This window comes from Morganella sp. TYF_1, from assembly GCF_043105645.1.
GTDB classification, from domain to species: Bacteria; Pseudomonadota; Gammaproteobacteria; order Enterobacterales; family Enterobacteriaceae; genus Morganella; species Morganella morganii_B.
In genome coordinates this window covers 57672-115342 of sequence record NZ_JBICLU010000018.1, presented here as the reverse complement: position 1 = coordinate 115342, position 57671 = coordinate 57672, and the positions used below count along the sequence as shown (strand labels likewise).

At 52.3% G+C, this 57671-nt stretch carries 49 protein-coding genes and 1 other RNA gene (2 of these 50 cut by a window edge); 25 read left to right on the top strand and 25 right to left on the bottom strand.

The window, feature by feature from the left end; genetic code table 11:
• Positions 1-768, bottom strand: partial view of an acyl-CoA thioesterase II gene (tesB, locus tag ACF8OF_RS09825; RefSeq protein WP_262859094.1) — the 5' portion only. The gene continues 96 nt to the left of window position 1, outside the view; the window shows 768 of its 864 coding nt (coding positions 1-768); the start codon lies at positions 766-768; its stop codon lies off the left edge, out of view.
• Positions 769-992: 224 nt separating this feature from the next.
• Here tesB and ffs point away from each other — a divergent pair.
• Positions 993-1089: signal recognition particle sRNA small type (ffs, locus tag ACF8OF_RS09820), an RNA gene on the top strand.
• Between the two features lie 551 nt (positions 1090-1640).
• Here the strand turns inward: ffs and ACF8OF_RS09815 are convergent.
• The 4 genes from ACF8OF_RS09815 to ACF8OF_RS09800 form a co-directional block, all read right to left on the bottom strand.
• Complete coding sequence (locus tag ACF8OF_RS09815) at positions 1641-1844, bottom strand: HHA domain-containing protein (protein ID WP_024474604.1); 204 nt, start codon at positions 1842-1844, stop codon at positions 1641-1643.
• A gap of 63 nt (positions 1845-1907) precedes the next feature.
• A complete protein-coding gene (gene tomB, locus ACF8OF_RS09810; RefSeq protein WP_392496464.1) occupies positions 1908-2267 on the bottom strand; it encodes an Hha toxicity modulator TomB in 360 nt (119 codons plus the stop codon).
• A 562-nt stretch (positions 2268-2829) separates the two neighbouring features.
• Positions 2830-6006 carry an efflux RND transporter permease subunit gene (locus tag ACF8OF_RS09805; RefSeq protein ID WP_025151709.1) on the bottom strand — a complete coding sequence of 1059 codons (3177 nt, stop codon included), beginning with the start codon at positions 6004-6006 and terminating at the stop codon, positions 2830-2832.
• Between the two features lie 14 nt (positions 6007-6020).
• Positions 6021-7214, bottom strand: a complete 1194-nt coding sequence (locus ACF8OF_RS09800; RefSeq protein WP_025151708.1) for an efflux RND transporter periplasmic adaptor subunit — start codon at positions 7212-7214, stop codon at positions 6021-6023.
• A 125-nt stretch (positions 7215-7339) separates the two neighbouring features.
• Here ACF8OF_RS09800 and acrR point away from each other — a divergent pair, with 125 nt between their 5' ends.
• The 3 genes from acrR to mscK are packed head-to-tail and all read left to right on the top strand — an operon-like array spanning position 7340 to position 11849.
• Positions 7340-7987, top strand: coding sequence for a multidrug efflux transporter transcriptional repressor AcrR (gene acrR / locus ACF8OF_RS09795; protein WP_045138041.1), 648 nt, complete (start codon positions 7340-7342; stop codon positions 7985-7987).
• Positions 7988-8024: 37 nt separating this feature from the next.
• Positions 8025-8378, top strand: a complete 354-nt coding sequence (locus ACF8OF_RS09790) for a DsrE/DsrF/TusD sulfur relay family protein (protein WP_279798810.1) — start codon at positions 8025-8027, stop codon at positions 8376-8378.
• A gap of 54 nt (positions 8379-8432) precedes the next feature.
• Positions 8433-11849: a mechanosensitive channel MscK gene (gene mscK / locus ACF8OF_RS09785; RefSeq protein ID WP_392496462.1), complete on the top strand. Its 3417-nt coding sequence runs from the start codon at positions 8433-8435 to the stop codon at positions 11847-11849.
• Here the strand turns inward: mscK and rsmS are convergent.
• The gene (gene rsmS / locus ACF8OF_RS09780) at positions 11837-12001 is read right to left on the bottom strand and encodes a pleiotropic regulatory protein RsmS (protein ID WP_262859098.1); all 165 of its coding nucleotides are present in this window, start codon (positions 11999-12001) and stop codon (positions 11837-11839) included. The two genes, mscK and rsmS, sit on opposite strands and share 13 nt — an antisense overlap.
• Positions 12002-12020: 19 nt before the next feature.
• A complete protein-coding gene (gene priC / locus ACF8OF_RS09775) occupies positions 12021-12566 on the bottom strand; it encodes a primosomal replication protein PriC (protein WP_392496459.1) in 546 nt (181 codons plus the stop codon).
• A gap of 168 nt (positions 12567-12734) precedes the next feature.
• On the opposite strand from priC, the gene apt reads away from it, so the two are divergent.
• From apt to ACF8OF_RS09725, 10 genes are all read left to right on the top strand, one after another.
• On the top strand, positions 12735-13298 hold the full coding sequence (gene apt / locus ACF8OF_RS09770) for an adenine phosphoribosyltransferase (protein WP_392496458.1): 564 nt from the start codon (positions 12735-12737) through the stop codon (positions 13296-13298).
• A 94-nt stretch (positions 13299-13392) separates the two neighbouring features.
• On the top strand, positions 13393-15327 hold the full coding sequence (gene dnaX, locus ACF8OF_RS09765) for a DNA polymerase III subunit gamma/tau (protein WP_392496456.1): 1935 nt from the start codon (positions 13393-13395) through the stop codon (positions 15325-15327).
• A 44-nt stretch (positions 15328-15371) separates the two neighbouring features.
• A complete protein-coding gene (locus ACF8OF_RS09760; protein WP_015422952.1) occupies positions 15372-15701 on the top strand; it encodes a YbaB/EbfC family nucleoid-associated protein in 330 nt (109 codons plus the stop codon).
• The gene (gene recR / locus ACF8OF_RS09755) at positions 15701-16318 is read left to right on the top strand and encodes a recombination mediator RecR (RefSeq protein WP_025151701.1); all 618 of its coding nucleotides are present in this window, start codon (positions 15701-15703) and stop codon (positions 16316-16318) included. The genes ACF8OF_RS09760 and recR overlap by 1 nt, the downstream gene beginning before the upstream one ends.
• A gap of 161 nt (positions 16319-16479) precedes the next feature.
• Positions 16480-18354 carry a molecular chaperone HtpG gene (htpG, locus tag ACF8OF_RS09750; protein ID WP_072869524.1) on the top strand — a complete coding sequence of 625 codons (1875 nt, stop codon included), beginning with the start codon at positions 16480-16482 and terminating at the stop codon, positions 18352-18354.
• A gap of 211 nt (positions 18355-18565) precedes the next feature.
• Positions 18566-19210 (top strand): adenylate kinase, encoded by a 645-nt coding sequence (gene adk / locus ACF8OF_RS09745; protein WP_004236486.1) that lies wholly within the window; start codon positions 18566-18568, stop codon positions 19208-19210.
• 189 nt (positions 19211-19399) lie between these two features.
• Complete coding sequence (gene hemH / locus ACF8OF_RS09740) at positions 19400-20356, top strand: ferrochelatase (protein WP_392496455.1); 957 nt, start codon at positions 19400-19402, stop codon at positions 20354-20356.
• A 222-nt stretch (positions 20357-20578) separates the two neighbouring features.
• A complete protein-coding gene (locus ACF8OF_RS09735; RefSeq protein WP_279798828.1) occupies positions 20579-21568 on the top strand; it encodes a Wzz/FepE/Etk N-terminal domain-containing protein in 990 nt (329 codons plus the stop codon).
• A 95-nt stretch (positions 21569-21663) separates the two neighbouring features.
• The gene (locus tag ACF8OF_RS09730; RefSeq protein ID WP_262859104.1) at positions 21664-22974 is read left to right on the top strand and encodes an inosine/guanosine kinase; all 1311 of its coding nucleotides are present in this window, start codon (positions 21664-21666) and stop codon (positions 22972-22974) included.
• Between the two features lie 244 nt (positions 22975-23218).
• Positions 23219-23431, top strand: a complete 213-nt coding sequence (locus tag ACF8OF_RS09725; protein ID WP_046893191.1) for a DUF1471 domain-containing protein — start codon at positions 23219-23221, stop codon at positions 23429-23431.
• A 113-nt stretch (positions 23432-23544) separates the two neighbouring features.
• On the opposite strand, the gene ACF8OF_RS09720 is transcribed toward ACF8OF_RS09725, so the two are convergent.
• Entirely contained in the window at positions 23545-23835 is a 291-nt protein-coding gene (locus tag ACF8OF_RS09720) for a hypothetical protein (protein ID WP_214181181.1), read from the bottom strand.
• A gap of 693 nt (positions 23836-24528) precedes the next feature.
• Positions 24529-26340 carry a YbaL family putative K(+) efflux transporter gene (gene ybaL, locus ACF8OF_RS09715; protein WP_279798833.1) on the bottom strand — a complete coding sequence of 604 codons (1812 nt, stop codon included), beginning with the start codon at positions 26338-26340 and terminating at the stop codon, positions 24529-24531.
• A gap of 609 nt (positions 26341-26949) precedes the next feature.
• Between ybaL and ushA the strand changes: the two genes are divergently transcribed.
• Positions 26950-28617, top strand: coding sequence for a bifunctional UDP-sugar hydrolase/5'-nucleotidase UshA (ushA, locus tag ACF8OF_RS09710; protein ID WP_392496454.1), 1668 nt, complete (start codon positions 26950-26952; stop codon positions 28615-28617).
• 60 nt (positions 28618-28677) lie between these two features.
• Here ushA and ybaK read toward each other — a convergent pair whose 3' ends face one another.
• The 3 genes from ybaK to copA form a co-directional block, all read right to left on the bottom strand.
• Complete coding sequence (gene ybaK, locus ACF8OF_RS09705) at positions 28678-29157, bottom strand: Cys-tRNA(Pro)/Cys-tRNA(Cys) deacylase YbaK (RefSeq protein WP_262859107.1); 480 nt, start codon at positions 29155-29157, stop codon at positions 28678-28680.
• A gap of 51 nt (positions 29158-29208) precedes the next feature.
• Complete coding sequence (locus tag ACF8OF_RS09700) at positions 29209-30018, bottom strand: TraB/GumN family protein (RefSeq protein WP_392496453.1); 810 nt, start codon at positions 30016-30018, stop codon at positions 29209-29211.
• 140 nt (positions 30019-30158) lie between these two features.
• Positions 30159-32897 (bottom strand): copper-exporting P-type ATPase CopA, encoded by a 2739-nt coding sequence (copA, locus tag ACF8OF_RS09695; protein ID WP_392496451.1) that lies wholly within the window; start codon positions 32895-32897, stop codon positions 30159-30161.
• Between the two features lie 141 nt (positions 32898-33038).
• On the opposite strand from copA, the gene cueR reads away from it, so the two are divergent.
• The 6 genes from cueR (at position 33039) to ACF8OF_RS09665 (ending at position 42468) form a co-directional block, all read left to right on the top strand.
• Entirely contained in the window at positions 33039-33455 is a 417-nt protein-coding gene (cueR, locus tag ACF8OF_RS09690; RefSeq protein WP_262875619.1) for a Cu(I)-responsive transcriptional regulator, read from the top strand.
• Between the two features lie 173 nt (positions 33456-33628).
• The gene (locus tag ACF8OF_RS09685) at positions 33629-35317 is read left to right on the top strand and encodes a ShlB/FhaC/HecB family hemolysin secretion/activation protein (protein WP_392496450.1); all 1689 of its coding nucleotides are present in this window, start codon (positions 33629-33631) and stop codon (positions 35315-35317) included.
• A 36-nt stretch (positions 35318-35353) separates the two neighbouring features.
• The gene (locus ACF8OF_RS09680) at positions 35354-39988 is read left to right on the top strand and encodes a hemagglutinin repeat-containing protein (RefSeq protein ID WP_392496448.1); all 4635 of its coding nucleotides are present in this window, start codon (positions 35354-35356) and stop codon (positions 39986-39988) included.
• A gap of 198 nt (positions 39989-40186) precedes the next feature.
• Positions 40187-40468 (top strand): type II toxin-antitoxin system RelB/DinJ family antitoxin, encoded by a 282-nt coding sequence (locus ACF8OF_RS09675; protein ID WP_279798847.1) that lies wholly within the window; start codon positions 40187-40189, stop codon positions 40466-40468.
• Positions 40452-40733: a type II toxin-antitoxin system YafQ family toxin gene (locus ACF8OF_RS09670; protein WP_279798849.1), complete on the top strand. Its 282-nt coding sequence runs from the start codon at positions 40452-40454 to the stop codon at positions 40731-40733. The genes ACF8OF_RS09675 and ACF8OF_RS09670 overlap by 17 nt, the downstream gene beginning before the upstream one ends.
• Positions 40734-40983: 250 nt before the next feature.
• Entirely contained in the window at positions 40984-42468 is a 1485-nt protein-coding gene (locus tag ACF8OF_RS09665; protein WP_392496446.1) for a C69 family dipeptidase, read from the top strand.
• 89 nt (positions 42469-42557) lie between these two features.
• Here ACF8OF_RS09665 and ACF8OF_RS09660 read toward each other — a convergent pair whose 3' ends face one another.
• The 5 genes from ACF8OF_RS09660 to tesA all read right to left on the bottom strand — a co-directional run bounded on the left by ACF8OF_RS09660 (position 42558) and on the right by tesA (position 46392).
• Entirely contained in the window at positions 42558-43010 is a 453-nt protein-coding gene (locus ACF8OF_RS09660; RefSeq protein ID WP_262883766.1) for an NfeD family protein, read from the bottom strand.
• A 5-nt stretch (positions 43011-43015) separates the two neighbouring features.
• Positions 43016-43945 (bottom strand): SPFH domain-containing protein, encoded by a 930-nt coding sequence (locus ACF8OF_RS09655; protein WP_262883765.1) that lies wholly within the window; start codon positions 43943-43945, stop codon positions 43016-43018.
• Positions 43946-44000: 55 nt separating this feature from the next.
• The gene (locus tag ACF8OF_RS09650; RefSeq protein WP_262861587.1) at positions 44001-44858 is read right to left on the bottom strand and encodes a co-chaperone YbbN; all 858 of its coding nucleotides are present in this window, start codon (positions 44856-44858) and stop codon (positions 44001-44003) included.
• Positions 44859-44917: 59 nt separating this feature from the next.
• Positions 44918-45703: an SDR family oxidoreductase gene (locus tag ACF8OF_RS09645; RefSeq protein WP_392496444.1), complete on the bottom strand. Its 786-nt coding sequence runs from the start codon at positions 45701-45703 to the stop codon at positions 44918-44920.
• A gap of 62 nt (positions 45704-45765) precedes the next feature.
• Positions 45766-46392: a multifunctional acyl-CoA thioesterase I/protease I/lysophospholipase L1 gene (tesA, locus tag ACF8OF_RS09640; RefSeq protein ID WP_029990448.1), complete on the bottom strand. Its 627-nt coding sequence runs from the start codon at positions 46390-46392 to the stop codon at positions 45766-45768.
• Here tesA and ybbA point away from each other — a divergent pair.
• Positions 46360-47046 (top strand): putative ABC transporter ATP-binding protein YbbA, encoded by a 687-nt coding sequence (ybbA, locus tag ACF8OF_RS09635; RefSeq protein WP_025151678.1) that lies wholly within the window; start codon positions 46360-46362, stop codon positions 47044-47046. The two genes, tesA and ybbA, sit on opposite strands and share 33 nt — an antisense overlap.
• The gene (gene ybbP, locus ACF8OF_RS09630) at positions 47043-49475 is read left to right on the top strand and encodes a putative ABC transporter permease subunit YbbP (protein ID WP_392496443.1); all 2433 of its coding nucleotides are present in this window, start codon (positions 47043-47045) and stop codon (positions 49473-49475) included. The genes ybbA and ybbP overlap by 4 nt, the downstream gene beginning before the upstream one ends.
• Here the strand turns inward: ybbP and ACF8OF_RS09625 are convergent.
• The 5 genes from ACF8OF_RS09625 to ppiB form a co-directional block, all read right to left on the bottom strand.
• Positions 49472-50737 carry a CynX/NimT family MFS transporter gene (locus ACF8OF_RS09625; protein ID WP_392496442.1) on the bottom strand — a complete coding sequence of 422 codons (1266 nt, stop codon included), beginning with the start codon at positions 50735-50737 and terminating at the stop codon, positions 49472-49474. The genes ybbP and ACF8OF_RS09625 overlap by 4 nt on opposite strands.
• Positions 50738-50825: 88 nt before the next feature.
• Positions 50826-51896 (bottom strand): 5-(carboxyamino)imidazole ribonucleotide synthase, encoded by a 1071-nt coding sequence (gene purK, locus ACF8OF_RS09620; RefSeq protein ID WP_392496441.1) that lies wholly within the window; start codon positions 51894-51896, stop codon positions 50826-50828.
• Positions 51896-52420 carry a 5-(carboxyamino)imidazole ribonucleotide mutase gene (purE, locus tag ACF8OF_RS09615; protein WP_108656327.1) on the bottom strand — a complete coding sequence of 175 codons (525 nt, stop codon included), beginning with the start codon at positions 52418-52420 and terminating at the stop codon, positions 51896-51898. Before purE ends, purK begins: the two co-directional genes overlap by 1 nt.
• A 148-nt stretch (positions 52421-52568) precedes the next feature.
• Entirely contained in the window at positions 52569-53291 is a 723-nt protein-coding gene (locus ACF8OF_RS09610) for a UDP-2,3-diacylglucosamine diphosphatase (protein WP_279798865.1), read from the bottom strand.
• A 2-nt stretch (positions 53292-53293) separates the two neighbouring features.
• Positions 53294-53788, bottom strand: coding sequence for a peptidylprolyl isomerase B (gene ppiB, locus ACF8OF_RS09605; RefSeq protein WP_262861580.1), 495 nt, complete (start codon positions 53786-53788; stop codon positions 53294-53296).
• A gap of 273 nt (positions 53789-54061) precedes the next feature.
• Between ppiB and cysS the strand changes: the two genes are divergently transcribed.
• Together cysS and cybC are read left to right on the top strand one after the other, a co-directional pair.
• Positions 54062-55450 carry a cysteine--tRNA ligase gene (gene cysS, locus ACF8OF_RS09600; protein WP_262861579.1) on the top strand — a complete coding sequence of 463 codons (1389 nt, stop codon included), beginning with the start codon at positions 54062-54064 and terminating at the stop codon, positions 55448-55450.
• A gap of 175 nt (positions 55451-55625) precedes the next feature.
• Positions 55626-56015 (top strand): cytochrome b562, encoded by a 390-nt coding sequence (gene cybC / locus ACF8OF_RS09595; RefSeq protein WP_279798869.1) that lies wholly within the window; start codon positions 55626-55628, stop codon positions 56013-56015.
• An 81-nt stretch (positions 56016-56096) separates the two neighbouring features.
• On the opposite strand, the gene cybB is transcribed toward cybC, so the two are convergent.
• The 3 genes from cybB to folD all read right to left on the bottom strand — a co-directional run.
• Positions 56097-56630: a cytochrome b561 gene (gene cybB / locus ACF8OF_RS09590; protein WP_045138014.1), complete on the bottom strand. Its 534-nt coding sequence runs from the start codon at positions 56628-56630 to the stop codon at positions 56097-56099.
• A 68-nt stretch (positions 56631-56698) separates the two neighbouring features.
• Positions 56699-56911: a ribosome-associated protein YbcJ gene (gene ybcJ / locus ACF8OF_RS09585; protein ID WP_186724879.1), complete on the bottom strand. Its 213-nt coding sequence runs from the start codon at positions 56909-56911 to the stop codon at positions 56699-56701.
• Positions 56912-56913: 2 nt separating this feature from the next.
• On the bottom strand, positions 56914-57671 hold the 3' portion of the coding sequence (gene folD, locus ACF8OF_RS09580) for a bifunctional methylenetetrahydrofolate dehydrogenase/methenyltetrahydrofolate cyclohydrolase FolD (RefSeq protein WP_025151667.1). The gene runs 106 nt beyond the window's last position; 758 of the gene's 864 nt are visible here — the last part of the coding sequence; its start codon lies beyond the right edge, outside the window; it ends in the stop codon at positions 56914-56916.

Sequence of the window (57671 nt, the reverse complement as noted above, 5' to 3'; positions counted from 1 at the left end):
GCCGGACGCTGTCGGGCTTTCCACCGCATACAGCAGCCATTCATCCAGCCGGAACGGGCGGTGATACCACATGGAATGATCGATGGTGGCAATCTGAATTTCCGGCTGCATAAAGCCGTAGCCATGCGGCTGGAGAGCGGTCGGCAGGAAATTGTAGTCAGAAGCATAACTGAGCAGATACTGATGCAGCGCCTGATCATCCGGCATTGCGCCGTTGGTTTTCAGCCAGGTATAGCGCACCGGTGGATTTTCCGGGTTCTGAAACGGGCTGTAAAACCGCACCGGCCGCCATTCAATGGCCTGTTCCCGCAGGAACAGCGCCTGCATTTTCGGCGGCAGATTCGCGGCAATCTTGCGGGCGATATCGGTTTCAGAGGCGAGTCCGTCAGGGCCGGGAACATCCGGCATGGTATTCTGATGCTCAAAACTGCTCTCTTCCCCCTGGAAAGAGGCGGTCATATAGAAAATCGGTTTTCCGTTCTGAATAGCGCTGACACGGCGGGCACTGAAACTCTTGCCGTCACGCAGATTTTCCACATCATAAATAATGGGTTTATGGCTGTCGCCCGGGCGCAGAAAATAGCTGTGAAATGAATGAACGCGGCGATCAGCCGGAACGGTTTGTCCCGCTGCATACAGTGCCTGTCCGGCAACTTGTCCGCCAAAGACCTGTGGCAGGCCGAGATCTTCACTTTGCCCCCGGAATAACCCGTCTTCGAGTTTTTCGAGTGCCATCAGGTTTATCAGGTTTTCTAATGCCAGGCTCATAATTACCCTTATTAAGTATTTCAGCAGGAACCGGTCATTCTAATCGCTGTCAGTGCAATTGAAAAATGATAAACCGCCGTTATGTGCGGTTCCCGGCCGGCAGAGGTCTGTTGTTGTGTCAGTGGTGTGTAAAAATACAGCGGTCAGCGCCGGTTGCCTTGCTATTTCAGTGCTGATCCCGGATAATGACACCGCCTCATTATTGAGGGTTCCTATGGGGGCTTTGTTGGTTCTCCCGCAACATGAACTTGTTAACTCGGTCAGGTCCGGAAGGAAGCAGCCATAGCAGGGGAATTGTGTGCCGGGATGTCGCTGGCAAGGCCCCCACCCATTTCAGTTGTACCCGTCTCTGTGATTATCCCGTTCCTGATTCTGAACCTCCCTGTCTGAACAGACGATATCTTCTGATATTCATCCGGCGCATATTGTTCATATATTCATGATTTAACGTTATCTCTGTCCGCGCAAACCGGAGCATTCAGCAGATAACATCAGGTAAAAGGATACAGCAATATGTGTAAAATTTGTTTTATGTTGTCAGTATAAAAGAATGAGTTTCACATAAAACAGCATGTTCAGATAAAAATTTTATTTTTGATTTAACACATCATAGTGGTAAATAGTGAAAATGTAATTTTCTGTACAGCAGGTGTATTAATAAATACGTATCGGAATTTAATAACCTGGTGAGTGAAAAAAACAGAAAATATATGCTTTTGTTATAAATTATATCTGTAACGTAATATAGGTAAAGAATAGCAGGATAAATAGCGGGCATGATCAAAAGCCAAAGTCAGCCAGCTGTGCCTTTGGCCCGGGATCACTAAAAATAAGACTATTGCCTGAAAGAGAGGCAGTTACAGCAGACTGAATTAACGGACAAACTTCCAGACAGATGCCGGGATTTTGTCATACAGTTTATTCATGGTTAATTCAGCCAGACGATGATCAGCCGCTGAATAAAAAACCTCCAGCTCGTCATCAGTCAGTTCATATTTGTTCTTCTCAATGACACGTTCCAGTGTTTCAATCGAAGTGCACTTACGTAAGCGCATGAGATAGTCCAGTTTAGTCATCATATGTTATCTTCTTGCTGAGTTGTTAGTACGCAATATACTGATATATAGGTCTGTATTCCGTTAGTGGACAAGATGCCCCTCGCTGGTCAGCATGCTGCTTACCATTGATGCCATCTTCTTCCATTCCTCAACCTCATTAAATGAAACTTCCATCTGACCAAACAGCGCGTAAGTTTCATCGATGTATTCATCGACAAATGAGATGAGGTCCTTATTTTGTGTATGTTTTATCTTAAAACTCCAGGTTACGTCAGCAATGTAACCTAATAATTCGTTAAGTTTTAAGTTTGAATCTGAGGCTAAATCATTAACCCAATAATTATTGCTTCTGATGAGCGTTTGTGTGCCTTCACGGCAAAGTTCATCGCACAGATACTTCAATACCGCAATATCGTAATTTCGTGGAGAATACTCGTCCATAATCACCTCCTGAATGTAACCGGGAATGATAAGGCGCTGAAAAACGTTAAATTATAATTAACACATGAGTAAGGTATTACGTTATCGACGTTGGTATATTATATATAGCATCAGCCTTTAATTATAAATAAAGGTAACGTAAAGATCCGTTCAGCACAAGCGGATAACCAGACGCTGATTACGTGTTAATCTGTTTCAGTCAGTGAACGTGATGTTCCGGAAAAAGATGTGGATAAAAAGGTCTGAGTTAACCCTGCTGGTAATATAACACTATTTCGGCTCTTGTCACTAGCCAAAATACAAAAAAAATAAATTTAAATACAGAATAAATGCGTGGATACACAGTCTGTAATTACTCATCTGCTTAAATTTACTGAATTTTTATGAAGAAGGACAGGTGATGAATCATAACGTGTTATGACAAAACCTTACATTTGTGAAAAGTGATAATTTACACTCATCTATTGTTTATTTAAGTTTTTTTTACTCAAATTTAAAAATATTCGTCATGTCAAAAAAATAAAAAAGGTCACTAATGTGACCTTTTTATGTTTAAGCAGGATTAAAATCCGTCAGGACTATCACTTTTCTGCGTGACCGCATGAGCATGCTCAATATCGTCACTCTTCTTACTGAAGCGACGGCGGATAACCACATAGAAGACCGGTACGAAGAAGATAGCCAGTGAGGTCGCGGCGATCATACCACCGAATACCCCGGTACCAACGGCGTTCTGTGCACCGGAACCGGCACCGTTACTCAGGACTAATGGTATAACCCCGAGCATAAAGGCCAGTGATGTCATCAGGATAGGACGCAGACGCATCTTAACGGCTTCCAGTGTTGCTTCAATCAGCCCTTTACCTTCTTTCTCCATCAGGTCTTTGGCGAATTCCACAATCAGGATGGCGTTCTTCGCCGACAGCCCGATGGTTGTCAGCAGACCGACCTTGAAGTACACGTCGTTATCCAGCCCGCGTGCGTGGGTCAGTAACAGTGCGCCGATAACCCCGAGCGGAACCACCAGCATAACAGAGAACGGAACCGACCAGCTCTCATACAGGGCCGCCAGACAGAGGAAGACCACAATCAGAGAGATGGTATACAGCGCCGGGGCCTGGTTACCGGACAGTTTTTCCTGGTAAGACATACCTGTCCATTCAACACCAAAGCCCTGCGGCAGTTCTTTCGCCATGCTTTCCATCAGTGCCATCGCATCACCACTACTTTTACCCGGTGCGGCGCTGCCCTGAATCTGCATAGCCGGAATACCGTTATAACGTTCAAGGCGCGGTGAACCGAAGGTCCACGGATCCTTTTGCGTATCGATAAAGGCAGAGAATGGTACCATCTGACCCTGATTATTGCGGACATACTGCTCGGCAATATTTTTCGGCTGCATACGGAACGGCGCATCAGCCTGTACGTACACTTTCTTCACACGACCGCGGTCGATAAAGTCGTTGACGTAGCTGCCGCCGAACATGGTGCTCAGCGCGGCGTTAATGGTTTGGATATCAACCCCTAATGCCTCCGCTTTCTGCTGATCGACATGGATATGATACTGTGAGGTATCTTCCATCCCGTTCGGACGCACCTGCACCAGCATATCCGGATGCTCGCCTGCCATCTTCAGTAACTGGTTACGGGCAGCGGTCAGTGCTTCGTGACCCTGGTTGGCGTTATCCATCAGTTCGAGATCGAAGCCGCTGGATGAACCCAGTTCCACAATCGGCGGAATGTTAACCGCGAAGATCATGGCTGAGGTATCGGTAAAGAAGTGCTGGTTGGCGCGTGCAACAACCGCTTCCACCTTATCTTCTTTCGCCTTACGTTCATCCCAGTTTTTCAGAACGATAAACGCCAGACCCATATTCTGTCCCTGACCCGCAAAGCCGAAGCCGTTAACGGTAAAGACAGATTCAACCACGTCTTTTTCATTTTCCAGATAGTACTTACTGACACCATCAAGAACAATCTGGGTTTGTTCCTGTGTGGAGCCGGGAGATAACTGAACCATCGTCAGCAGTACGCCCTGGTCCTCTTCAGGCAGGAATGATGTCGGCAGACGGGTAAACATGAAGATCATGCCTGCAACCAGCAGCACATAGATTAGCAGGTAACGCCCGGTCCCGCGCAGCATACGGCCCACACTGTTGGTGTAGTGGTTGGTCTGCTTCTCAAACATACGGTTAAACCAGCCGAAGAACCCGGTTTGTGTGCCGTGGCTGCCTTTGGTGATTGGTTTAAGCATAGTGGCACACAGTGCCGGTGTCAGGATCAGTGCCACGAAGACGGATAATATCATCGCGGAAACAATGGTAATCGAGAACTGACGGTAGATTGCTCCGGTTGACCCGCCGAAGAAGGCCATCGGAATAAATACCGCTGATAACACCATGGCGATACCGACCAGGGCGCTCTGGATCTGAACCATCGACACTTTTGTGGCTTCTTTCGGCGGCAGGCCGGTCTCCTGCATAACACGCTCGACGTTTTCCACCACCACGATGGCGTCATCCACCAGAAGACCGATTGCCAGTACCATCGCAAACATCGTCAGGGTATTGATCGAATACCCGAAGGCGGCGAGGGTGGCAAAGGTCCCCAGCAGTACCACCGGTACGGCGATTGTCGGGATCAGCGTTGCACGGAAGTTTTGCAGGAACAGATACATCACCACAAACACCAGCATGATCGCTTCGACCAGTGTTTTCACCACTTCGAAAATGGAGATTTTGACGAATGGTGTTGTATCGTACGGATAAACAACAGTCAGACCGTCCGGGAAGAACTCGGACATATTGTTCAGTGTATCGCGGACTGCTTTGGCGGTATCCAGTGCGTTAGCGCCGGTCGCCAGTTTGATCCCGATACCCGCTGCCGGTTTACCGTTATAGCGGGCGATACTGCCGTAGTTTTCTGCACCCAGTTCAACATATGCCACATCTTTCAGGCGGACAACGGAGCCGTCAGTGTTAACCCGCAGCATGATTTCCTGAAACTGCTCAGGACTGTTCAGACGGGTCTGTGCAATGATGGAGGCGTTCAGGCGCTGGTTTGGTACCGGCGGGGTTCCCCCTAACTGACCGGCGGCAACCTGGTTGTTTTGTACCTGAATGGCATTGATGATATCAATTGTACTCAGGTTGTATTTAACCAGTTTATCCGGGTCAAGCCAGATACGCATCGCATACGGGCTGCCGAACAGCTGGGTCTCACCCACACCGCCGACACGGCTGATCGGATCTTTGATGTTGGAGCCGACATAGTCCGCAATGTCATTTTGTGACATTGAGCCGTCTTCAGAGATAAAACCCGCCACCAGCAGGAATGAACTGGCTGATTTCTCAACCGTGATCCCCTGCTGCTGAACTTCCTGAGGAAGCAGCGGCATTGCCAGCTGGAGTTTATTCTGAACCTGTACCTGAGCAATATCCGGGTTGGCGTCCGCTTCAAAGGTCAGCGAGATATTCATGTTACCCGCTGAGTCACTGGTTGAAGACATGTACACCATTTTGTCGATACCGTTCATGTTCTGTTCGATAACCTGCGTTACCGTGTTCTGAACCGTTTCGGCATCGGCGCCCGGATAGTTTGCGGAAATTGAAATAGTCGGCGGTGCAACAGTCGGATACTGTGCCACCGGCAGTTTCATGATCGCCAACAGACCTGCAAGCATGGTAATAATGGCGATTACCCATGCAAATATCGGTCTTTCAATAAAAAACTTTGGCATGAATCACTGACTCCTTATTGGGACTTCTGAGCAGATTCAGTATTTTTCGGCGCAGCCGCCGGCTGTGCATTTAAATCTGCTTCTGTTGCCTTAACGGCAGCACCCGCTTTGATTTTCTGGAAGCCTTCAACCACCACGCGCTCACCATCGTTCACACCGGATGTGACCAGCCATGAGCTGCCGTAAGACTGACCGACAGTGACCGGACGGACTTCGATTTCATTTTTGGCGTTCACAATGTTAACCACCGCACCCCCTTTGGCTGTACGGATAACACCCTGCTGAGGGATCAGGATGGCGTCAGGACGCACACCTTCATCAACACGGGCGCGGACAAACATGCCCGGCAGCAGGGTTTCCTGCGGGTTCGGGAACACGGCGCGCATGGTGATAGAACCGGTGGTTTCGTCAACCGTCACATCGGAGAATTCCAGATAACCTTTATGGGTATAATCTTTGTTTTCCGCTGTCACCAGACTGACCGCCACTTTACCCTGTTCTTTATCCACGACACCGCTGGCGATTTCGTGTTTCAGACGCAGATAATCATCGCTGGACTGAGTTACATCCACATAGATAGGGTCGATCTGCTGAACCAGTGTCAGTGCCTGGGTCTGACCCGTTGCCACTAATGCACCCTCAGTCACGTTTGATTTCCCGGACAGGCCGGAAATCGGTGACGTAACTTTGGTGTAGTTCAGGTTGATTTGTGCTGTCTGAACCGCAGCCTGTGCAGCCTGAACCGCAGCCTGAGCCTGTGCGTATGTGGAGACCGCCTCATCATAATCCTGGCGGCTGATATAGTTTGTTCCCAGCAACGGTTTATAGCGGTTCACTGTCAGGCGGGCCAGTTCGGCATTCGCTCTGGCTTTGGCCAGTTCAGCCTGCGCGCTGTTCAGCGTGGCCTGAAAAGGAGCCGGATCAATTTGATAGAGCGATTCGCCTTCTTTGACGTCACTTCCTTCTTTGTAGTTGCGTTTTAAAATGATGCCGCCGACCTGAGGGCGCACTTCCGCGATGCGGTAAGCAGAAGTTCGTCCCGGCAGTTCCGTGCTCACTGTCAGTGGTGCCGCTTTCAGTGTGACAACTTTAACATCCGGCGGTGGCATTTCGCCCCCTTGCTTCTGCTCTTCACCACATCCGGACAGCAGAAAGCTCCCGGACAGAACGAGCATCGCCAGAGGTAGAACGCCTCTGTTTTTTCGCATAGTAAACCTCTATAAAATGTCGATTTTTAACCGGTAAATATGGTTGATTAACTAATAAATCAGCGTGCTATAATACAAACATACACGAATGTATGTAAATTAACTTCAGATGACACAGGCCTTACATGGCACGAAAAACTAAACAACAGGCCGGAGAAACCCGCCGGCAGATTATTGATGCCGCATTGACCGCCTTCAGTGAGCGGGGCGTGTCTGCGACGTCATTAGTGGATATTGCAAAGCAAGCAGGTGTGACCCGTGGTGCGATCTATTGGCACTTCAAAAATAAAGTTGATCTGTTTACTGAAGTCTGTTCGATAACCGATACGAAAATTGGCTTTATTGAACAAGAGTATCGGGCAAAATACCCGGATAATCCACTTTTAGTGTTTAAGAAAATATTAATTTACATTCTGACGTCTGTGGCATCCGATCCCAAAATGCGGGCTATTTTGAGCATTTCATTTCATAAATGTGAATTTACCGGTGAAATGAGCGAATTAATTACCATCAGACAAAATTTATATGCTGCGGAATACTCCAGAATAGAATCTTTTCTGATAGAAAGTGTCACTCTGGGGCTGCTGCCGTCAACCCTCGACCTGCGCCGTGCGGCTATTATGCTGCGCGGGATGATAACCGGGCTGTTAGAAAACTGGCTCTTTTCCAGCGAGAGTTTTAATATCAGCGGGCAGGCCGAATATTTGGTTGACGGTTATCTGGATATGTTAATGCTCAGTAAAAATATGCAACTACCGCCGGCAGACGCCTGATTTACATTTTATAACATTAACCTTAAGGATATCATGTATGAAGCCTGTATTAATTATTGCCAACGGCGCTGCGTATGGCAGTGAATCTTTATTTAATGCTCTGCGTCTGGCAATTGCGATTAAAGAGCAGGATACTCAGGTGCCGATGAATATTTTTCTGATGTCAGATGCGGTGGTTGCCGGGTTACGCGGTCAGCAGCCGAAAGAAGGTTATAACCTGAAACAGATGCTGGAGATCCTGCTGGCACAGAAAACAGAGATTAAGCTGTGCAAAACCTGCACCGATGCGCGCGGTATCACTGAGCTTCCGCTGGTGGACGGTGTGCAGGTCGGGACGCTGGCCGAACTGGCACAGTGGTCACTGGATGCAGAAAAAATCATTACCTTTTAATCAGATAACCTGAAACAAACAGCCGGGGAAGGGCAGATACAGGTGGATATTATTATGAAGCGAATCAGCCGTGTCCCGGCTTCCGGTCTGCTGAGGCAGATTTTCCTCCGTCTTTTTACCTGTTTTATCTTTCTGCTGCCGGTACTGGTTCAGAACAGTGCATTGGCGGCCGCGCCGGATATTCCGGACCGCAACACCATTCAGACCGAACTCAATGCTCTGAATAACCGCAAAGAACAGACTGCCGCTGATAAGTTATCAGTGCAGGATCTGGAGCGGGCGCTGGTGTTTTATGACAATCTCGATGCCCTGAAAGAGAAATCGCAGGCACTGAAAAAACAGGTGGATGACGCCCCGAAATTGTCAGATCAGGTCACACAAAAATTTACGCAGATTAAATCATTAACGGATGAAGGCGTGGCGGAATACCGGGCCTCCATTGAGAATCTGCCGCTCTCACAGCTGGAGCTGAAACTTAACAGCACCCTTGAGGCGTTGCAGACCGCACAGAATAACCTCTCTTCTTATAACAGTGATCTGATTGCACTCCAGACTCAGCCTGAGCGCGCGCAGAATATTATGTATGCCAATGTACAGCGCCTGCAGCAGATCCGCGTTGAACTGAATGACTCTATGGCAGCCCAGAAAGTGCTGCGGCCGACGGAAATTGAAGCCCTTCAGGTAGAGCAGTATTACTTACAGCAGCAGATTGATTATCAGAAGCGGGCATTACAGTCGAACACCCTGCTGCAGAACCTGCTGCAGGTGCAGCGTGACTATGTGGTGGAACGCATCAAACAGCTGGAAAGCAATATTGATGTGATTCAGGAAACCGTCAGCAGTAAACGGCTGGATTATTCGGAAGAAGCAGCCAAAGAGGCGCAGAGCTCGGATGATACCCCGCGTAATATGCAGGACGATCCGCTGGTGCAGCGTGAAATCGCGCTCAACCATGATTTAAGTGAAAAACTGGTCGCCGCTACCCGTGATAATAACCAGCTGGTGCAGCGCACGATTAAAATCCGCAGTATTCTGGATCGCGCGCTGCAATCCGAGCGCAACCTCAAAGAGCAGATTACGGTGTTGCGCGGCAGTCTGCTGCTCTCCCGTATCCTGTTTAAAGAGCAGATCAACCTGCCGCCGGATTTACTGATTAAGGATTTACCGGACAGAATTGCGGATATGCGCCTGGCGCAGTTTGAAATTAACCAGCAGCGCGACAAGCTTTATCAGCCGGACAATTTCGTCAGTACCCTGATTGACGAATACGCCAAAACCCATGATGTACCGGCGACCGAAGCGGATCTGCGGGCTCAGAAGCATGCACTGATGCAGGTGGTGTCCGTCCGTCAGGATCTGCTGGATCAGCTGAATACCCAGATGGGCAACCAGATTTCCCAGGCGATTAACCTGCAGCTGGATCAGACTCAGCTGGTTACCGTGGTGGCTTCACTGGAGAAAACCCTCGCGCAGCAGATTTTCTGGGTCAACAGTAACAAACCGGTAAACCTGGCCTGGTTTCAGTCTTTCCCGGGCGCAGCCAAACAGGAGCTGACGTCACTGGATCTGAACTGGTCACTGCAAAGCCTGGTCAACGGTTTTATCGATTCCCTCTTTATTACCATTCCGCTGCTGATTATTGCGCTGCTGCTGCGTTTCGGTACCAAGAATATTGATACCAAACTGGCGGAAATTAATGCCGATGTCGGGCGGCTGAAAAAAGACCGGCAGATATACACGCCGATGGCGCTGGGGCTGACGCTGATCAAAACCTTGCCTTCCTCACTGCTTGTCATCGCTTTCGGGTATTTTTGCCTGAAAACCGGCAGTGCGGATTCCGCGCTGATGTGGACCATCTCCCGCCAGCTGGCACTCTTCTGGGTGCTGTTCGAGTGGAGCTACCGGGTGATGAAACCGGAAGGCATTGCGGTCACGCACTTCGGGATTGACCCGGAGATCTGCCGTACCGGCCGCCGCAGACTGGTGCGTCTGGCTCTGCCGCTGCTGCCGATTATGCTGTGGGCCGCTTACGGCATGGAATATCCGCTGCGTCTGGTGGATGATGTGATTGGTCAGCTGGTGGTGCCGGTGGCGCTGGTGTTCGTCTTTGCATTCACACTGCCGTTCTGCATTGAGATCTGGCGTGAGAAAGGCTCTCACCTGGTGCGGGCGTTTCTGCTGACCCTGCTGACGTTCTCTCCGCTGATTCTGGTGGTGCTGGTCGGTCTGGGGTATTACTACACGGCGCTGCGCCTCAGCAGCCGCTGGATAGACAGCCTCTATCTGCTGCTGATGTGGTATATGGTGTATCACACCAGTCTGCGCGGCCTGGCACTGGCGGCGCGGCGGCTGACCTATCAGCGTGCGCTGGCCCGCCGTCAGAAACAGCAGGTTCAGCATAAAGAACAGCATGAGGGGGATGATGTCCCGGATATGATTGTGGAAGAGCCGCCGATGTCGATGGAGCTGATTAATCAGCAGTCACTGCGTCTGACCTCGATGGTGCTGTTTATTGTCTTTGCGGTGGCGTTCTACGGTATATGGTCTGATTTTATTACCATATTCTCTTTCTTCGACAGTATCACGCTGTGGCATTACAACGTCGATACCGCACTGGGGAATGTGGTGGAGGCGATCACGCTCGGGGATCTGATCCTGTCTGTCCTGATTGTGGTCATTTCCTGGATAATGATGCGCAACCTGCCGGGGCTGCTGGAAGTCCTTGTGCTCTCACGTCTCTCGCTGCGTCAGGGCACCTCGTACGCCATCACCACGATTCTGACTTACCTGATTGTCGGGATCGGGACGATTGCCGCGTTCGGTACGCTCGGGGTGTCGTGGGGTAAATTACAGTGGCTGGCGGCAGCCTTAACCTTCGGTCTCAGCTTCGGGTTACAGGAAATCTTCGCCAACTTTGTCTCTGGTATCATTATTCTGTTCGAGCGCCCGATCCGCATCGGCGATACCGTCACTATCGGCACCTTCTCCGGTACGGTTAACAAAATCCGTATCCGTGCGACCACGGTGGTTGATTTTGACCGCAAAGAGGTGATTATCCCGAACAAAGCCTTTATGACCGAGCGCCTGACCAACTGGTCACTGTCTGATACGGTCACGCGGATTGTGATTAATGTCGGTGTGGCTTACGGTTCGGATCTGGCGAAAGTGAAAGAGGTCTTACTGAAAGCCGCCACCGATAACCCGAAAGTGATGACTGACCCGGCGCCGGGCGTGTATTTCACCGAGTTTGGTGCCAGCAGTCTCGATCACCAGCTGCGTTTCTATGTGCGCACTATCGGTGACCGCAGTGCCACCACGGACGAAGTGAACCGCGCGATTGACCGGATGGCGCGTGAAAACGATATCAATATCGCCTTCAACCAGCTGGAAGTGTATCTCCACGATCAGAACAGCGGTAAAGAAGTGCAGGTGCAGGGAAAAGATAAGGATGACGGCGCTCAGCCGGCCTGATCACCGTCAGTATCGCGCAGTTTGTTTTCATAATCGCGGCGGACAATCTGTAACGCCGCGAGCACGGTTGCGGGCGGGATGCGGTTTTCTTCCAGCAGACAGATAAGATCGACCGCCAGTTTTACCTCATCGGGGGCATTTTCAAGACTCATGGGGATATCCGGTATCTGATTAAAATTCGGTGCCGTCGTGGCGTTCAATCTGCCGCTCTATCCGCTGCAGCGCCTGACGGCAGCGGACAAGGCGTCCGGCCAGTGCTGCCAGCTCTTTCTGCAGTTTTTGCTGTTCGGCAAAGGTTTGTGCGCGGCCGAGGGCCAGCTCACGGTCATCGGTCATCTGTGCCAGGCGGCGCTCATAATCCTGATGCTGCGCCAGACGCTGATACAGATCCACCTGGCTGTCCCGTTTCACATAGCTTTGCTCTTTCTGCCGCAGGGACTGCGTTGCCGCTTCACGGCTCAGTGCCGCAATCTGGGCAACAATTTTTTCTGCCAGGAAGCGCACCTGTTCTGCCCGGTTTTCATCCGCACACAGCTCAAGCTGATCAGTATGGTGCAGTAATTCATCCATGCAGAGACGCAGGGTTTTATTGCGGGCGGCGAACAGGGTATCATCGAAGCAACGCTGGCTCAGCTCCCGGTCTGCTATCGGGGCAATTTGCGCTTCCAGCGCGCAGATTTTCTGCCTCAGCGCCTGTAACAATTGTCTGGTGTTCATATCCGCCTCAGTGAAATGTGCCCGGGATCGTCGTTGTTGAGGATCTGATAACTACGGAAGCATTTTTTAGTCTGTTTGATATAAAACAACAAATAATCGGCAAAGTCACGGGATACGGTTGCAATTTTCCCCTGATTTGCATAGATTCTGAGGTTTCGTGTTCTCTCTATGGCACCTATTATGAGCGCAACTGCTGAACAACTGCAATTTATTAAAGAAAGTATCCGGACTATCCCTGACTATCCTAAGGAAGGGGTACTGTTTCGCGACATCACCACATTACTGTCTGACCCTGAAGCTTACCGCCTGACGATTGATATGCTGGTGGCGCATTTCGCAGACAAAGGGATCACCAAAGTCGTGGGCACTGAAGCCCGCGGATTCTTATTCGGCGCACCGGTTGCGTTACGTCTGGGTGTCGGCTTTGTCCCGGTCCGCAAAAAAGGGAAATTACCGTGTGATACCCTCAGCGAGACCTATGATCTGGAATACGGCACTGATACCCTGGAGATGCATAAAGACAGCATCAGCAGCGGTGACAACGTGCTGGTTGTTGATGACCTGCTGGCCACCGGCGGCACCGTCAATGCGACCATCCGTCTGATCCGCCGTCTGGGCGGTGAAGTGCATGAAGCGGCCTTTATTATCGGCCTGCCGGATCTCGGCGGCGCGAAACGCCTTGAAGCGGAAGGTGTACACAGCTTCTGCCTGCTGGAATATGCCGGCGGTTGAGTCTCTCCCCGTATTAAACGCAAACTCAGCCTCGCCCATTGTGGTGAGGCTGTGGTAGCATGATGGAAAATCATGTTCACTCTCTGCGGAATCCATGAGCTATCAAGTCCTTGCCCGTAAGTGGCGACCACAAACATTTTCACAGGTTATCGGTCAGCAGCATGTTCTGACAGCGCTCGCAAACGGGCTGGAACATCAGCGGCTGCACCACGCCTATCTCTTTTCCGGTACCCGCGGGGTCGGAAAAACCACCCTGGCACGGCTGTTCGCCAAAGGTCTCAACTGCGAACAGGGCATCACCGCCACCCCGTGCGGTAAATGCCAGAACTGCCTGGAAATTGAGCAGGGGCGGTTTGTTGATCTGATTGAGATCGATGCCGCATCGCGCACCAAGGTGGAAGATACCCGTGAACTGCTGGATAACGTCCAGTACGCTCCGTCACGCGGGCGTTTCAAAGTCTATCTTATCGATGAAGTCCACATGCTCTCCCGTCACAGCTTTAATGCGCTGCTGAAAACCCTGGAAGAGCCGCCGGAGCACGTCAAATTCCTGCTGGCGACCACCGACCCGCAAAAGCTGCCGGTGACGATTTTATCCCGCTGCTTACAGTTCCATCTCAAAGCACTGGATGTGGATCAGATCAGTCAGCAGCTTGATACCATTCTGACCGCAGAACAGATTGAAAACGATGCCCGCGCACGGCTGTTACTGGCCCGTGCCGCCGACGGCAGTATGCGTGATGCGCTGAGTCTGGCGGATCAGGCGATTGCGCTTGGTGCCGGAAAAGTGACCACGGACGTGGTCACGCAGATGCTCGGTACTCTCGACGACGAGCAGCCCCTGACTATCCTGGAAGCCCTGGTAAAAGGGGATGGCGTTCAGGTGATGAACGGTGTGAACGATGCCGCATCACGGGGCGCGGACTGGGATAATCTGCTGACAGAAATGCTGGCGGCACTGCATAAAATTGCCATGCTGCAACTGCTGCCGGTACAGGAAAACAGTGCTGCCGGTGTGACAGAAGAGCGTCTGCGTATCCTGGCCCGGGCCATTGCCCCGGCGGATCTGCAACTCTATTACCAGACACTGCTGGTCGGCCGCAAAGAGCTGCCGTATGCGCCTGACAGACGCATGGGCGCGGAAATGGCGCTGTTACGTGCGCTGGCATTCCATCCGCGTAATGTGATTGATGACGTGATCACCGCGCCGTCCGTGGCACCGGTTTCCCTGCCGTCACAACCGCAGACCGCAGCACCGGTCACACCGGCACGCAGTACACCGCCGCCGGTGATGCCGCAGGAAACGGAAAATAACCCGACAGCCCAGTTGCTGAGAGCCCGTGATGCGCTGAACCGGCAGGAGACCCCGCCGTCAAAAAAGTCTGAGCCGGTTACCTTAACGGATAAGGGTAAACCGGCGAACTCAGCACTGGAGCGACTCGCTGCCGTGACTGAAAACCGCCGGGGGCGTGCTGTGTCTGCTCCGCAGCCGAAAGCATCCGGAAAGCCGCAGCCGTATCAGTGGCGTCCGCAGAAACAGGATGAACCGGAAGAAAAAAACCCGGTTGCGCGCCCGAAAGATATCAAAAAAGCCCTTGAGCACGAAAAAACACCGGAAGTGGCTGAAAAGCTGGCTGTTGCCGCCCGGGAACGGGATCCGTGGGCGGCGGATATTGATAAAATGCAGCTGCCGAAACTGGTGCAGCAACTGGCGCTGAATGCCGTGAAAGAGCAGACCGGGGAAGACAGTATTTGTCTGCATCTGCGTACCTCGCAGCGCCACCTGAATTCAAAATCAGCACACAGTGTGCTGAGTGATGCACTGAGTGAACTTTATGGTAAAGTTATCAGTCTCACGATTTGTGAAGACGATGATGTCAGCATGAAAACGCCGCTGGAATGGCGGCAGGCTATCTATGAAGAGATGCTGGCGCAGGCGCGTCAGTCCATTGTGACGGATAAAACCATTCAGACTCTGCTGACCTTTTTTGATGCGGAACTGGATGAAGAGAGTATCCGGCCTGTTTAACCACCCTGCGTTGGAATACGCAATTTAGTCAAAGAGAGAAAACTATGTTCGGTAAAGGCGGTTTGGGCAATCTCATGAAACAAGCCCAGCAAATGCAGGATAAAATGCAGCAGATGCAGGAAGAGATTGCAAATACGGAAGTCACCGGTGAATCCGGTGCAGGCCTGGTTAAAGTGACTATCAACGGCGCACATAACTGCCGCCGTGTGGAAATCGATCCAAGCCTGATGGAAGACGACAAAGAGATGCTCGAAGATCTGATTGCTGCCGCATTCAATGATGCCGCGCGTCGTATCGACGAAACTCAGAAAGAAAAAATGGCGTCAGTCTCCAGCGGAATGCAGCTGCCGCCGGGCTTTAAGATGCCGTTCTGATGCAAACCAGTCCGCTTCTTGAAGCACTGATGGACGCCCTGCGCTGCCTGCCGGGCGTCGGGCCGAAATCGGCGCAGCGTATGGCGTTTCAGCTGTTACAGCGCGACCGCAGCGGCGGGATGCGCCTGGCACAGGCGCTGACCCGTGCCATGTCGGAAATCGGTCACTGCCGGGACTGCCGGACGTTTACCGAGCAGGAACAGTGTACTATCTGCGCCAACCCGCGCCGTCAGCAGACCGGCCTTATCTGTGTGGTGGAAAGCCCGGCGGATATCCATGCGATTGAGCAGACAGGGCAGTTTTCCGGCCGTTACTTTGTGCTGATGGGACACCTGTCACCGCTGGACGGCATCGGTCCGATGGATATCGGGCTGGATAAACTGGAGGCGAGGCTGGCTCAGGAAACCATCACTGAGGTGATCCTGGCGACCAACCCGACAGTGGAAGGGGAAGCCACCGCCAACTATATTGCGGAAATGTGCGCGCAGTATGATGTCTCCGCCAGCCGTATCGCCCATGGTGTACCGGTCGGCGGTGAGCTGGAAATGGTGGACGGTACGACCTTGTCCCACTCCATTGCCGGACGTCAGAAAATCCGTTACAACAGCGGTTACTGACAGCAATTTTGCCTGTTACCCGGACAGACGGTCTGTGCCGTCTGTCACTTTTCCTCAGAATTGTCACAAAAAATTCCCCGTTTGCCTTGAAAATGTAAAGACCGGCCCCACCTGATTTTTATCCTGTTTTTTTTCGTTGATAAGTCAGTCTGAGGTTATTCATGAGTCTGCAAGAACAAGAAACCCGTGGTTTTCAGTCAGAAGTAAAACAACTTCTGCAGTTAATGATCCACTCACTTTATTCCAACAAAGAAATTTTCCTGCGCGAGCTTATCTCCAACGCCTCTGATGCGGCCGATAAACTGCGCTTCCGTGCCTTATCCGACAGTTCACTGTATGAAAATGACGGTGATCTGCATGTCCGTCTGTCCGCTGATAAAGAAAAACGCACCCTGACCATCAGTGATAACGGTATCGGGATGACCCGTGATGAGGTCATCGACAACCTGGGCACGATTGCCAAATCCGGCACCAAAGCTTTCCTCGAATCGCTCGGCTCTGACGCGGCAAAAGACAGCCAGCTGATCGGTCAGTTCGGGGTGGGTTTCTATTCCGCCTTTATCGTGGCAGACAAAGTCACGGTGATCACCCGTGCCGCAGGTGTGCCGTCTGATCAGGCAGTATTCTGGGAATCGGAAGGGGAAGGGGATTACTCTATCGCCAAAACCCACAAGGATTCACGCGGTACTGAAATCACCCTGCATTTCCGTGAAGGGGAAGATGAGTTCCTCGATGACTGGCGTCTGCGCTCGGTTATCGGCAAATATTCTGATCATATTGCGCTGCCGGTGGAAATCGAAAGCAAAAATGAAGAAGACGGCACTGTTATCTGGGAAAAAATCAACAAAGCTCAGGCACTGTGGACGCGCAATAAAAACGACATCAGTGATGAAGAATATAATGAGTTTTACAAGCATCTCTCCCATGATTTCGCTGATCCGCTGACATGGGCGCATAACCGCGTGGAAGGGAAGCAGGAATACACCAGCCTGCTCTATATCCCGTCTGTGGCACCGTTTGACCTGTGGCACCGCGATCAGCGTCGTGGCCTGAGCCTGTATGTCCAGCGCGTGTTTATCATGGATGACGCGGAACAGTTTATGCCGAACTATCTGCGCTTTGTGCGCGGCCTGATAGATTCCAATGATCTGCCGCTCAACGTTTCCCGTGAGATTTTACAGGACAGCGCCGTCACCCGCAGCCTGCGCAGCGCACTGACCAAACGTGTTCTGCAGATGCTGGAAAAACTGGCCAATAATGACGCGGAAAAATACCAGACATTCTGGCAGCAGTTCGGCCTGGTTCTGAAAGAAGGTCCGGGCGAGGACAGCACTAATGCGGAACTGATCGCCAAACTGCTGCGTTTTGCCAGCACGAAGGAAGACACCTCCGCGCAGACCGTTTCCCTGGCGGATTATGTATCCCGCATGGCGGAAGGTCAGGAGAAAATTTACTACATCACTGCTGACAGCTATGCGGCTGCGAAAAACAGCCCGCATCTGGAACTGTTCCGCAAGAAAGGCATTGAAGTGTTGTTGCTCTCCGATCGCATCGATGAGTGGATGATGAATTACCTCAATGAATTTGATGGTAAAACTTTCCAGTCTGTCAGCAAAGCGGATGAATCGCTGGAAAAACTGGCGGATGAAGATCCGGCAGCGAAGGAAGAAGCGGACAAAGAGCTGGCACCGTTTGTTGAGCGGGTGAAAACCCTGCTCGGTGATCGCGTAAAAGAAGTGAAACTGACTCACCGTCTGACATCAACCCCGGCGATTGTCACCACCGATGCTGATGATATGAGCACACAGATGGCGAAACTGTTTGCCGCCGCCGGCCAGCAGGCGCCGGAAGTGAAATACAACTTTGAACTGAACCCGGAACACCCGCTGGTGAAACTGGCTGCAGAACAGCAGGATGAAAGCCGCTTTGCCGACTGGATCAATCTGCTGCTCGATCAGGCGCTGTTTGTTGAACGCGGAACCCTGGAAGATCCGAACGAATTCGTTTCCCGGATGAATAGTCTGTTATTAGGCTAAAAACAGGCGTTCCCGCGACGGGTGAGCGAAATCGCGTATAACCCGCTTAAAAACCACATGATTTCATGATGATCATGTGGTTTTTTTATTGAAGTCAGGAAAACCGAACAGCAGAGTTTCCCCGCTTTTCTTGAGTCCATACCCTGACAAATGGTATGGTAGCTTGTTTTTATCCGAATTATAAAAAAGCAACCAGCAAGGGGTTTACGCAATGCGTATTATTCTGCTCGGCGCTCCGGGCGCCGGTAAAGGGACTCAGGCTCAGTTTATCATGGAAAAATACGGGATCCCTCAGATCTCGACGGGTGACATGCTGCGTGCAGCAGTGAAATCCGGCAGTGAATTGGGTCTCCAGGCAAAAGAACTGATGGACAACGGCAAATTAGTGACTGACGCATTAGTTATCGCACTGGTTAAAGAGCGCATCAAACAGGATGACTGCCGTAACGGTTTCCTGCTGGACGGGTTCCCGCGCACCATTCCGCAGGCAGATGCAATGAAAGAAGCCGGTATCACCGTTGATTTCGTTCTGGAATTTGATGTTCCGGATGAGATTATCGTTGACCGTATTATCGGCCGCCGTGTACATGCGGGCTCAGGCCGTGTGTATCATGTAAAATACAATCCGCCGAAGACAGAAAATAAAGACGACGTGACTGGTGAAGAACTGACCATCCGTAAAGATGATCAGGAAGAGACCGTCCGTAAGCGTCTGGTGGAATACCATCAGCTGACTGCACCACTGATCCAGTACTATCAGAAAGAAGCTCAGATGAGTGACGTGAAATACAACCGTATTGACGGCACCCGTCCGGTAAGCGAAGTCAGTCAGGAATTAGCCCGTATCCTGGGTTGATCCGGCACTTATTTCTGTCAGGCAGCCAAACGGCTGCCTTTTTTTATCCTGAACTGCCAGTGAACCGCAGCCAACGAACCTGCGGGCAAAAGGATGAAGAACATGAAGAACATGGCAGAAAAGAATAAGAATCATTACATACAATACATTACCCTGACAATCATTCTCAGTTGCTGACAGGATTTTCTGATGACAAATCAATACAAACGCGGCGTTTTACTGGTTAATTTAGGGACTCCGGATGCGCCGGAAACCCCGGCGGTAAAACGCTATCTGAAGCAGTTTCTGAGTGACCCGCGAGTGGTGGATGTCTCTCCGCTGCTCTGGCAGTGTATTCTGCGCGGTATTGTGCTGCCGTTCCGCTCACCGCGTGTGGCGAAGCTTTATCAGTCTGTCTGGATGGAAGAGGGTTCCCCGCTGCTGGTATACAGCCGCCGTCAGCAGGCGGCACTGGCGGCTCAGATGCCGGGGACTCCGGTGGAACTGGGGATGAGCTATGGTTCGCCGTCGCTGGAATCTGCGGTTGATGCCCTTCTGGCGCAGGGCGTGACACATCTGGATGTCCTGCCGCTGTATCCGCAGTATTCCTGCTCAACCACCGCGGCGGTCTTTGACGGGCTGGCGGATATCTTTAAACGCCGCCGGACATTCCCGTCACTCCGTTTTATCCGCAGCTACGCGACTCACCCGCTCTATATTGAGGCGCTGGCACAGTCGGCAGAGGCGGCATTCGCGAAGCACGGGGTACCTGACCGCCTGATTTTGTCCTATCACGGAATTCCTGTCCGTTATGCGAAAGAAGGGGATATTTACCCGGCGGAATGTGACGCGACAACAGCATTACTGCGGGAAAGGCTTAATTTCCCGGCAGAACGTATCATGCACACTTATCAGTCCCGCTTTGGCCGTGAGCCGTGGCTTACGCCTTATACTGATGAAACCATGAAGTTATTACCCTCGCAAGGAGTTAAATCCGTTCAGGTGATGTGTCCGGGGTTTTCTGCAGACTGCCTGGAAACATTAGAAGAAATAATGGAGCAGAATAAAACATTATTTTTATCTTCCGGAGGCGTTGAATATCATTACATTCAGTCCCTTAATGATGATGAAATTCATATAAAACTAATGCGGGCGTTAGTTGGTTAGTTTTTTTACATGCCAATCTGGAATAGTCCGAAACATACCACTGTTATGCGTAGAATTTTAAGGAATTAATGTTAACATTACCTATATGACAATTAATTAGCCGAAAAATGACAGATATTACTGTTCATTTTACGTAAAATTCAGTATTTCACATGACAGATATTACTGTTCATTTTACGTAAAATTCAGTACTTCATTGCAGACAGGACGGGTGCTACGGATATGGTGAATGAGAAGGGCTCAGTTAACCTTAATAATGACGAGATCGATATTATTGATCTGCTGACGCTGTTGTACCGGCATAAGATTTTTATCGTCATTGTGACCGTATTATTCGCTGCCGCCGGATTTGGTGTCGCCAAAATACTGCCGCAGAAATGGACCAGCACAGCCGAAGTGACGGCGACAGATCTCCGCGATATGCCGGATCTGGATAACGTCCGTCTGCAGATGAATGCACTTAACGTGTCTGCGGTCTCTGATTTACCTGCGGCGTTTAATGTTTTCAGTACGGTCTGGCAGTCGCCGTCAGTACAGGAATCATTTCGTCTCTCACAGGGTGATACCACCGTTTCCGGCTCTTTTGGTTTTCAGAAAACGGACGGAAACATACTGGAACCGGCTACCGCCAAAGTCACCTTCACCGCTGCTGACCCGCAGACCGCACAGCAAATGCTGTCGGATTATCTCGATTACACCGCGCAATACAGCCGGAATGTGATGCAGACACAGTTGCAGGAAAACCTCGCGGCTGCGCTGAGTGCCGGTCAGAGCCAGTACAGGGTGGCGCTGGTGAAAGCCGAACATCAGCGTGAGCAGACGCTGGCTTACCTGGCTGCAGCAGAACGGGTTGCACCGGCGGCGGCTTCTGCCCCGCCTCAGAATCCGGGAGCAGACCCGGTAGCGTCTTACCGTGCCATGGGCCGCCCGGCGGTGACACAGATGATAGACTCCCTGAAAGCACTGGATTTACCGGCGGTGGATGCGGAACTTCTGGACAGAGCCTATACCCTGAAATCCATCAAAAGTATCGCGCCTTTCTCACTGAATATTATTCCGTTCACCGTGACCGAATCCCCGGATCTGCCGGTGGTGAAAGACGGTCCCGGCACGAAAATGTATCTCATTGCATCCGCCTTTTTAGGGTTTATCCTTGCAGTGATGGCAGTTTTTTCATGGAATATGTTTGTTAACAGAAAAAAAACAGCATAATTTCCGGTTGAGCGGACATTGAGGGTTCTGTCCGCTCACATTCTTCGTTGCATTATGATAAAATGCGACATCTTTTTTTCCGGCCATGAACCTTTATGAAATTCCCCGGCAGACGCAAATCCAAACACTATTTCCCGGTCAGCCTGCGTGACCCGTTATTACAGCCCGTCCAGCTGATGAAAGATGATGAAAATACCCGCGCCTATATCGTGGGTATTGATCAGACGCTGGTGGATATTGAAGCCAACGTGGATGATGATTTTATCCGCCGTTATCAGCTCAGCCGCGGGCATTCGCTGGTCATTGAGGATGATGTGGCTGAAGAGCTCTACCGGGAGCTGATCGGGCGTTCGCTGATCACGCATGAATTTGCCGGCGGCACTATCGGTAATACTCTCCACAATTATTCCGTCCTGGCAGACGACCGTTCTGTGCTGCTGGGTACCATGTGCAATAATATTCAGATTGGCAGCTATGCCTATTATTATCTGTGCAATACATCCAGTCGTATGGATCTTAACTATTTACAGGGTGTTGACGGCCCGATTGGCCGCTGCTTTACTCTGATCAGTGAAAACGGCGAGCGGACATTTGCCATCAGCCCCGGGCTGATGAACCAGCTGCGTCCGGAAAGCATTCCGGAAGCGATCATTGCGGAAGCCTCGGCACTGGTGCTGACCGCCTATCTGGTGCGCTGCAAACCGGGCGAACCGATGCCGGATGCCACCATGAAAGCCATTGAATACGCGAAAAAACATGATGTGCCGGTGATCCTGACACTGGGCACCAAACATGTGATCGCGGAAGATCCGCAGTGGTGGCGTGATTTCCTCGCGCAAAATATTTCTGTGCTGGCAATGAATGAAGAAGAAGCGCTGGCACTGACCGGAATTGCCGACCCGCTTCTGGCGTCAGATAAAGCCCTTGACTGGGTGGATCTGGTGCTGTGTACCGCAGGTCCTGCCGGGTTATATATGGCTGGTTATTCAGAAAAAGAATTTATGCGCGAAACTACCCACCCGCTGTTACCGGGCGCACTGGCGGAATTTAACCGTTATGAATTCAGCCGTGCAATGCGTCAGAAAGATTGTCAGGATGCAGCGCGGGTCTATTCCCATATCGAGCCTTATATGGGCGGCCCGGATAAGATAATGAACACCAACGGTGCCGGCGACGGGGCATTATCGGCATTACTGCATGACATTACGGCCAACAGCTATCACCGGATGAATATCCCGAACTCCAGTAAGCACCAGCGCCGCTATCTGACCTACTCTTCTCTGGCGCAGGTCTGCAAATATGCCAACCGTGTCAGCTATCAGGTACTGATTCAGCACTCACCGCGTCTGACCAAAGGGTTACCGGATCGCGAAGACAGTCTGGAAGAGTCATACTGGGAACGCTGATAAAGATAATTGAAAAACGCCGGAATTTTCCGGCGTTTTTTATGGGCAATAACAGATAGCTCAATATATTACCTATAAGGATAATCTGTGTTACACATCGGTATCATCAACTTTACTGATGAAGTTGAGGTGAAAAATTCGCTTTAACCTCAGGTTATGTTGAGGTTTAAGCTTTGGTCATTCCCGGCAAGAGAGGCTTGCCAGATGAAATATACCCTTTATTGAATGTAACAAGGAAATGACCATGAATACTGTAAAAACACTGATTACTGCTTCTGCTCTGACACTGTTTTCCTTTGCGGCTTCTGCTGAATCAGTCTCTGTCACCAGTGACACACTGACATCTGCTGAAGCAAAAATTGCTGAAAAAGCACAGGAAAGCGGAGCTTCCGGTTATACCATCACCAGTGCCCGTACGACTGATAATGTGATTATGACGGCAGAACTGCACAAATAATGGTATTCAGTGACTGAGTATCTTTTTATTATCCTCTGATATAAATCCTGTTCCGGCAGGATTTTTTATGTGTATATAAAAAAGCCCGGTCAGACCGGGCTTGTAGCTGATATTTAGTTCTGCGAATTAAAATAATTTCTGTACATTTCCATCTGCTCAGGTGTGATTTGTGTCGGATTAACAAGTACAGGTATCGGTACATTGACAGGAAGTTGTTTTATACCATCATGAATTAAACTGCCCACTACAGCAGTCCCAGCCCCCACGACTGGTGCAGCCGGTGTCATTGCAGCCCCTATTGCTGCTGTTAACACAAGGTCATTTATAAATTTAATATTATCAATATTATTCTGATTACCTGCTCCTGAAACATTTTCCATCATATGCTTAGTTAATAATTTCATATTATTTAATCCTTTTTACAGAATCGGATACCCATAGTGAGATCAGATTAATAACACTCCCTGTAATAACCGAGATAGAATAATTAGTATCTGTGTAAAATGAAAAATTAAAATACATCTCTTTTAATACACTTGTCTTTAAAAGAGGAAACAATGTAACAAATAGCGTTGATACAATTACAGATATAATAACTCTATTTATTATTTTTTGTTTTAGTATTATTTTTCTGAAATATATGATATTCACAAGACTCAGTAGCACTGCAATAAAATACTGACCAGAATCAGGCATAGCGCCTCCTCAGGAGCAAAGTAGTAACGATTTTTCACGGTGTGTATTTCTTAAAACTCATGACAATGACAGATATTATTATATTTTCACCTGATGGGGTACTGACTATTCTCAGGTAATTTAATAAAATTAACAATTGCTGTGTTAATTATCAATTAAAATATAACAAATATCATAAAATAACATAATAAAATCCATTTTATCTGGTGTTTATATTATATTTTATTTCCCGTACGACTGATAATTGTGATTATGACGGCAGAACTGCACAAATAATGGTGTTCAGTGACTGAGTATCTTTTTATTATCCTCTGATATAAATCCTGCGCCGGCAGGATTTTTTATATGCGCATAAAAAAGCCCGGTCAGACCGGGCTTGTATTTCAGCAGGTTAAAACAGATTATGCCGACGGATGCGGATTCTGGTTTTCCGGGGCGGCATCTGCTTCAGGTTTGCGCAGCATATCATGCAGTGAACGGCCTTCAGTTTCAGCCTCCGCTTCCGCCGCAGGATTGATATTGACCGGGCAGCCGAACTCATGGTCGGTCTGGTTTTCCGTCAGCAAAGAGCTCATTGCACGGGCGATTTCAAACTCACCAATCACCACTCGGTTTGCACCGCGCTCCATAATATAGGTACGCTCATCGTCATAATGCGCGCGGACAATGATCGTCATATGCGCATTCATGGCGCGGGCTTTGGCGACAATCTCACCGGCCTCATAGCCGTTCGGAATAGTCAGCAGCAGCGCACTGGCGCAATCGGCACGGGCAAGATCCAGTACATCCTGTGCCACCGCGTTACCCATCACGGAAGGGTAGCCGCGTTCTGCGAGTTCCTCGAAACGGGCGCGGGTATCTTCCACCACCACAACCGGATAACCTTTATTATGCAGCTTATCCGCCAGCATCGCACCGACACGGCCATAACCGACAATAATGGTGTGTCCGCAGATATTGACCGGCACCTGGGTGATTTCTTCCAGCGTTTCCTCTTCCTGCTGCTCTTCCGGCGTCTCGGTTTTATCCAGATAGCGATCCAGCAGCGTAAACAGCACCGGGTTGAGCATGATAGAGACAATCGCACCGGCGAGGATCAGGTCATTGGCCTGGCGGTTGAGGACTTCCAGCGTGACCCCCATTCCGGCGAGGATAAACGCGAATTCCCCGATTTGCGCAAGGCTGACGGCAACCGTCAGGGCTGTTCGCCGGTTGTGGCCGAACATCCTCACCAGCAGCAGAGCAGCGGCGGATTTACCGATGATAATAATTGCCAGTACACCGAGCACGCCCAGCGGGTGGTTAATCAGCACCATCGGGTCAAACAGCATCCCGACAGAGACAAAGAACAGTACGGCGAAGGCATCACGCAGCGGCAGGGTATCCTGCGCGGCACGGTGGCTCAGCTCTGACTCATTGAGCACCATACCGGCAAAGAACGCGCCGAGGGCAAATGAGGCATCAAACAGGGCGACGGCGGCATAAGCAATACCCAGCGCCAGCACCAGCACTGCCAGGGTAAACAGCTCGCGGGAGCCGGTAGCAGCTGTTTTGGCAAGTAACCACGGGATCACACGGCGGCCGATAAAAATCATAATCAGGATGAATGCCACGACCTTACCGATAGTAACGCCCAGGCTCATCAGCAGTTCTGATGTGCTGGCACTGGATTCCGGATTATTAATGATAGAGGCGGCAGCCGGTAACAGTACCAGGGTTAACACCATGGCAAGGTCTTCGACAATCAGCCAGCCGATGGCTATCTGACCGCGCTGGCTCTCTATCAGCTGCCGCTCTTCCAGGGCACGCAGCAGCACCACGGTACTCGCGGTGGATAAGCTCAGACCAAATACGATCCCGGTAAATAATCCCCAGCCGAACAGCCCGGAAAGGCCGAGACCCAGAATAGTGGCGACAGCTATCTGACAGATAGCGCCGGGAATAGCGATATTTTTAACCGCCAGCAGATCTTTCAGTGAAAAATGGAGTCCGACCCCGAACATCAGCAGAATAACCCCGATTTCCGCCAGTTCCGGTGCCAGAGACGCATCGGCAACGAATCCCGGGGTAAAAGGGCCTGCTAACACACCCGCCGCCAGATAACCCACTAACGGGGAAATCTTTAACCGCTGCGCTAACATACCGAGTAAATAAGCGAGAACGAGACCGCCAACAATGGTTGTGATAAGAGGCGTTGAATGCACTTTTTTCATTCTCCTTTTGATTTGTGGTGTGAACGGATGTGGGCTGACTATAAATATAATACATGTTTTCGTGATATAAATCGCGTTAAAAATATAACTAATTATGTAAAAAACAGGACTTAACAGCAGATACCATTCAGCTTTAACTATTTTCAGCTTATTCTGCTCTTTGTGATCCCCGTTGCTGCCATCATTGGTTTACTTTAATTGTTTACATTATTGTTAGTTAACAATGCGTTGAGGTTATTTAATCTGTTTTTAATATCGATAATGATATATTTATAAAAATAACCTGAAAAAAACAGGTTTAATTGCGATATTTATGCCGGTAACAGCACGGTAATCTCTTCGCAGTACAAAATAGCCGCACTGTCGCCGGGTGAATAAATACCCGATTTTTCTCTGTTGCATATTGATATTTAAAGATTTTTTAAGGATACGTTCTCGTATTTGTGCGGATCCGGAAAATGACAAAATATTGATTCAGGTCGCACTTTTTTTTACTGTGTTTACCATAACCGGTGTAAAAATTTGTGAATTTTCATCATACTTTCAGCAGAACGCCGGAGAGAGTTGCTTTTGTGCCGGTATCATTATTCAGACACACAGGGAATGACCATGACATTTACACTGAAAACCACAGCCTGTGCGCTGGCGGTATCTGCAATGCTTTTTCCGGCGCTGGCGAATGCCTGGGAAAAAGATAAAACCTATGACATCACCATTCTGCACACCAATGACCACCACGGCCATTTCTGGCAGAACGATCACGGTGAATACGGCCTGTCCGCTCAGAAAACGCTGGTGGATGGCATCCGTAAAGAGGTGGAAGAGAAGGGCGGGTCACTGTTGCTGCTCTCCGGCGGTGATATCAATACCGGCGTGCCTGAATCTGATTTACAGAATGCCGAGCCGGATTTCAAAGGGATGAACCTGGTCGGTTATGATGCAATGGCGCTGGGTAACCACGAATTTGATAATCCGCTTGAAACGCTGCGTATTCAGGAAAAATGGGCCACATTCCCGTTCCTGTCCGCCAATATTTATAAAAAAAGCACCGGTGAACGTCTGTTTAAACCGTATGCCATCTTTGATAAACAGGGCGTGAAAATCGCGGTAATTGGTCTGACAACGGATGATACGGCAAAAATCGGGAACCCGGGTAACTTCCCGGATACCGAATTCCGTGCCCCGGCAGACGAAGCGAAAAACGTGGTTGAAGCCCTGCGCGAAACTGAAAAGCCGGACATCATTATCGCCGCCACCCATATGGGTCACTACGATGACAGCAATCACGGCTCCAACGCCCCGGGGGATGTGGAAATGGCGCGCAGCCTGCCGGCCGGTTATCTGGATATGATTGTCGGCGGTCACTCACAGGATCCGGTCTGTATGCAGCCGGAAAACAAGAATTATAAAATCGCCGATTACGTTCCCGGCACCCCGTGTGCGCCGGATAACCAGAACGGCACCTGGATTGTGCAGGCTCATGAATGGGGCAAGTATGTGGGACGGGCGGATTTTCAGTTCCGCAACGGTGAGTTCACGCTGAAGCACTATCAGCTTATCCCGGTGAACCTGAAGAAGAAAGTCACCAAAGAAGATGGCACATCAGAGCGGGTGTATTACACCGCTGAAATCAGCGAAAGTCCGGAAATGCTGAAATTGCTGACACCGTATCAGGAAAAGGGTGATGAGCAGCTGAATATTAAAGTCGGCTCGGTTGACCGCAAACTGGAAGGTGATCGCAGTAAAGTTCGTTTTGAACAGACCAGCATGGGGCACCTGCTGCTGGCTGCACAAAAAGAGCGTGCGAATGCGGATTTCGCCATTATGAGCGGCGGCGGTGTGCGTGACTCTATCGAGCCGGGCGATATCACCTACAAAAATGTGCTGAAAGTGCAGCCGTTTGCTAATGAACTGGTGTATATCGATTTCAAAGGCAGTGAAGTACTGCCGTATCTGACCGCCGTGGCAAATATGAAAACCGATTCAGGGGCTTATGCGCAGTTTTATAATGTCGGCCTGACCCTGAATAAAGACGGTTCGGTGAGTGATGTGACGATTGACGGCAAATCGCTGGATCCGGCCAAAACCTACCGTATGGCGACACTGAACTTCAATGCGATCGGCGGGGATGGTTATCCGAAAATTGATTCTCATCCGGGCTATGTCAATACCGGCTTTGTTGATGCAGAAGTACTGAAAGGCTATATTGAAGCGCATTCACCGCTGAAAGCCGCGGATTATGAACCGAAAGGTGAAATTATTTATAAAAACAACTAATTGACTGTCTGAGTTATAAAAAATCGGGGGCATTTCAACCCCCGGTTTTTATTCGGTTTATCAGTCCCGTTTCGCGATCGGGGCAAATTTCCCGTCCAGCACTTTCGCCAGATCCTGCGGAGCCAGTTCGATATCCAGGCCGCGTTTGCCGCCGGAAACGAAAATAGCGGCAAATTCCTGAGCCCCCTCATCAATCAGGGTCGGCAGACGTTTTTTCTGCCCCAGCGGGCTGATCCCGCCCACCAGATAACCGGTGACTTTCTGTGCATTCACCGGATCGGCCATTTCCGCTTTTTTCACACCAAGGGCTTTAGCCACGGCTTTTAAATCAAGCTGTTCTGATACCGGGGTGACGGCCACGGCGAGGTGTTTATTATCACCGTTCAGTGCCACCAGCAGGGTTTTGTATACCTGACGGGCATCGAGATTGAGTTTGCGAACCGCTTCATCACCGAAATTATGATCATTCGGATCATGCTCGTAAGGATGGAGGGTGAATGAAATCCGGTTTTTTTCCAGAAGTTTTACAGCCGGTGTCATAGGTCTTTCCTTGCAGATAATTCAGACGGCAGTGTCACAAGGCCTGCCAGTTTAACACAAAATGGACGGCAGACTATGGTCGCCGTAAAGATGCAGTGCCCCGACCGCCACCACATAATTGCCGGGCGGCAGTTGCGTCAGCCGGGTTTTCCAGGCGTCGTTGCGGCTTATCATCAGATGCTGATATGTCTGCTCGCTGAAGGTGGCGGGCAGTGGCTGCGCAAGTTTTTCCGGCCGGTAATCGAGCCACCAGCCGAGCATAATCTGAAGTGCCCGCGCATTGTCATGCCAGTAGGCCAGGGTATCTTCCAGCAGGCTCAGTCCTTCGTCCGGGAAATCCAGCAGCATCTGCAGCTGTGCCTGTGTGCCTTCCAGCTCAAAAACAGGGATATTCTGTCCGTGAGCGGCATTGAGCATCTGATAGTCAATGCCGTAATGCGGCCGCAGCCCGAGACTTTGTGCCTGGGCGGACTGCAGGATCAGCGCCACCTGCCAGGCAGGCAGGGTATCCAGGGTCTGTACCGGCTGGCGTTGTTCCTCACAATACCGGCGGTAGTCGTTTCTCAGGTGCTCCGGTAAGCGCTCACTTACCGGCAGACGGGGGGATTCCGGGTCTTGTCCCGGGAACGGTGGTGCCGGACGGGTAATATCGGCTTCCACAATCAGGCCATCAGCATGGTTAATTCTTTCCAGCAGCGGGCCGGGCAGCGGATACATGGCTTCCGACCCCATATGAATACTGCCGACCAGATGCAGTGAGATATCCCCCGGCAATGTGAGGTCAACCGAGGGCCAGGTGCAGCCACCCTGCGGATCAGGCGGGATAAGGTAATCTTTCAGCCGGCGGAACAGTGTTTTCATGACGACTCCTGTCGTGAAACGATACCTTAGTTGACTGCAAGCGCGCTTTTTTTTCAACCCTGATAAGTCATATCCGGTTAATCAGCAGGAAAAAAATAAGGGAGCGAAGTATTCGCTCCCTTAAGATAGTGACTGATGATTTAATCTTTCGGTTTAAAACGTAACAGTCGGTTGGCGTTACTGACCACGGTAATGGATGACAGCGCCATTGCCGCCCCTGCCACGACCGGATTCAGCAGTGTGCCGGTGAACGGGAACAGCACCCCGGCGGCGATCGGGATCCCGAGGGTGTTATAAATAAAGGCACCCAGCAGGTTCTGTTTCATGTTGCGCAGTGTCCCTTTCGAGATAGCCACCGCATCAGCCACACCGTGCAGACTGTGACGCATCAGGGTGATTGCTGCCGTTTCGATGGCGATATCACTGCCGCCGCCCATGGCGATCCCCACATCTGCCCGTGCCAGTGCCGGTGCGTCATTGATACCGTCACCGACCATCGCGACACGGCGTCCGGCCTGCTGTAATTTTTCAATGGCAGCGGCTTTGCCGTCCGGCAGTACACCGGCGATCACTTCATCAATACCGGCTTCTTTGGCGATAGCCCGGGCGGTCACTTCGTTATCGCCGGTCAGCATCACCAGTCGGTATCCCTGTTTGTGCAGACGCGCCAGCGCACTGACACTGTCCTCACGCAGCGGATCACGGATGGAAAGAATCGCCGCGATTCTGCCGTCAACCGCCAGCATGACCGGGGTCACGCCTTTGCCGGCCTGTGACTGCACCAGCGCATCCGCTTCCCCGGCGGTGCTGATTTTTTGTGCCTGCATCAGTGCATGGTTACCCAGCAGCAGTGTCCGGCCTTCAGACTCCCCGCTGATCCCCATCCCCGCCAGGGTACGGAACTGCGTGACAGACGGCAGTGTCAGCGCTTTCGCACGTTCAGTGATGGCACGGGCCAGCGGGTGATTAGAACCGCTTTCCAGTGCTGCTGCGAGACGCAGTACATCATCATCACTGAAACCATTAAAGGTATGGATTTCCGTTACCTGCGGCATACCTTCGGTCAGGGTTCCGGTTTTGTCGAAAACAATGGTGTCGAGGGTGCTTGCCTGCTGTAACGCATCCGCATCCCGTACCAGCACACCAAACTCAGCGGCGCGTCCGACCCCGGAAATTATCGACATCGGCGTTGCCAGCCCCAGCGCACACGGACAGGCGATAATCAGTACCGTGGTAATAATCACCAGCGCATAGGTTATCTGCGGCGCAGGGCCGAAGAAGTACCAGACGGCACCGGCGATCAGAGCGATAACCACCACAACCGGTACAAAGACGGCTGAGATTTTGTCCGCCAGCTGACCGATTTCCGGTTTACTGCTCTGTGCCTGGCGCACCAGTTTAATGATGCGTGCCAGCGTGGTTTTGCTGCCGACCGCGGCGGCCCGGAACAGCACGGTGCCGTCCTGCACGGTGGTCCCGGCAGAAACGGTATCGCCGGTGGTTTTTTGTTGCGGGATAGGCTCCCCGGTCAGCATTGCCTCATCCATCCACACTTCGCCTTCCGTGATCTCACCATCGACCGGCACGCGGTCACCGGTGGTCAGGCGCAGGATCATCCCCGGCTGCACATCGGCCAGCGGTACATCTTTTTCCCCTTCCGCTGTCACCACACGGGCGGTCGGCGGAGTCAGATCCAGCAGGCGTTCCAGTGCTTTTGATGAACGCTGACGGGCACGTTGCTCCAGCATATGACCCAGGTTGATCAGACCGATAATCATGGCGCTGGCCTCATAATAGAGGTGACGCGCCTGCGGCGGGAACACGTCCGGCCAGAGGTTTACCGTGATGGAATAGAGCCACGCGGCGCCGGTGCCGAGCGCCACCAGGGTATCCATCGTTGCACTGCCGTTTTTCAGGGATTGCCAGGCGCTGCGGTAGAAATGTCCGCCCGCCAGAACCATCACCGCCAGGGTGACGATCCCGATGGTCAGCCAGATCCCGTGGTTCGCCGGGGTCAGCATCATATTGTCGCCGATCATCCCCCAGATCATTACCGGGATACCGACCGCCAGTGCCAGAGCCGCCTGCCAGCGGAACCGCTTCATGTTCGCAACCGCCACTTCCTGCTGGCGCTCACGGCGTTTGGCATCATCCTGAATCAGCTCTGCGCCGTAACCGGCTTTCTCCACGGCGGCGATCAGCGCTTCCGCAGAAGCGTGACCGGTGACCAGCGCACTGCGTTCCGCGAGGTTCACACGGGCATTTTCCACGCCGTCCACACTGAGCAGCGCTTTGTGTACTTTGCTGACACAGCTTGCACAGGTCATACCGTCGAGCAGAAAGGAGAGACTGTCGTCGTCCTCTTCAATTACCGGCATGGCAGGGGTATTGTCAGGCGTGGCCGGAATGTCGCAGTGCTCCGCTGCCGCTGACTCAGTCTGAGACGGCGTCAGCGGTTCAGATTTTGGGGAGGCGTTTTCTCCCGCCACCACTGCCTGATAACCGGCGGCTTCCACTGCACTGATTAAGGCCTGTGCATCAGCGCTGCCGTACACTTTCGCTTCTTTGGTATCAACCACCGCAGCAGCAACACCGTCAACCGCTTCTAATGCACTTTGCGTTTTCGCGGCACATTTCATACAATTCAGCCCGGAAAGCTGTAAAATTGTACCGGGTTTATCTGCAATCTGAGCCTCGTAACCCGCATCTTCGATAGTACTGATGAGGGATTGCGCATCCGCATCGCCGGTCACTTTGGCGAAATCAAGGGTGACCACCGCAGATTCAACATCCGGGCGGGCGTCGAGTGCTTTTTTCACACTGGCGGTGCAATGTCCGCAGGACAGCCCCTGTAACGCAAGAATAGTGGTATTAGCCATACTTTTTTTCCTTACATGTTTCGCATCATCACGCCGCAGAACAGCACACAGCGCAAGAGAAAAAATTCTGTTCGGGGGAACGGGAATTTTGATTTACGATGATGTTAAACCTTCCCTCAAGGGTAAGGTCAAGGAGAAGTTATGAATATCAGCGATATTGCACAAAAAACGGGTTTAACGCCAAAAGCGATCCGTTTTTACGAAGATAAATCTTTGATCACGCCACCGGAACGGGGTGAGAACGGATACCGGTATTTCAGTGAGCGGCATGTGGATGAACTGACCCTGCTGCGCCAGGCAAAAGAGGTCGGGTTCACGCTGGATGAGTGCCGCGAGCTGTTATCGCTGTTCCGTAATCCGAACCGCCACGCGGCGGATGTGAAATCGGCGACACTGGGTAAAGTGAAGCAGATTGAAAAAACCATTACGGAGCTCACGGCTATCCGTGACCGCCTGCTGGCGCTGGCTGATTCCTGTCCCGGGGATGACAGCGCCGAGTGTCCGATCATTGAGCATCTTTCCGGCTGCCGCCACAGTAAACCCGCCTGCCATAAATAATCTGCGCGTCTGCCCGCCGGGCGGACGCCGTCTTACATCCTGCCGGTTAAGTTTTTCTTATTTCTGCCGATAACAGATAAAAGCGCGGCTTTTTTCATCCGGCGTTATACCGGAGAAAAACGGCGTTTCTGTCCGCTGCGGCGGTAACTGACGCAAAGGATAAGTAAGACGAATTGACCAAACTGCTGACATTATTCCGCTGCATCGTATTACCGGGGCTGTTTTTCTGCCCGTTAGTATATGCGGCACCTTTCCCCGCTGCGGCGGAAAACCCCGGCGCTGATGCCTCGCGCCGGGCGATGCAGGATGCCGCACAACAGGTCAGTGATCTGCTGGAACAGCAGACTTACCGGCAACTGAGTAAGCCACAGACGACGATCACCCCCGCAGAGCCGTTACTGCGTGCGGCAGAGAATGAACACTGTCTGCCGGTCAGCGGCGTGTATCTCTCCGGTATCACACTGTTATCTCAGGACGACTTCCGCTCACTTTCACCACTGCCCGCAGACTGTATCCGCAGCCGTGATATTAATGTGCTGGTGGCGGAACTGATGGAGCGGTATCTGGAGAAAGGCTATATCACCGCGCGGATCCGTTTTCTGCCGGTTAACGATTATCACGAGCTGGGGATCGGCGTGACGGAAGGAACGGTGGAGCGGATCGACGGCGCGGATCGCGGCGTTAATACGGATCTGTTGTTTCCCGCTCTGGCCGGTAAGCCGCTGAAAATCACCGAACTGGAGCAGGGGCTGGATCAGGCAAACCGCCTGAAATCCAATCATGTCACGATGGATATTCTGCCCGGCAGCGAACCGGGAGGATCGGTGATCCGGCTGGTTAATCAGCGTGGTACCCCGGCCGGTTTTTCTCTCAGCGCAGATAATTACGGACAGAAAAGTACCGGACGCAATTTTATCCGCGCCGCGGTTACCGCAGACAGCCCGGCCGGATTATCTGATTTTGTCAGCCTGAGCTGCTCCGCCACAACCGGTAACCCGGCGGCGCGTTACAGCCGCTCCGGCATGCTGTTCTACTCCGTGCCTTACGGCGCACTGACGGTCAGCACTTACGGCAGTCTTTCCCGTTACCGCATCAGTCAGGCGCTGCGTTATAACCACGTCATTCTGCGCGGGGACAGCGCTCAGGCCGCACTGCGCGCGGATTATGTTATCTTCCGTAACCGCTCACGGATTGATTCACTGATGGCGCAGATGACACACAAACGCAGCCGCAACTACCTCAATGACACACTGATTGGTGTCAGCAGCCCGTCCCTGAGTATCACCGAAGCCGGTTACACCGGACTGATTCTGGTACCGGGCGGCGTTATCAGCACCTCTTTATCGGCGGAAAAGGGCACCACACTGTTCGGGGCTGATACCCGGAACACGCTGCCGGGCTCGGATCCGCAATACACCAAAGGCAAATTTTCACTCAGCTATGTTCAGCAGTTTTCGCTGTCGGAAGACACCTGGCTGTTCAGCAGTCATCTGGCCGGTCAGTACACACAGGATCATCTCCCCGGGGTGGAGTGGCTGACACTGTCGGATAACAGCGCGATCAGAGGGTTTCACGACGGCTCGTTATCGGCGGATAAGGGATGGTACTGGCAAAACACCCTTTCCCGCCGTTTTGTCCGGCAGGGGGTTACGGTAACGCCCCGCGCCGGTGCGGACTACGGACGGGTTATGGCTCAGTCCGGGCAGGCGGGATGGCAGTCTGCCGCGGGTATCGCCGCAGGGGTGAATGTCAGTTACGGCGGCGCACAGCTGGATGCGCAAATCAGCCGCGCCCGGACCTCTGTGGCGGCACTGCCCGCACAGGACACCCTGTTTTCCCTGCGCCTGGGATATCAGTTCTGATCGGCTCCGTCAGTCGTTGGATGGTAAGGAAATACAATGAAAAAAGAACGCTTTAAACTCTCTTCTTCAGGTAAGGTGGCCGCGTGGATGGCGCTGGCCTTTGTCACGCTGAACAGCGCAGCCGCAGGGATTGTGGCGGACGGCGGCCTGAACGGCCCCGGGGTTTCTCAGGTGAACGGAACGGATATTGTCAATATTACAGCGCCGAACAGTAGCGGGCTGTCTCATAACCAGTATCTTGATTTTAATGTGGATAATCAGGGTGCGGTCTTTAATAACGCCCTGACCGCCGGGCAATCGCAACTGGCGGGCATGCTGGAGGCTAACAAAAACCTGAACGGGCAGGCTGCCGGGGTGATCCTCAACGAGGTGATCAGCCGTAACCCCTCTCTGCTGCTGGGTCAGCAGGAAGTGTTCGGCATGGCGGCTGATCTGATCCTTGCCAACCCGAACGGGATCAGCTGTCAGGGCTGCGGTTTTATCAATACCAATAATGCCGGGCTGATCGTGGGTAATCCGCTGATTGAGAACGGGATGATCAGTGCGTACAGTACGCCGGATAATACAAATTCACTGACGATCGGACATAGCGGGATCACGACCGGTAAGGTGCTGGATCTGGTCGCGCCTGCGATTAATGCCGACGGGGAGATCCGCGCGGCGGCACTGAATGTGATCACCGGGAACAATACGGTTTCCGCTGATATGCAGACCATTTCTGCCGGGGAAAATGCGGTTCCGCTGGACAGCTATTATCTGGGCGGCATGCGCGCGGGGAAAATCCGTCTGGTGAATACCGCGCAGGGCAGCGGCGTGAAGCTGGCCGGTAATATTGATGCCGTGAATGGTTTCGATGCGCAGTCACAGGGCGCTTTAACACTGACCGGCGCACAGATCACCGGCGGGGATATCCGCCTGAGCGGCGATACGCTGCGCACAGAAGGACAGTTGCGTAACGAATATCAGCGGACAGAAGACAAACGCAGCGGGCAGTCGGTCACCGGCGAAACCCGGCAGGGGCGCTACACCCGCACCTCGCTGGACGGCAAAAATATCACACTGGTGGCACAGCAGGAAGCCCGGCTGACCGGCACGGATCTGAACGGGCTGGAGATTGCCGTTCAGGCCGGATCCATCACGCTCGACAGCGACCGGGTTGCGCAGTCAGACACCCGCACCACTAATCAGTGGAAGATGTCGTGGGAAAATAACGAAACCCGTAAAGACGAAAGCATCCGGCAGGAAACCAGCAATCTCCGGGCTGACGGTGATATCCGCCTGGCGGCCAAAACCGGTGATATTACCCTGAAAGGGGCAATACTGGTGGCCGGAACGCATCTCAGTGCGGATGCCAAAGGGGATATCCGGCTTGAGAGCGTGACCAACTCCCGCACACAAACGGTGTCCGGCAATAAACGCAATGAGACGGCAAAACTGCTCAGCGGCACACACGACGATATCACGTCAAAAGAGCAACTGGTGAAAACGGAACTGACGGCAGGCGGTAATCTGGGACTGAATGCCGGTCATGACATCCGGGCTCAGGCGGCACAGGTACACGCCGGACAGGATATGATCATTAACAGCGGCAATAATCTCACTATCGGCACGCAAACCGCGACACAGCATCAGGGCCACAAGGAGAACGTGACATCCTGGGGCGGTATCGGCGGCGGCTCCCGTGAAAACCGGGCCACCACGGAAGAGACGGCGCACGGCTCTGACGTTACCGCAGGCGGTAAGCTCTGGCTTTCCGGCGGCAACGGCGTGACCGTCACCGGCAGTAAGGTAAAAGGCACACAGGACAGTCTGGTGCAGACCGGGCAGGGCGCGCTGGTGATTGAAAGCGGCATCAGCCGGACAGCAAAACACATTGATAACCGTGATGGTGGTGCGTTTAACATCACCCGCAGCACCCTTCGCGAAAACAGTGAAGATACCCGCATTGAGCGCAGCGAGCTGAAATCGGAGGCGGATCTGCGGCTGGCAGGGAAAAATGATATCACCATCGCCGGCAGCCTGATTGAAAGTGCGGGCACACTGAAAATTGATACCCTCGGCGATATCAATGTCCGTGCGGCACAGGCACAAAAACAATCTGATAAAACAGAAACCACACTGAAAATCAGCGGTTATGCCAAAGAGGATGAAGATAAACAATATCGCGCCGGCCTGGACATCAATCATACCCGCGACATACAAAAGCAGGATTCTGTCACGCAGCAGGGCAGTGAACTCAAAGGCGGCAGTGTCTCTGTTACCGCCGGAAACGATCTCACCCTTACCGGCTCTTCACTGACCACCACACAGGGGGATGCGGCGCTTTCTGCTGAAAATATCACTTTGAATGCAGCGGATAACCGTGAGATCCGGACACAGCAGAAAGGAGAATCTCACGGCGGTATTTATCTGACCGGCGGCATGGATAAACTCGGCGGCGGGCTGAGCGGTGGTCATACTGAAACCGGTAAAACACAGGAGCAGCATCAGGCGGTGACCTCCGGCACACAGGTGCAGGGCAATCTCACCCTGACCGCCGGTAAAACGCTTTCTCAGGAGGGCGTGTCACACACGGTGGGCGGCGCTTATACGGAAACGGCGCAGACCTCGGAACACCGGGCAGCGCACAACCGTGATCGCACCACCGAAACCACCAAAGGCGGCGAAGGCCGCCTCGGTGTTTCGCTGGATTACAGTAAAGTCTCCCGTCCGCTGGCGAAAGCCGGTGAAAATATCGCGGAAGGCAATATTGCCGGGGTGGCTGACAGTGCTGCTGCCACCGGATTGCCGGATATTGGCGTGGATCTGAGCGGCAAAGGGGAAAACCGGCAGACCATCAGCGAAAACACACAGGCGAAAACCACCTCTGTTAATGCAGGATCGGTTGCCGTGAACGCGACGGATCGTGTTCTTGATGAAGGAACACAGTACCGGGCGGATAACGGCGGTATTGCGATCAATACCGGCGATTATCAGTCAGTGGCGGCAGCGGATACACATCATCACGCTGAATCTGTGACAGAGGGTAAAGGAAGTCTGCGTGTGGCGACATCCACCGGACAGGATGTTGCGATCAGCGCGGAAGGCAGCGGCGGTCATCATCTGGCAACAGAGAGCAGCAGTAACGCGGTAACCGGTTCACTGTCGGCGAAAGGGGGTATCTCTGTGCAGGCGGGGCGTGATGCGGCATTGCAGGGCGATACACTGCGCAGTGAGGAAGGACACATTTCTGTCCGTGCCGGTGACAATCTGACGCTGGATCAGGCGGGTGATACTCACAGCAAAACCGTCAGCGGTTATGATGCCGGGGCACAGGTAAATGTGGAATCGCTCAACCCGAAAAATGCCGGTGGTGGCCTCAGCGGCGGACGTGAAGTGTATAACGAAAGCGGCACGACGGCGAAAACCGGTGTGATTGAGGGCAAAACCGGCGTGGTATTACAGGCCGGAAACGACCTGACCGCCAACGGTACCGCTGTCGGCAGTGACGGGGATGTGACGGTGAAAAGCGGGCACAACACGCTGCTTAACAGCGCGCAGAGCACGAATACCCTTTCCGGCCACCAGTGGCACGGTGGTGTACAGGCTAATGGCGGTAAAACAGAAACCGGCAGCAGACTCGGCGGCGGTGCGGATTTCAGTATCAGCAAACAGTCTGAAAACGTGACTGACCAACGCGGCGGCAGTCTGCGCAGCGGCGGTACTGTTTCTGTTTCTGCGGACGGCATGCGGGATGATGCACTGCATCTGAAAGGCACGCAGATTGATGCACAAAATACCGCACTGACTGCCCGTGACGGCGGTATTGTGATTGAATCGGCACAGAAAACCACGGACAAAGCCAACCGGAATGCGGGCGGAAACCTGAATATCGGCACCTCACGCAGCACGGAAAATCCGGAAACCGGTTCGCGGCATAATATCAGTGCCGGTCTGAAGGGCGGGATCGACAATCAGCAGACGGTAACGCAGAAAAACGCCCTTGCTGACAGCGGTAATCTGACACTGAACAGCCGTAATGACACGCAGATCCGGGGCGGGAAACTGACGGCGGATACGGTCAGCGGGCGTGTCGGTGGTGATTTGATCGTGGAAAGCCGGACTAACACCGAATCCGTTCTGAACGTTGACGCGGATCTGTCGGCGGCACATACCAATGATGAGGGCAGCAGTACCCTCGCACAACTGGCCAATGCCGGTACCCCGAAGTTCGCGGATGACATCAAAGCGGGTCTGGAAAACGGGCTGGATAAAGCGGCGGATTCTGTGCGGGAAAATGCCGGAGCCGGTGCAGGTACGATGGCGGACAAGATTAAATCCGGCCTGACATCCCCGTCCGGGATGACCGGCAATGTTAAAGCGTTCTTTGAAACCCGCTCCTCAGAACAGGTGGGACAGCAATCCGGTCTGACCGCCCGTGAACAGGGCAAACTGCGTACCGGCGGCAGCACTATCCTGACCGGTGCGGTGCTGGACGGTCTGCCGGATGACGGGAACACCGAAATGCGTTCAGTGGCAGTCAAAGAGACCGGCACCCGCATTCACGGCGAACTCCCGCTCAACGCCGGACAGGCGATCAGTGCGGTTAAGGACGGGATCGTCAACGGAAAATCCCCGGTGGGAATTTCTGTCACGAATGATCACAGCAGTGTGAACAGTAAAGTGAAGTAATTATTAGTTTATTCAGTAAGATAAAACGGCCCTCTGCGGGCCGTTTTTTTATGTGACAATCCGGCGCGGTTTAAAAATTGTTTATATGGCTGTGGTTATGATCAGGAATATCAGTTCAGCGGCATTTAATCTGATTGTGGAATGACTACGGTATGACTACACTATCGTCTGTTTATTCACCTGCTTTGAGGGCTGGTTATGTCTAAAGTGGAATATGTCAGAGCAAAAATTGATCCGAAGCTGAAAGCAGAAGCGATTGAAACGCTTGAATCGATGGGCTTAACAGTGAGTGACGCGATAAGAATGTTGATGATTCAGATTGTTGAACAGAAAGCGATGCCATTTTGTGTGAAAAGCACACAATATCGTCATGCTGCACGTACCCTGGCCGCAATAGAAGAGTTGGAGTGCGGGAAAGGCAAAAAATTTGACAGTATTTCAGATTTAATGGCGGATCTGCAGGATGGCAAGGACGATTGAACGTTCATCTCAGTTTAAAAAAGATTATAAACGGGAAGTTAAGGGTATTTACCGTATGATGTTAAATGACAGTCTGCAGAATATCCTGAATATATTGGTAAATGATCTCCCTATACCTGAAAAATACGCTGATCATCCGCTTAAAGGAAATTGGCGTACATTTCGTGATTGCCACCTCTATCCTGATTTGATTTTGATTTATAAAAAACAAGGTGATCGTTGTCTGAAACTGGCTCGTCTCGGATCTCACAGTGAAATTTTTTAATTTTTACCTCAGGTAAAATAGATTATCTCTGTTTCTCTTTTTTGTTTCCGATCAATTCCCCGGCTGAAAAAATAATCCGTCATTTTAATCAAAACACTTATCCGTAAAAAAAATAATAATTTAGTGAAATACACCCTATTTTGCGAATAATCCAGTGATTGACTTTGCATTATGCGATCTGCGTAAAAGAAAATTCAGCGTGTAATGGATAGCGTAAGCGCAATTTACAACTCAATGGAAGGTGTTCTCTATGAAACGTAGTGTTTTATCTCTTGCTGTGGGGGCTGCACTGGTGATTTCTGATGCAACGGCGTGTACCTCTATTTTTGTCGGTGAAAATGCGTCTTCAGATGGTGCGCAATATATTGCCCGCAATGAAGATATGAATCCGGCAAACCCGAAAGTGTTGCAGGTGAATCAGGAAAAAATAAATAAAGACACTGAGTTTAAAACTAACTTAAATAAATTCACCTATACCCTGCCGGAAAAGGCAATGCGCTATACCACTATCCCGGAATGGAATGATAAAGGTCAGTTCCGTTTCAGTTCCAACGGTTTTAATGACGCAGGTGTCGGGATCAGTGCCACAGAAACGATTTTCGCCAATGATGCCTCATTAAAAATTGACCCGTATGTCGAAGATACCGGGATTATTGAAGATGCAATTCCGGATGTGGTATTACCGTATGTCTCTTCCGCAAAAGAAGGGGTGATGCGGTTAGGGAAAATTATCGAAGAAAAAGGGGCCGGTGAAGGTTTCGGTGTGGCCTTTATTGATAAAGACGGGATCTGGTATCTGGAAACCGGCAGCGGTCACCAATGGATGGCGGCGAAAATCCCAGCCAATACCTATTATGTCACCGCAAACCAGGGCCGCCTGGAAAAATTTGATATCAATGACAAAGAGAATTACCTGTCATCTCCGACACTGATTTCCTTTGCTGAGAAAAACGGTTTATATGATCCGAAAAAAGACGGTGAGTTTAATTTCAAAAAAGCCTATACCAAAGACGACGCGAAAAGTGACGGTTATTACAACTACCCGCGTGTGTTAGTGCTGCAGAAAATGTATAACCCGGAAATTAAGACCGACTTTAACGATGTGAAATCCAATGATTTCCCTGTCTTCTTAAAACCGGCGAAAAAACTGGGGCTGGAAGATATTAAAGCCGGGCTGCGCAACCATTATGAGAATGTCGGCACATCCCCGTATGCCACCACCTATCCGGATACCACCAAACGTCCAATCTCGGTATTCAGAACCCAGCACTCCCATATTTTGCAGGTACGCAAAGATTTACCGAAAGAAATCGGTAATGTCCGTTATATTGCCTTCGGTATGCCGACATTATCCGTTTATGTCCCGGTTTATTACGGGCCGGACAGCTATGCGGAAGCGTATACCATCGGTTCGCCACAGGCGGATAATGCCTCCGCGCACTGGAAATTCCGTAAATTACAGACACTGGCGATGATCGACTTTAATAAATATTCGAAAATTGTGCAGGCGGAATACAGCAAACAGGAAGCTCAGTTTGCCAAAGAACAACAGGCAATGGAAAAAGAGTATCTGAGTATCTATAAAACAGACCCGGCTAAGGCCAAACAACTGTTACAGGACTTCCAGAATAAAGTGATGCAGGATGCATTAAATACCACCGATAAACTGACCAATATTATTATGCAGGATCTGACCAATTCCGTGAATGAGCGCTACCGTTTTAAAGGTGCGTGATGCGGTAAGGTTATTGAGACAAGATTATTGAGATAAATAAAAACGGCCTCTGTCACCAGAGGCCGTTTTATGATGATCTTTCCGGTCAGTTACCGGCTGACGGCGCGGACGGTCAGTGTAATACCGTCAACGGCAATCACTTCCACTTCCGTACCGGCAGGCAGCGGCGACTGGCTGTAAACCCGCCAGCTGCCGTCGGCGAGGCGGATACGGCTGTAACCTTCTTCCGTCTCTGTCAGCAGCGCAGCACGCAGGCCAATCAGTTTGTGATTGACCTGGTTCGGTGAACTGCTGTCATTACGCTGGCGGCGGCGCTGAAAATTACGCCACAACACCGCACAAATCACCGTCATCACCGCGAAAATAATGCCCTGCCACTCGGGTGTCAGTCCCGGCACAATCCACGCCAGCAGTGCGACGACCAGTGCCGCCACTCCGCTCCAGAGCAGATAACCTCCGGTACCGAGCATCTCCAGAATCAGCAGGATGCCGCCGAAACAGAGCCAGAACCAGACCGCCTGTGATGCGAGCATCTCAATCATGCGGATTAACCCTGACCTTTAGTGTCTTTTGACACATTGAACATTTCAGCCACACCGCCGATAGCCCCCATCAGGTTGCTGGCTTCCAGCGGCATCATAATCACTTTGCTGTTTTGCGCCGCACCAATCTGAGTCAGTGCATCGGTATATTTCTGCGCCACAAAGTAGTTGATTGCCTGCATATTACCGTCAGCGATAGCATCCGATACCATTTGTGTGGCGCGGGCTTCCGCCTCTGCCGCACGTTCACGGGCTTCTGCTTCCAGGAAGGCGGACTGACGCAGACCTTCAGCTTTCAGAATCTGAGACTGTTTTTCACCTTCTGCTTTCAGAATAGCAGCCTGGCGCACACCTTCCGCCTCAAGGATATCGGCACGTTTGGTACGTTCTGCTTTCATCTGTGCGTTCATCGCAGACACCAGTTCCTTCGGCGGACGCACGTCACGGATTTCAACACGGGTGATCTTAATCCCCCACGGGTTGGTGGCTTCATCCACGATATGCAGCAGACGGGAGTTGATAGAATCACGCTGAGACAGCATTTCATCCAGCTCCATCGAACCGAGAACGGTACGGAAGTTGGTCATGGTCAGGTTGATAATCGCTAAATTCAGGTTGCTGACTTCATACGCGGCGCGCACCGGGTCAATGACCTGAATAAAACAGACGGCGTCGATGGTGACGTTGGCGTTATCGCGGGAGATAACTTCCTGTGACGGAATATCAAGAACCTGTTCCATCATATTAATTTTACGGCCGATACGATCCATAAACGGCACGATGATATGCAGGCCCGGCTGCAGTGTACGGGTATAACGGCCAAAACGCTCAACAGTCCACTGAAAGCCCTGCGGTACAGTTTTGACACCGGTCGCCACAATAATGATGGCGATAAGAATAATAATCGGGACAAAACCCAGCGAGAACAAATCCATGAGCCAAAATCCTTATAAGTAATGAATAAATTAAATAATTCAGTAAGGTGATTAATTAGTACAGTAACGAGTATAACTTACGGCGGTAAGATGCGGCAGTATTATCTGCAGTCCCCATTGCCGCCATAATATCCATCATGGTTTTACGCACCTGACCTTCCGCAGCTGCCAGGTCTTTCTTCAGGAAGCTGAATAACAGCGCCAGGGCTTCATCATTGCGGTGTACTTCATGCAGTTTCAGCGCCAGCTGTACCGCGAGCTCCGCATTCTCCGGTTCCGCCGCAAAGGTATTTTGCAGTTCCTGGATTTCCGGGGTGTCTGCGGCCTGCTTTTGTAACTCAATTTGAGATAAGATACCATGATAGCGCGTATCCTGATCCTGAATCGGGACGGACTTCAATACTTTTTCAGCTTCTTCTGACAGCTTCACTTCCATCAGTGTCTGTGCCAGCAGCAGGGTGATTTCGCTGTTGTTACTCTCAGCCTGGTGCGCTTCACGCAGCAGCGGCAGGGCAGCCTGAAAATCACCGGCTTCAATCAGTTCAATCGCCTGACCGGTTTTGATTTCAGATTCAGACGGCAGGAATTTGGCCAGGAAGTGACGGACGGTCTCTTCATTCTGCGGCCCCTCAAAACCATCGACCGGCTGTCCCTGATGGAACAGATAGGTGGTCGGTACGGCGCGCAGGCCGAATTGTGAGGCGATCATCTGCTCGGTATCGCAGTTCACTCTGGCGAGGATCATCATCCCGGCATAGTCAGCAGCCACTTTTTCCAGAATGGTGCCCAGTTCCTGACACTGCGGGGACTGTGCGGAATGGAAGAAAAAGACCACCGGCACCTGCATGGAAGATTCAATAACCTGGCGTAAGTTGGTTTCGTTGACGTCTGTGATATGTGCGTTTGATAACATATTCATTCTCTTAATAAAGTAGCGGACTTTTTATTAACATCTGGGCGCAGCGCGGCATTTCAAGCAGCAGAGGATCTTTTGTTGAGTATTTTATCCATCAGCCACAACGGCAGCAGGCGTCTGAGCCACATCACGATCACGGTAAGACCCGTAACAGGATAGCGTATTTTCGGGTGCGGGTGCTCCAGGGCATGGATGACTTTTTTCACCACATCCTCCGGTTTACCGGTAAACAGACGGGCAATACCCGGATTTTTGACCGGTTTATCCTGCATCGTTTGTGTGACATTTTCCGTAAAGCGGGTGGTGATCGGCCCCGGTTCAATCAGGCTGACGCGGATCCCGCTGCCGGCCAACTCCATCCGCAGGGCATCGGACCAGGCTTCCAGCGCATATTTGCTGGCGGCATAGGCACCGCGTCCCGGGGTGGATATCAGCCCCATTACCGAGCTGGTCTGGATGATCCGGCCTTCACCGGCCTGTTTCATGGCGGGCAGCAGCAGGGTGGTCAGCTGGTGTGTGCCGAACAGATTGGCAGAAAACTGTTTTTCCAGATCTTCGCGGCTGACGGTATCCAGCGGGCCGTACAGGCCAAAACCGGCATTATTGAACAGGCCGTACAGGCGGTTATCCGTGAGCGCCAGTACCTGCTCTGCGGCACGGGCAACACTCTGCGGGCAGTCCAGATCCAGTTCCACCGGCTCAAACCCGAGGCGTGCCATTTCCGCCAGAGCCGCCGGTTTGCGGCAGGCGGCCAGCACACGGTAGCCCCGTTGTTTCAGTGTGTTAGCCGCGCATAGCCCGATACCACTGGAGCTGCCGGTGATCAAAACGGCTTTTTGCATTTCTTTACCTGCTTAACTGCTTATAAATTATGAATAAATCATTTAGGATAGTCTGACACCCGTTATTGTAAGTAAGGCAGCAGTGTTTTATCCATCCAGTCAGTCACATAAGGCTGTGCTGCCGCGTTCGGGTGAATACCGTCATCCTGAATCCACTGCGGATTGGTGACGACCGCTTCCATATAAAACGGGATCAGCGGAACGGCATTTTCCTGTGCCAGCGCCGGATAGAGCGCGGAGAACCGTTCGGTGTAGCGCTTGCCGTAATTCGGCGGAATGCGGATCTGCATCAGCAGCGGCTTCGCCCCGGCGGCCTTCACCGCATCGATCACCGCCTGAAGATCGGTGCGGGTTTGTGTCAGCGGCAGGCCGCGCAGGCCGTCGTTGGCACCCAGTTCAATCAGTACCCATTGCGGCCGGTGCTGCTCCAGCAGCGCGGGCAGACGGGCAAGTCCCTGGGCCGCCGTATTCCCGCTGATACTGCCGTTTATCAGTGTGATACCGTTACCGGCCTGTTGCCAGCGTTGTCCCAGCTGTGCTGCCCACGCCTCACCGGCCGGCAGGCGGTAACCGGCACTCAGGCTGTCCCCCAGTATCAGTAATGTTCCGGCGGCATACAAATTCCCGCTGAACAGCAGCAGAAAAAGGAAACAGAGATGGCATCGGAGCCTATTCTTGAAATTGATCATCTTATTAAGCGCGTTGGTCAGGGTGAAAATGAGATCACTATATTGCAGGGTGCCGGGTTAGTTGTCGAGCCTGAAGAGACAATCGCGCTGGTGGGGGAATCCGGATCCGGAAAATCAACCCTGCTCGGCATTATCGCCGGTCTGGATGACGCGACCTCCGGTGAAGTAAAACTGCTCGGTCAGTCACTGCCGCAGCTGGATGAGGAAGCGCGGGCAAAACTGCGGGCACGGGATGTCGGCTTTGTGTTTCAGTCCTTTATGCTGATCCCGACCCTTAATGCGCTGGAGAATGTCCAGCTGCCTGCGCTGCTGCGCGGTGAATCTGAATCCGCCAGCCGGGAGAATGCAGAGCAGCTGCTGATTCAGCTCGGGCTGGAAAAACGCCTGAAGCATATGCCTGCCCAGCTTTCCGGCGGGGAGCAGCAGCGCGTGGCTATCGCACGTGCATTTTCGACCCGGCCGAAAATTTTGTTTGCCGATGAGCCGACCGGTAACCTCGACCGTCATACCGGTGATAAAATTGCCGATCTGCTGTTTTCACTTAACCGTGACTACGGCACCACCCTGATTCTGGTCACGCATGATCTGACCCTGGCGGCCCGTTGTCAGCGGCGGCTGAAGCTGTCGGACGGCAAGCTGGAGGAACTGGCATGATCTGGCGCTGGTTCTGGCGGGAGTGGCGCACACCGTCACTGCTGGTGGTCTGGCTGTCACTGACCCTGGCGGTGGCCTGTGTGCTGGCACTGGGACGTGCCGGTGATCGTATTAATCAAAGTGTCAATTATCAGAGCCGTGACTATCTGGCCGGTGATCTGGTCCTGCGCGGCTCGCATCCGGCGGATGAAACCTGGCTGAAAAAGGCGCAGGAAAGCGGCCTGGTGCTCAGTCAGCAGATGAGTTTCAACACCATGGTGTTTGCCAATGATGTGCCGCAGCTGGTGTATGTCAAAGCGGCGGATGACGCTTATCCGCTGTACGGCGAGCTGGAAACTGACCCGCCCGGCCTGAAACCGGCACCGGGGGAGATTCTGATCGCACCGCGTCTGGCGGAGCTGCTTTCGGTAAAACCGGGGCAGATGCTGGAAGTGGGAGATACCGACCTGAAAATCGCCGGTTTTCTTATTCAGGAGCCGGACAGCGGTTTTAACCCGTTTCAGATGGCACCCCGTGTGCTGATCAATTTACAGGATGTGGACGCCACCGGTGCCGTACAGCCGGGCAGCCGCCTCACTTACCGCGATATGTTTGCCGGTGCGCCGGATGCGGTGGCGGTGTTTAAACAGCAGTATGAAGATGCGCTGCGGATTGATCAGCGCTGGGTGACGTTGCAGCAGGAGGGCGGGGCGCTGGCGAAGTCTATCGATCGCGCACAGCAGTTCCTGGTACTCTCTGCGCTGCTGACGCTATTGCTGGCAATCGCCGCAGTGGCGGTTGCCATGTCGCATTACTGCCGCAGCCGTCATACCCTGATTGCCGTACTGAAAACACTCGGCGCGGGGCGGCGCGAGCTGCGTTACTGGGTGGTCGGGCAATGGGCGGTACTGATGGCGGCAGCGATGGTTGCCGGATCCCTGCTGGGGCTGATTTTTGATGCGGTCCTGATGAGCCTGCTGGCACCGCTGCTGCCGAAGGCACTGCCGGATCCGGGATTATGGCCGTGGGCGTGGGCACTGCTGACACTCCTTGCCATCACTCTGCTGGTGGGCGCACGGCCTTACCGCCAGCTGATGCTGACACAGCCGACCCGCGTACTGCGTGATGACGTGGTCGCGCCGGTCTGGCCGCTGCGCTGGTATCTGCCGCTGGCGGTACTGATTGTGGCAGGCGGGCTGGCGGTGCTGACCAATGCCTCGTTCCTGCTCTGGGCGGTGCTGGCCGGGGTGGTATTGATCGCTGCACTGCTGGCAGTGGCCGGTTACGGCGGATTGTGGCTGCTGGCGAAAATTCCGTTCCGTGCCCTGAGTCTGCGCCTGGCTGTCCGCCGTCTGCTGCGTCAGCCCGGTCAGACCCTGGTGCAGACCGGGGCGTTTGCCCTCTCTTTTATGCTGCTGGGGTTGCTGGTGATGGTTCGCGGTGATCTGATCGGGCGCTGGCAGCAACAACTGCCGCCGGACACACCGAACTATTTTCTCGTGAATATGACGGAAGAACAGATATCGCCGGTCAATCAGCTGCTGGCATCACACAACGTGACACCGTCAGAATATTACCCGGTGGTGCTGGCGCGGCTGTCCGGCATTAACGGCGAAACCGCACTGGCGTGGGCGGATGCGCGTGATCCGGGCAACAATACCGTCCGCCGTGAGCTGAGCCTTACCTGGCAGGAATCGCTGCCGCCGCTGAATGAACTGGTGGACGGCACCTGGCCGCCGAAACCCGGGGAAGTCTCTATTGAGATGGAAGTGGTCAAACAACTCGGGCTGAAAGTCGGGGATATCCTGACCTTTACCGGTGATACCCGTCCGTTTACCGTGACTGTCAGCAGTGTGCGGCAGGTGGACTGGGAGAGTATGCGGCCTAATTTCTTTTTCATCTTTAATCACGCCTCGCTGGAAAATCAGAGCGCCATGTGGCTGACCAGCTTTCACTATGACGGTAATGACGGATTAATCACCCAGATGAATCGTAAGTATCCGTCCATCAGTATTTTTGATACCGGATCGATGCTGAAACAGATCCAGACCATTCTCGCGCAGGTCAGCCGTGCGCTGGAAGCGATGGTGGTACTGGTGCTGATTTGCGGCGTGCTGTTACTGCTGGCACAGATTCAGGTGGGAATGAATCAGCGCCGGACCGAGCTGGTGGTATATCGTACGCTGGGAGCCGGTAAACGCCTGCTGCGGCGCACGCTGTGGAGTGAGTTTGCCTTGCTGGGCGCGATGGCCGGTGTGGTCGCCGCACTCGGGGCAGAAGCGGCCCTGTGGCTGTTGCAGACCCGCGTATTTGATTTTCCGTGGCAGCCGCAGTGGCCGCTGTGGGTCGGGCTGCCGCTGGCCGGTGGTTTGCTGCTGTCACTCTGCGGCAGTGTGCTGGGGATCCGCCTGCTCGGGGATCCTCAGCAGTACCGCCGCTTACAGAGTTAGTCCGGCGAGGATGTGTATGCTCTGACCGGTTTGTGTTGTGGCGGTCGCATAAAGAATGTGGCCGCCAGAATCACCATCACCGGCAGGGCGATCAGCAGGAAAGCCGGGGTAAAGCTGCCGCTGTAATCCTTGACGGCACCGGCAAAGAACGGTGCCAGACAGGCAAAGGTGGAAATCAGATTCACCACGGAGAACAGCTCCAGATACGGACCACGGCCGAAATAGTTTGCCAGCAGTACACTGGAGGCCAGGAATGTCATGCCGTAACCAATCCCCACCAGCACGGTAAACAGGATCAGCAGCGGCCAGCTGGTGGCGATACTCAGTGTCAGCACACCGAATGTAATCGCGGCAAGGCTGATAATCAGCAGTTTTTTCGGCTCCAGCCACTCCCCGATAGCGCCCCCGGCCAGCCGGGAAAACGCGTTAATAAAGGCCATGGTACTGAGCAGCGTGGCGGCAACGGTTTCACTGAACCCCTTATCCATAATATGCGGCACGGCAAAGCTGTTCACGGTAAATCCGCACCATAAAAACGCGGTATAAGAGGCGGCGATAACATAAAACTGCCAGGTTCTCAGCGCCTGACGGGCACTCCAGTGCGCCTGACTGCGGTAGATGCGGGAACTCTGTTTTTTCTGCTGCCACATCACGGCACGGGCATGCGTGATCTCACGGCGGCCTTCCCGCATTACCAGCAGGGTGATCAGGGTGACAACAGCCAGCGTCAGGGCGGCGATCAGCCAGTGGATCCGCCAGGAGCCGAACACATGCGCGGCGAGAAAATAGATCCACGGCCCGACCACACCGCCCAGCCCGCCGAGGGTAAAGTAAAAACCAAACGCCAGCGACTGACGGCTGAAGAGCCGCGAAATCACATAAGTGCCGGGAACAGTAGCCATAAAGGTAAAACCAATCCCGAGAAAGGCGGTGCCGATAAAATAGCGCTGAATCGACTGCGTGGTGTACAGACTGTAAAACCCGGCCAGAAACAGCAGCAGCCCGGTCAGCAGTGTCAGGCGGACATTGGTTTTACGGATAAGAAGACCCGGCAGAAAGCTCGATAACCCGCAGGTCAGCCCGAGCAGCGTGAATCCGAAACCGGCGTCTATCCAGCTCCAGTTCAGCTCTTTGAGCATACCGGGTAAGACCACGCCTAATGAGGTGAAGGTAGTAGCGGTGGTCAGGAAATAAACCAGCCCCAGCAGGGTGAGTATAGTCCATTGATAAACAGGACCTAAGCGGCGATCTGACGAAAACATCCCGGCTCCGGAAACAGCGTAAAAAGCAACATGCCCGGCTGAACACCGGGCATCAGAATGGGACTATTGTCGCCGGAAACCGTACCGACTACCAGCTTAATATTGTTTTTGCCCAGTCCGCAGAGGACTGATATTCCGCCGGTAAATCCTGTGCCAGCCCGCCGAGTGCGGCGATAAGCTGCGCCGGATCGGGATGCGTCAGGTTAATGTGGCCGACCTTACGCGCCGGGCGCACCTCTTTATCATACCAGTGCAGATGCGCCAGCGGTTGTGCCAGCCACTGTGTATTCAGTTCCGTGCCGATAATATTCACCATTACCGCCGGGGCGGTGACAACCGGCTGCGGCAGCGGCAGATCCAGAATCGCCCGCAGATGCAGCTCAAACTGACTGACAGACGCACCGTTTTGTGTCCAGTGACCGCTGTTATGCACACGCGGTGCCAGTTCGTTAATCAGCAGGCCGCCTTCTGTGACAAAACACTCCATTGCCATCACACCGGTATAATCCAGCTCAGTGAGGATCGCCCCCAGCATCTGCTCAGCCTGTGCCTGAAGCGGGTTTTGTGCCGGCGGGAAGGCCACGCTCATGCGCAGAATACCTTCTTCGTGATGGTTATGGGTCAGCGGATAAAACACACATTCCCCGGCGCGGTTACGGGCGCCGACCAGCGACACTTCACCGGAAAACAGAATACCTTTCTCGGCAATACATTCGCCGTAAATTTCCGGCGGCAGAGAAGCTTCATCACCGGGACGCACCCGCCATTGACCGCGTCCGTCATAGCCGCCGGTACGGCGTTTGACGATGACAAAGTCCCCGAGACGGGTAAAAATGTCCGGCCATTCATCAGGAGACGACAGCGGCTGCCACGGTGAGGTGGCGAGATGCAGAGTGTCCATCAGCTGTTTCTGCGGCAGGCGGTCGGCCAGACGCGGAAAGATATCGCGGTTGATAAAGGCGGGATGCTGCTCCAGCACCTGTGTCAGCGCGGTCTGCGGCCACTGCTCGATTTCAGCGGTGATCACACTGTGCTGATAAGGAACGGCTTCCGGTTCGGCATCCAACCCGACCGGATAAACCGAAATACCCAGCGGCTCACCGGCCTGGCGCAGCATCCGGCCCAGCTGACCGTTTCCCAGAACACACACCGGCTTCATCAGTTGGCCTCCCGCGGATCCGGGTGGCTGAGGACATCATCAGTCTGTGCATTACGCCAGTCTGTCAGGCGGGTCAGCAGAGCCTCATCATGCAGGGCGAGGATCTGTGCGGCGAGCAGGGCGGCATTGGCGGCACCGGCTTTGCCGATGGCCAGCGTGCCGACCGGAATGCCTTTCGGCATCTGCACAATGGAATAGAGACTGTCAACACCGCTGAGCGCGGCGCTCTGTACCGGCACACCCAGTACCGGCACGAGGGTTTTCGCCGCCAGCATTCCCGGCAGATGTGCAGCACCACCGGCACCGGCAATGATCACATCAAACCCGTTCTGTTTTGCGGTTTCAGCGAAAGAAAACAGTTTGTCCGGCGTGCGGTGCGCGGAAACCACTTCTGTGTGATAAGGCACCTGAAGCATATCGAGGATCGCAGCGGCGTGCTCCATGGTGCTCCAGTCACTTTTGGATCCCATAACAATAGCCACTTTGGCTGCCGGTGAGTGTTGTTGCGAAGAGGCGGCGTTCATGTTTTCGGTGCTCCTGTACATCCCGCGTCACGAAAATTGACAGACGTCCGGCAGTGAGCCGGTTAAGAAGACGGGCATAATATCACGGTAAATCACGAAGGAAAACGTTTGCGTCACGGATTTTTCACAAATACGGGGAGATAACGGCTCAGAACGGAAAGAAGATCAGTGAAATGCTGTCCGGGGTGATTTTAAAGGCAGAACCCTGTGAGTGCCACGCGCCGAGGACACCGCGAAAATGCGTTTCGCCGTCAGCGGAAACATCATGAACCGCAGGACGGTGGGTGTGACCGTGGATCATCCAGCGGGTCCGGTACTGACGGAATGCGTTCATCACTTCGTTCTGATTCACATCCATAATCGCTTCGCTTTTGCGCTGATTGGCAGACTGACTGCCTGCGCGCATTTTTTTCGCGATTTTCAGGCGCAGCGACAACGGCAGCCACAGAAACAGGCGCTGGATCCACGGCGTGTGAACACGCCGGCGGTAGTGCTGGTAGTCTGTGTCATCCGTGCAGAGGGTATCACCGTGCAGGATCAGGATCTGATGCCCTTCGGCTTCAATCACCTGTGTGTCCGGCAGCAGGGTCATTCCGCACTGACGGGCATAGCGTTTGCCCAGCAGAAAGTCACGGTTACCGCAGATAAAGAAGATCTTCACGCCGCTGTCACTGAGGGATTTCAGCGCATCAGCCACGGTTTTATGCAGCGGGTTCGGGTCATCATCACCAATCCAGTAATCAAAAAAATCACCGAGAATATAGAGCTGTGAGGCATGAACCGCCTGTTCCCGCAGAAAACGAAGAAAGCCGGCGGTGATCGCCGGCTCCTGCTCATTTAAATGCAAATCTGCAATAATAAGCGTGGTCATACTTACTCAGAAACAGTCACGCTTTCGATGATGACATCTTCGCGCGGCACATCCTGGTGCATACCGCTGTTGCCGGTTTTGACCGCTTTGATTTTGTCCACAACATCCATACCGTCAACCACTTCAGCAAACACGCAGTAGCCCCAGCCACTTGGTGTTTCTGAACGGAAGTTCAGGTAGTCGTTATCAACCACGTTGATGAAAAACTGTGCAGTGGCGGAATGCGGATCGTTGGTACGGGCCATCGCCAGGGTGCCGCGGTTGTTTTTCAGACCGTTGTTGGCTTCGTTTTTGATCATACCGAGAGTCGGTTTCTGCTTCATGCCCGGTTCAAAACCGCCGCCCTGGACCATGAAATCATTGATAACACGATGGAAAATGGTGTTATTGTAGAAACCGTCTTCACAATATTTCAGGAAGTTTGCGACCGTTTCCGGTGCTTTGTCCGCGAACGTCTTAATGACGATATCACCATGATTTGTATGAAAAGTTACCATAATAATTTCCTGCTGCTTATATTTTAAAGGCAATAATCTGCCGTTTTTATCTCCGGGGTGTGTTATATCATACTCACTAATCTGCGTCAGTATTTGTTATAATCACCGGGTTTTACAGGGTCTTTCTTGCATTTGCAGGGTATTCGCGTTTCAATAACCTGACCTGTCTCAGATTATGATCCCCGCAGACAGATATAAAAAATAAAGTATTTATTATCAATTAATTAACAGAAGTCACCATCAACACGTACAGACTTTTAATGGAATAGTCCTATGCTGAAAATTTATAACACCTTATCAAGACAAAAAGAGGAATTTAAGCCCATTAACCCCGGTAAAATCGGGATGTACGTGTGTGGTATCACTGTTTACGACCTGTGTCATATCGGACACGGGCGGACATTTGTCGCGTTTGACACCATCGTGCGCTATCTGCGTCACGCCGGGTATGAAGTGAACTATATCCGCAACATCACGGATGTGGACGACAAAATCATCAGACGGGCGAATGAAAATAACGAAACCTGTGATCAGCTGGTGGATCGCATGGTGGCAGAGATGCACCGCGATTTCGATGCCATGAACCTGATGCGCCCGGATTCAGAGCCGCGCGCCACACATCATATCAAAGAGATTATTGAGATCACGCAGTTATTGCTCGATCGCGGTCATGCCTATGTGGCGGATAACGGGGATGTGATGTTTGATATCAGCAGCGATCCTGAATACGGCCTGCTGTCACGTCAGGATTTGGAACAGCTTCAGGCCGGTGCCCGTGTCGAGGTGGCGGATGTGAAACGCAACCCGATGGATTTCGTGCTGTGGAAAATGTCCAAACCGGGTGAGCCGTCCTGGGAATCACCATGGGGCGCAGGCCGTCCGGGCTGGCATATCGAGTGTTCCGCGATGAACAGCAAACAGCTGGGCACGCATTTTGATATTCACGGCGGCGGTTCTGACCTGATGTTCCCGCATCATGAAAACGAAATTGCGCAGTCCACCTGTGCCCACGACGGCCCGTATGTCAATTACTGGATGCACTCCGGGATGGTGATGGTCGATAAAGAGAAGATGTCAAAATCCCTCAATAACTTCTTCACCATCCGTGACGTGCTGGGTTATTACGACCCGGAAACGGTGCGTTACTTCCTGCTGTCCGCACATTACCGCAGCCAGCTCAACTACACGGAAGAGAACCTGAAACAGGCGCGTACTGCACTGGAACGTTTCTATACCGCACTGCGCGGCACAGATAAAGACGCGGCAGTCGTGGTGAATGAGGAATTCGCAAACCGTTTCCGCGATGCGATGGATGATGATTTCAACACGCCGGAAGCGTATTCTGTACTGTTTGATATGGCGCGTGAACTGAACCGTCTGAAACAGGAAGATATGACCGCAGCAAACGGCCTGGCGGCACAGCTTCGCCAGCTGGCGGGTGTGCTGGGGCTGCTGACTCAGGATCCGGAGCAGTTCCTGCAAAGCGGAGCACAGAGCGAAAGTGATGAAGATGCAGCGAAAATTGAAGCACTGATCAAACAGCGCAATGATGCCCGCGCCTCAAAAGCGTGGGCGCTGGCAGATGCAGCCCGTGATGCTTTAACCGATATGGGTATTGTGCTGGAAGATGGCCCGCAGGGTACCACCTGGCGCCGTAAGTAATCATGATTACATTCTGACTGAAAAGCCCGGCATTATTCACTGCCGGGCTTTTTTATATCACTTTATTTTTACCGGGCAGGCACAACAGCCGGTTATCCGCTATTCTGTTACAGCACCTGCTTTATTGTGTGATGTCTTTGTCGTACTTTTATATTAAAAATAAAGGAAGCATCTGATGAGTAAAAATATGTTAGCTATGCTGGTGGCATCTGTCTGTGCATTCGGCACCATGACGGCATCTGCCGCCGGATTGTCAGATAATATGAAAACGCTGAACGCGAATCTGCAGATCGTTGAAAAAACAGATGACGCGGCAGCGCTGAAAACTGCACTGACCGACATGCGTGCTGCGGCACAGAGTGCCAAAGGCGAGTTACCGGCAAAACTGAAAGGTAAAGCGGCGGACAGCGCAGAAGTGAAGGATTACCATCACGGTTATGATGTTCTGACCGGACAAATTGATGAAGCACTGAAACTGACGGAAGAAGGTAAAATTCCGGAAGCGAAAGCCATGGCTGAACAATTGAAAGCCACCCGTGGTGAATACCACAAAAAATACCGTTAACAGCGAATATAAATACCGTTTTTCCGTATTAAAAACGCCCGGTCATCATTGCCGGGCGTTTTGTTATTCAGCGGCTGATAATCAGTCCCGTTTGCGCGGCATCATGCGCAGCAGGGTATTATCTTTCCAGAAGTAGTGATGTGCCAGTGCGGCAGCAGCATGCAGGCCGATAATAAAATAACCGGTATTGGCAATGATCTCATGAATATTCTGTATGCTGTACGCGAGATCTTCATCCGGTGCGGCGGAGACCGGCATCGGAATACCGAATAATGACCAGTCATAACCATTCAGATATTTAATACTGAAACCGAGTACCGGTAACAGAATGAATATCACAAAGATTATCAGATGCACCAGATGGGATAAGCCGGTTATCATCGGTGACGGTTTGGGAATAATAGCCGGTGCGCGGTGCTTTATTCTGACCGCCAGCCGGACAATCATCAGTATACCGACGGCAATTCCGCAACTGTAATGCAGCCCGGACAACATACTTCTCAGTGGTTCGTCAGCGTTATCCCGTAACAGGGCGCTGACATAAACGACAATCACAAGCAGGAAAATAAACCAGTGCAGGGCAATCTGCACCGGCTGAAATTTTTGTGTTTTCATTTTTTGCGGCTCTTATTATACGGATAAAAAAACCAGAGGCAGTGCTCTGGTTTATTCGCAGATTACGATTATTCAGCCACTTTTACCTGCTGACCGGCAAATTCCACCACTTTACCGGCGGTAATTTTGCAGCGCTTGCGGGTTTCTGTTTCACCGTCAACAGTCACCTGACCATCAGCGATAAATTGTTTGGCGGCAGCACCGCTGTCGGCCCAGCCCTGAATTTTGAGCAGATCACACAGTTCGACATGCGGGTGCCCGTCGAGATTAAAAATATCCATGGTTATTCGTCCTTATCGTGAAATTCTTCGCAGGCCTGTAAGGTATTCTGAATCAGTGTGGCAACGGTCATCGGCCCGACGCCGCCCGGTACCGGGGTTATCCACTCCGCGCGTTCAGCCGCTTCGGCAAAATTCACATCACCGACCACTTTGCCGTTTTCCAGGCGGTTAATACCGACATCAATCACAATCGCGCCGGGTTTGATCCACTCACCCGGAATAAAGCCGGGTTTCCCGACCGCCACAATCAGCAGATCCGCATGTTCAACATGGTGACGCAGATTGGTGGTAAAACGGTGAGTGACCGTTGTGGTACAACCGGCCAGCAGCAGTTCCAGACTCATCGGACGGCCGACAATATTGGATGCACCGACAATCACCGCATTCAGACCAAACGTATTGATATTGCAGCGCTCAAGCAGCGTGACAATACCGCGTGGTGTGCAGGGGCGCAGATTCGGCGCACGCTGGCACAGGCGGCCGATATTATAAGGATGAAAACCGTCGACGTCTTTATCCGGATGAATACGCTCAATGACTTTGACATTATCAATACCGGCAGGCAGCGGAAGCTGAACGAGGATCCCGTCGATAGTATTATCATTATTCAGTTCATCAATGAGATGGAGGAGTTCGGCTTCGCTGGTGGTATCGGGGAGGTCATAAGAGCGTGAAATAAATCCGACTTCTTCACAGGAACGGCGTTTGCTGGCGACATAAATCTGAGATGCGGGGTTCTCACCGACCAGGATGACGGCGA

What these genes read in the sequence shown, in the direction of transcription:
- ybbA (WP_025151678.1), top strand. Translation starts at nt 46,360, where the DNA reads ATGGCATCGGAGCCTATTCTTGAAATTGATCATCTTATTAAGCGCGTT.
- ACF8OF_RS09790 (WP_279798810.1), top strand. Translation starts at nt 8,025, where the DNA reads ATGAAGCCTGTATTAATTATTGCCAACGGCGCTGCGTATGGCAGTGAA.
- ACF8OF_RS09805 (WP_025151709.1), bottom strand. Translation starts at nt 6,006, where the DNA reads ATGCCAAAGTTTTTTATTGAAAGACCGATATTTGCATGGGTAATCGCC.
- cybB (WP_045138014.1), bottom strand. Translation starts at nt 56,630, where the DNA reads ATGAAAACACAAAAATTTCAGCCGGTGCAGATTGCCCTGCACTGGTTT.
- ACF8OF_RS09725 (WP_046893191.1), top strand. Translation starts at nt 23,219, where the DNA reads ATGAATACTGTAAAAACACTGATTACTGCTTCTGCTCTGACACTGTTT.
- ybaK (WP_262859107.1), bottom strand. Translation starts at nt 29,157, where the DNA reads ATGACACCGGCTGTAAAACTTCTGGAAAAAAACCGGATTTCATTCACC.
- ACF8OF_RS09735 (WP_279798828.1), top strand. Translation starts at nt 20,579, where the DNA reads ATGGTGAATGAGAAGGGCTCAGTTAACCTTAATAATGACGAGATCGAT.
- ACF8OF_RS09760 (WP_015422952.1), top strand. Translation starts at nt 15,372, where the DNA reads ATGTTCGGTAAAGGCGGTTTGGGCAATCTCATGAAACAAGCCCAGCAA.
- ACF8OF_RS09655 (WP_262883765.1), bottom strand. Translation starts at nt 43,945, where the DNA reads ATGGATTTGTTCTCGCTGGGTTTTGTCCCGATTATTATTCTTATCGCC.
- ACF8OF_RS09680 (WP_392496448.1), top strand. Translation starts at nt 35,354, where the DNA reads ATGAAAAAAGAACGCTTTAAACTCTCTTCTTCAGGTAAGGTGGCCGCG.
- adk (WP_004236486.1), top strand. Translation starts at nt 18,566, where the DNA reads ATGCGTATTATTCTGCTCGGCGCTCCGGGCGCCGGTAAAGGGACTCAG.
- ACF8OF_RS09720 (WP_214181181.1), bottom strand. Translation starts at nt 23,835, where the DNA reads ATGAAATTATTAACTAAGCATATGATGGAAAATGTTTCAGGAGCAGGT.
- ybaL (WP_279798833.1), bottom strand. Translation starts at nt 26,340, where the DNA reads ATGAAAAAAGTGCATTCAACGCCTCTTATCACAACCATTGTTGGCGGT.
- ACF8OF_RS09670 (WP_279798849.1), top strand. Translation starts at nt 40,452, where the DNA reads ATGGCAAGGACGATTGAACGTTCATCTCAGTTTAAAAAAGATTATAAA.
- tesA (WP_029990448.1), bottom strand. Translation starts at nt 46,392, where the DNA reads ATGATCAATTTCAAGAATAGGCTCCGATGCCATCTCTGTTTCCTTTTT.
- priC (WP_392496459.1), bottom strand. Translation starts at nt 12,566, where the DNA reads ATGAACACCAGACAATTGTTACAGGCGCTGAGGCAGAAAATCTGCGCG.
- cueR (WP_262875619.1), top strand. Translation starts at nt 33,039, where the DNA reads ATGAATATCAGCGATATTGCACAAAAAACGGGTTTAACGCCAAAAGCG.
- mscK (WP_392496462.1), top strand. Translation starts at nt 8,433, where the DNA reads ATGAAGCGAATCAGCCGTGTCCCGGCTTCCGGTCTGCTGAGGCAGATT.
- ushA (WP_392496454.1), top strand. Translation starts at nt 26,950, where the DNA reads ATGACATTTACACTGAAAACCACAGCCTGTGCGCTGGCGGTATCTGCA.
- ACF8OF_RS09645 (WP_392496444.1), bottom strand. Translation starts at nt 45,703, where the DNA reads ATGCAAAAAGCCGTTTTGATCACCGGCAGCTCCAGTGGTATCGGGCTA.
- ACF8OF_RS09700 (WP_392496453.1), bottom strand. Translation starts at nt 30,018, where the DNA reads ATGAAAACACTGTTCCGCCGGCTGAAAGATTACCTTATCCCGCCTGAT.
- apt (WP_392496458.1), top strand. Translation starts at nt 12,735, where the DNA reads ATGGCACCTATTATGAGCGCAACTGCTGAACAACTGCAATTTATTAAA.
- copA (WP_392496451.1), bottom strand. Translation starts at nt 32,897, where the DNA reads ATGGCTAATACCACTATTCTTGCGTTACAGGGGCTGTCCTGCGGACAT.
- ACF8OF_RS09665 (WP_392496446.1), top strand. Translation starts at nt 40,984, where the DNA reads ATGAAACGTAGTGTTTTATCTCTTGCTGTGGGGGCTGCACTGGTGATT.
- hemH (WP_392496455.1), top strand. Translation starts at nt 19,400, where the DNA reads ATGACAAATCAATACAAACGCGGCGTTTTACTGGTTAATTTAGGGACT.
- ybbP (WP_392496443.1), top strand. Translation starts at nt 47,043, where the DNA reads ATGATCTGGCGCTGGTTCTGGCGGGAGTGGCGCACACCGTCACTGCTG.
- cybC (WP_279798869.1), top strand. Translation starts at nt 55,626, where the DNA reads ATGAGTAAAAATATGTTAGCTATGCTGGTGGCATCTGTCTGTGCATTC.
- ACF8OF_RS09625 (WP_392496442.1), bottom strand. Translation starts at nt 50,737, where the DNA reads ATGTTTTCGTCAGATCGCCGCTTAGGTCCTGTTTATCAATGGACTATA.
- htpG (WP_072869524.1), top strand. Translation starts at nt 16,480, where the DNA reads ATGAGTCTGCAAGAACAAGAAACCCGTGGTTTTCAGTCAGAAGTAAAA.
- tomB (WP_392496464.1), bottom strand. Translation starts at nt 2,267, where the DNA reads ATGGACGAGTATTCTCCACGAAATTACGATATTGCGGTATTGAAGTAT.
- recR (WP_025151701.1), top strand. Translation starts at nt 15,701, where the DNA reads ATGCAAACCAGTCCGCTTCTTGAAGCACTGATGGACGCCCTGCGCTGC.
- ybcJ (WP_186724879.1), bottom strand. Translation starts at nt 56,911, where the DNA reads ATGGATATTTTTAATCTCGACGGGCACCCGCATGTCGAACTGTGTGAT.
- ppiB (WP_262861580.1), bottom strand. Translation starts at nt 53,788, where the DNA reads ATGGTAACTTTTCATACAAATCATGGTGATATCGTCATTAAGACGTTC.
- purE (WP_108656327.1), bottom strand. Translation starts at nt 52,420, where the DNA reads ATGAACGCCGCCTCTTCGCAACAACACTCACCGGCAGCCAAAGTGGCT.
- ACF8OF_RS09660 (WP_262883766.1), bottom strand. Translation starts at nt 43,010, where the DNA reads ATGATTGAGATGCTCGCATCACAGGCGGTCTGGTTCTGGCTCTGTTTC.
- acrR (WP_045138041.1), top strand. Translation starts at nt 7,340, where the DNA reads ATGGCACGAAAAACTAAACAACAGGCCGGAGAAACCCGCCGGCAGATT.
- ACF8OF_RS09730 (WP_262859104.1), top strand. Translation starts at nt 21,664, where the DNA reads ATGAAATTCCCCGGCAGACGCAAATCCAAACACTATTTCCCGGTCAGC.
- purK (WP_392496441.1), bottom strand. Translation starts at nt 51,896, where the DNA reads ATGAAGCCGGTGTGTGTTCTGGGAAACGGTCAGCTGGGCCGGATGCTG.
- ACF8OF_RS09800 (WP_025151708.1), bottom strand. Translation starts at nt 7,214, where the DNA reads ATGCGAAAAAACAGAGGCGTTCTACCTCTGGCGATGCTCGTTCTGTCC.
- dnaX (WP_392496456.1), top strand. Translation starts at nt 13,393, where the DNA reads ATGAGCTATCAAGTCCTTGCCCGTAAGTGGCGACCACAAACATTTTCA.
- ACF8OF_RS09815 (WP_024474604.1), bottom strand. Translation starts at nt 1,844, where the DNA reads ATGACTAAACTGGACTATCTCATGCGCTTACGTAAGTGCACTTCGATT.
- ACF8OF_RS09675 (WP_279798847.1), top strand. Translation starts at nt 40,187, where the DNA reads ATGTCTAAAGTGGAATATGTCAGAGCAAAAATTGATCCGAAGCTGAAA.
- cysS (WP_262861579.1), top strand. Translation starts at nt 54,062, where the DNA reads ATGCTGAAAATTTATAACACCTTATCAAGACAAAAAGAGGAATTTAAG.
- ACF8OF_RS09610 (WP_279798865.1), bottom strand. Translation starts at nt 53,291, where the DNA reads ATGACCACGCTTATTATTGCAGATTTGCATTTAAATGAGCAGGAGCCG.
- ACF8OF_RS09650 (WP_262861587.1), bottom strand. Translation starts at nt 44,858, where the DNA reads ATGTTATCAAACGCACATATCACAGACGTCAACGAAACCAACTTACGC.
- rsmS (WP_262859098.1), bottom strand. Translation starts at nt 12,001, where the DNA reads ATGAGTCTTGAAAATGCCCCCGATGAGGTAAAACTGGCGGTCGATCTT.